The 57671-nt window shown below is 50.7% G+C and carries 52 protein-coding genes, 3 pseudogenes and 2 riboswitches (2 of these 57 cut by a window edge); of the genes and pseudogenes, 34 read left to right on the top strand and 21 right to left on the bottom strand.

Annotated features, from left to right (window positions below; genetic code table 11):
* The 14 genes from mutS to TCARDRAFT_RS02035 all read left to right on the top strand — a co-directional run.
* Positions 1–2327: the 3' portion of a DNA mismatch repair protein MutS gene (gene mutS, locus TCARDRAFT_RS02105; protein WP_007288354.1), read on the top strand. Its footprint begins 259 nt before the window's first position; 2327 of the gene's 2586 nt are visible here — the last part of the coding sequence; its start codon lies off the left edge, out of view; its stop codon occupies positions 2325–2327.
* Positions 2324–4132, top strand: coding sequence for a DNA mismatch repair endonuclease MutL (mutL, locus tag TCARDRAFT_RS02100; RefSeq protein WP_007288353.1), 1809 nt, complete (start codon positions 2324–2326; stop codon positions 4130–4132). The genes mutS and mutL overlap by 4 nt, the downstream gene beginning before the upstream one ends.
* Before the next feature lie 12 nt (positions 4133–4144).
* Complete coding sequence (locus TCARDRAFT_RS02095; protein WP_007288352.1) at positions 4145–4957, top strand: class I SAM-dependent methyltransferase; 813 nt, start codon at positions 4145–4147, stop codon at positions 4955–4957.
* A complete protein-coding gene (gene miaA / locus TCARDRAFT_RS02090; protein WP_007288351.1) occupies positions 4945–5880 on the top strand; it encodes a tRNA (adenosine(37)-N6)-dimethylallyltransferase MiaA in 936 nt (311 codons plus the stop codon). The genes TCARDRAFT_RS02095 and miaA overlap by 13 nt, the downstream gene beginning before the upstream one ends.
* A gap of 44 nt (positions 5881–5924) precedes the next feature.
* Positions 5925–6182, top strand: coding sequence for an RNA chaperone Hfq (gene hfq / locus TCARDRAFT_RS02085; RefSeq protein ID WP_007288350.1), 258 nt, complete (start codon positions 5925–5927; stop codon positions 6180–6182).
* Positions 6183–6283: 101 nt separating this feature from the next.
* Positions 6284–7231 carry a stage V sporulation protein K gene (gene spoVK / locus TCARDRAFT_RS02080; protein ID WP_007288349.1) on the top strand — a complete coding sequence of 316 codons (948 nt, stop codon included), beginning with the start codon at positions 6284–6286 and terminating at the stop codon, positions 7229–7231.
* Between the two features lie 2 nt (positions 7232–7233).
* On the top strand, positions 7234–7842 hold the full coding sequence (locus TCARDRAFT_RS02075) for a GTPase (RefSeq protein ID WP_007288348.1): 609 nt from the start codon (positions 7234–7236) through the stop codon (positions 7840–7842).
* Positions 7823–8416 (top strand): hypothetical protein, encoded by a 594-nt coding sequence (locus TCARDRAFT_RS02070; RefSeq protein ID WP_007288513.1) that lies wholly within the window; start codon positions 7823–7825, stop codon positions 8414–8416. Before TCARDRAFT_RS02075 ends, TCARDRAFT_RS02070 begins: the two co-directional genes overlap by 20 nt.
* A complete protein-coding gene (locus TCARDRAFT_RS02065) occupies positions 8407–8625 on the top strand; it encodes a hypothetical protein (RefSeq protein ID WP_040682948.1) in 219 nt (72 codons plus the stop codon). The genes TCARDRAFT_RS02070 and TCARDRAFT_RS02065 overlap by 10 nt, the downstream gene beginning before the upstream one ends.
* 793 nt (positions 8626–9418) lie before the next feature.
* Positions 9419–11212 (top strand): GTPase HflX, encoded by a 1794-nt coding sequence (gene hflX, locus TCARDRAFT_RS02055; protein ID WP_007288346.1) that lies wholly within the window; start codon positions 9419–9421, stop codon positions 11210–11212.
* Between the two features lie 6 nt (positions 11213–11218).
* Entirely contained in the window at positions 11219–12466 is a 1248-nt protein-coding gene (locus tag TCARDRAFT_RS02050) for a methionine gamma-lyase family protein (RefSeq protein ID WP_007288345.1), read from the top strand.
* Between the two features lie 103 nt (positions 12467–12569).
* Positions 12570–13418 (top strand): tetratricopeptide repeat protein, encoded by an 849-nt coding sequence (locus TCARDRAFT_RS14485; protein WP_050769563.1) that lies wholly within the window; start codon positions 12570–12572, stop codon positions 13416–13418.
* A gap of 30 nt (positions 13419–13448) precedes the next feature.
* The gene (locus TCARDRAFT_RS02040) at positions 13449–14228 is read left to right on the top strand and encodes a PRC-barrel domain-containing protein (protein ID WP_007288343.1); all 780 of its coding nucleotides are present in this window, start codon (positions 13449–13451) and stop codon (positions 14226–14228) included.
* 74 nt (positions 14229–14302) lie between these two features.
* The gene (locus TCARDRAFT_RS02035) at positions 14303–15679 is read left to right on the top strand and encodes a VanW family protein (RefSeq protein ID WP_007288342.1); all 1377 of its coding nucleotides are present in this window, start codon (positions 14303–14305) and stop codon (positions 15677–15679) included.
* A 97-nt stretch (positions 15680–15776) separates the two neighbouring features.
* On the opposite strand, the pseudogene lexA reads toward TCARDRAFT_RS02035, so the two are convergent.
* Positions 15777–16396, bottom strand: a pseudogene (gene lexA / locus TCARDRAFT_RS02030) (transcriptional repressor LexA).
* Between the two features lie 157 nt (positions 16397–16553).
* Between lexA and TCARDRAFT_RS02025 the strand changes: the two are divergent.
* The 5 genes and pseudogenes from TCARDRAFT_RS02025 to TCARDRAFT_RS16140 form a co-directional block, all read left to right on the top strand.
* Positions 16554–16874 (top strand): LysM peptidoglycan-binding domain-containing protein, encoded by a 321-nt coding sequence (locus tag TCARDRAFT_RS02025; RefSeq protein WP_007288512.1) that lies wholly within the window; start codon positions 16554–16556, stop codon positions 16872–16874.
* A 291-nt stretch (positions 16875–17165) separates the two neighbouring features.
* The gene (locus TCARDRAFT_RS02020; RefSeq protein ID WP_007288000.1) at positions 17166–18365 is read left to right on the top strand and encodes an IS1182 family transposase; all 1200 of its coding nucleotides are present in this window, start codon (positions 17166–17168) and stop codon (positions 18363–18365) included.
* Between the two features lie 218 nt (positions 18366–18583).
* On the top strand, positions 18584–19606 hold the full coding sequence (locus TCARDRAFT_RS02015) for a Gfo/Idh/MocA family protein (RefSeq protein WP_007288339.1): 1023 nt from the start codon (positions 18584–18586) through the stop codon (positions 19604–19606).
* Positions 19607–19757: 151 nt separating this feature from the next.
* Complete coding sequence (locus tag TCARDRAFT_RS02010; RefSeq protein WP_007288338.1) at positions 19758–20168, top strand: YkvA family protein; 411 nt, start codon at positions 19758–19760, stop codon at positions 20166–20168.
* 132 nt (positions 20169–20300) lie between these two features.
* Positions 20301–20447, top strand: a pseudogene (locus tag TCARDRAFT_RS16140) ((2Fe-2S)-binding protein); the annotation flags it as partial.
* 111 nt (positions 20448–20558) lie between these two features.
* Here the strand turns inward: TCARDRAFT_RS16140 and TCARDRAFT_RS02005 are convergent.
* Complete coding sequence (locus TCARDRAFT_RS02005; RefSeq protein ID WP_007288337.1) at positions 20559–21470, bottom strand: fumarylacetoacetate hydrolase family protein; 912 nt, start codon at positions 21468–21470, stop codon at positions 20559–20561.
* A gap of 105 nt (positions 21471–21575) precedes the next feature.
* Complete coding sequence (locus tag TCARDRAFT_RS02000) at positions 21576–22253, bottom strand: NAD(P)/FAD-dependent oxidoreductase (RefSeq protein WP_007288336.1); 678 nt, start codon at positions 22251–22253, stop codon at positions 21576–21578.
* A 253-nt stretch (positions 22254–22506) separates the two neighbouring features.
* On the opposite strand from TCARDRAFT_RS02000, the gene TCARDRAFT_RS01995 reads away from it, so the two are divergent.
* Positions 22507–24303: a heme NO-binding domain-containing protein gene (locus tag TCARDRAFT_RS01995; RefSeq protein WP_007288335.1), complete on the top strand. Its 1797-nt coding sequence runs from the start codon at positions 22507–22509 to the stop codon at positions 24301–24303.
* A complete protein-coding gene (locus TCARDRAFT_RS01990; RefSeq protein WP_040682947.1) occupies positions 24287–24604 on the top strand; it encodes a hypothetical protein in 318 nt (105 codons plus the stop codon). The genes TCARDRAFT_RS01995 and TCARDRAFT_RS01990 overlap by 17 nt, the downstream gene beginning before the upstream one ends.
* A gap of 443 nt (positions 24605–25047) precedes the next feature.
* On the opposite strand, the gene TCARDRAFT_RS01985 is transcribed toward TCARDRAFT_RS01990, so the two are convergent.
* The 5 genes from TCARDRAFT_RS01985 to TCARDRAFT_RS01965 all read right to left on the bottom strand — a co-directional run bounded on the left by TCARDRAFT_RS01985 (position 25048) and on the right by TCARDRAFT_RS01965 (position 31589).
* Positions 25048–25704, bottom strand: coding sequence for a bifunctional 4-hydroxy-2-oxoglutarate aldolase/2-dehydro-3-deoxy-phosphogluconate aldolase (locus tag TCARDRAFT_RS01985; RefSeq protein ID WP_007288334.1), 657 nt, complete (start codon positions 25702–25704; stop codon positions 25048–25050).
* A 10-nt stretch (positions 25705–25714) separates the two neighbouring features.
* A complete protein-coding gene (locus tag TCARDRAFT_RS01980; RefSeq protein ID WP_007288333.1) occupies positions 25715–27253 on the bottom strand; it encodes a gluconokinase in 1539 nt (512 codons plus the stop codon).
* Between the two features lie 15 nt (positions 27254–27268).
* Positions 27269–28546 carry a nickel pincer cofactor-dependent isomerase, group 22 gene (locus TCARDRAFT_RS01975; RefSeq protein WP_007288332.1) on the bottom strand — a complete coding sequence of 426 codons (1278 nt, stop codon included), beginning with the start codon at positions 28544–28546 and terminating at the stop codon, positions 27269–27271.
* A gap of 65 nt (positions 28547–28611) precedes the next feature.
* Complete coding sequence (gene ilvD, locus TCARDRAFT_RS01970; RefSeq protein ID WP_007288331.1) at positions 28612–30255, bottom strand: dihydroxy-acid dehydratase; 1644 nt, start codon at positions 30253–30255, stop codon at positions 28612–28614.
* A 173-nt stretch (positions 30256–30428) separates the two neighbouring features.
* Entirely contained in the window at positions 30429–31589 is a 1161-nt protein-coding gene (locus tag TCARDRAFT_RS01965) for a molybdate transporter family protein (protein ID WP_007288330.1), read from the bottom strand.
* 39 nt (positions 31590–31628) lie between these two features.
* Positions 31629–31763: riboswitch (molybdenum cofactor riboswitch) on the bottom strand.
* Between the two features lie 179 nt (positions 31764–31942).
* Here TCARDRAFT_RS01965 and TCARDRAFT_RS01960 point away from each other — a divergent pair.
* Positions 31943–32524: a YqaA family protein gene (locus TCARDRAFT_RS01960; RefSeq protein ID WP_007288329.1), complete on the top strand. Its 582-nt coding sequence runs from the start codon at positions 31943–31945 to the stop codon at positions 32522–32524.
* Between the two features lie 47 nt (positions 32525–32571).
* On the opposite strand, the gene nrdD is transcribed toward TCARDRAFT_RS01960, so the two are convergent.
* Positions 32572–32853 (bottom strand): anaerobic ribonucleoside-triphosphate reductase, encoded by a 282-nt coding sequence (gene nrdD, locus TCARDRAFT_RS01955; RefSeq protein ID WP_007288328.1) that lies wholly within the window; start codon positions 32851–32853, stop codon positions 32572–32574.
* Positions 32854–33031: 178 nt separating this feature from the next.
* Here nrdD and TCARDRAFT_RS01950 point away from each other — a divergent pair, with 178 nt between their 5' ends.
* Positions 33032–34933, top strand: coding sequence for a sigma-54-dependent Fis family transcriptional regulator (locus TCARDRAFT_RS01950; protein ID WP_007288326.1), 1902 nt, complete (start codon positions 33032–33034; stop codon positions 34931–34933).
* Here TCARDRAFT_RS01950 and TCARDRAFT_RS01945 read toward each other — a convergent pair.
* Positions 34881–36080: a two-component system sensor histidine kinase NtrB gene (locus TCARDRAFT_RS01945; protein ID WP_007288327.1), complete on the bottom strand. Its 1200-nt coding sequence runs from the start codon at positions 36078–36080 to the stop codon at positions 34881–34883. The genes TCARDRAFT_RS01950 and TCARDRAFT_RS01945 overlap by 53 nt on opposite strands.
* 151 nt (positions 36081–36231) lie before the next feature.
* Between TCARDRAFT_RS01945 and trmB the strand changes: the two genes are divergently transcribed.
* From trmB to TCARDRAFT_RS01930, 3 genes are all read left to right on the top strand, one after another.
* Positions 36232–36870: a tRNA (guanosine(46)-N7)-methyltransferase TrmB gene (gene trmB / locus TCARDRAFT_RS01940; protein WP_007288325.1), complete on the top strand. Its 639-nt coding sequence runs from the start codon at positions 36232–36234 to the stop codon at positions 36868–36870.
* Between the two features lie 145 nt (positions 36871–37015).
* Positions 37016–38245: a DUF2935 domain-containing protein gene (locus TCARDRAFT_RS01935; protein ID WP_007288324.1), complete on the top strand. Its 1230-nt coding sequence runs from the start codon at positions 37016–37018 to the stop codon at positions 38243–38245.
* Between the two features lie 67 nt (positions 38246–38312).
* The gene (locus TCARDRAFT_RS01930) at positions 38313–38735 is read left to right on the top strand and encodes an EamA family transporter (RefSeq protein ID WP_007288322.1); all 423 of its coding nucleotides are present in this window, start codon (positions 38313–38315) and stop codon (positions 38733–38735) included.
* Here the strand turns inward: TCARDRAFT_RS01930 and TCARDRAFT_RS01925 are convergent.
* The gene (locus TCARDRAFT_RS01925; protein ID WP_007288323.1) at positions 38716–39657 is read right to left on the bottom strand and encodes a hypothetical protein; all 942 of its coding nucleotides are present in this window, start codon (positions 39655–39657) and stop codon (positions 38716–38718) included. The genes TCARDRAFT_RS01930 and TCARDRAFT_RS01925 overlap by 20 nt on opposite strands.
* Positions 39658–39776: 119 nt before the next feature.
* Here TCARDRAFT_RS01925 and TCARDRAFT_RS01920 point away from each other — a divergent pair, with 119 nt between their 5' ends.
* The 5 genes from TCARDRAFT_RS01920 (at position 39777) to TCARDRAFT_RS01900 (ending at position 42628) form a co-directional block, all read left to right on the top strand.
* On the top strand, positions 39777–40937 hold the full coding sequence (locus tag TCARDRAFT_RS01920; protein WP_007288321.1) for an FtsW/RodA/SpoVE family cell cycle protein: 1161 nt from the start codon (positions 39777–39779) through the stop codon (positions 40935–40937).
* Positions 40938–40992: 55 nt separating this feature from the next.
* Complete coding sequence (locus TCARDRAFT_RS01915; RefSeq protein WP_007288320.1) at positions 40993–41277, top strand: PspC domain-containing protein; 285 nt, start codon at positions 40993–40995, stop codon at positions 41275–41277.
* Between the two features lie 118 nt (positions 41278–41395).
* Positions 41396–41737 carry a spore coat associated protein CotJA gene (locus TCARDRAFT_RS01910; protein WP_007288319.1) on the top strand — a complete coding sequence of 114 codons (342 nt, stop codon included), beginning with the start codon at positions 41396–41398 and terminating at the stop codon, positions 41735–41737.
* A gap of 15 nt (positions 41738–41752) precedes the next feature.
* On the top strand, positions 41753–42001 hold the full coding sequence (locus tag TCARDRAFT_RS01905) for a spore coat protein CotJB (RefSeq protein WP_007288318.1): 249 nt from the start codon (positions 41753–41755) through the stop codon (positions 41999–42001).
* 24 nt (positions 42002–42025) lie between these two features.
* A complete protein-coding gene (locus tag TCARDRAFT_RS01900; protein ID WP_007288317.1) occupies positions 42026–42628 on the top strand; it encodes a manganese catalase family protein in 603 nt (200 codons plus the stop codon).
* A 54-nt stretch (positions 42629–42682) separates the two neighbouring features.
* Here TCARDRAFT_RS01900 and TCARDRAFT_RS01895 read toward each other — a convergent pair whose 3' ends face one another.
* Positions 42683–43849: an ABC transporter substrate-binding protein gene (locus TCARDRAFT_RS01895; protein ID WP_007288316.1), complete on the bottom strand. Its 1167-nt coding sequence runs from the start codon at positions 43847–43849 to the stop codon at positions 42683–42685.
* A 328-nt stretch (positions 43850–44177) separates the two neighbouring features.
* On the opposite strand from TCARDRAFT_RS01895, the gene TCARDRAFT_RS01890 reads away from it, so the two are divergent.
* Positions 44178–45422 (top strand): M20 family metallopeptidase, encoded by a 1245-nt coding sequence (locus tag TCARDRAFT_RS01890; RefSeq protein ID WP_007288315.1) that lies wholly within the window; start codon positions 44178–44180, stop codon positions 45420–45422.
* 113 nt (positions 45423–45535) lie between these two features.
* Positions 45536–46291: a macro domain-containing protein gene (locus TCARDRAFT_RS01885; RefSeq protein ID WP_232199068.1), complete on the top strand. Its 756-nt coding sequence runs from the start codon at positions 45536–45538 to the stop codon at positions 46289–46291.
* Positions 46292–46549: 258 nt separating this feature from the next.
* On the opposite strand, the gene TCARDRAFT_RS01880 is transcribed toward TCARDRAFT_RS01885, so the two are convergent.
* From TCARDRAFT_RS01880 to TCARDRAFT_RS01840, 9 genes and pseudogenes are all read right to left on the bottom strand, one after another.
* Entirely contained in the window at positions 46550–48208 is a 1659-nt protein-coding gene (locus tag TCARDRAFT_RS01880) for an alkaline phosphatase (protein ID WP_007288313.1), read from the bottom strand.
* Positions 48209–48511: 303 nt separating this feature from the next.
* Positions 48512–50554: a methyl-accepting chemotaxis protein gene (locus TCARDRAFT_RS01875; protein WP_007288312.1), complete on the bottom strand. Its 2043-nt coding sequence runs from the start codon at positions 50552–50554 to the stop codon at positions 48512–48514.
* 82 nt (positions 50555–50636) lie between these two features.
* On the bottom strand, positions 50637–50807 hold the full coding sequence (locus TCARDRAFT_RS15415) for a hypothetical protein (protein WP_007288311.1): 171 nt from the start codon (positions 50805–50807) through the stop codon (positions 50637–50639).
* Between the two features lie 213 nt (positions 50808–51020).
* Positions 51021–51386: a response regulator gene (locus TCARDRAFT_RS01870; protein ID WP_007288310.1), complete on the bottom strand. Its 366-nt coding sequence runs from the start codon at positions 51384–51386 to the stop codon at positions 51021–51023.
* A 46-nt stretch (positions 51387–51432) separates the two neighbouring features.
* On the bottom strand, positions 51433–51897 hold the full coding sequence (locus tag TCARDRAFT_RS01865; RefSeq protein WP_007288309.1) for a chemotaxis protein CheX: 465 nt from the start codon (positions 51895–51897) through the stop codon (positions 51433–51435).
* A gap of 37 nt (positions 51898–51934) precedes the next feature.
* A complete protein-coding gene (locus TCARDRAFT_RS01860) occupies positions 51935–52384 on the bottom strand; it encodes a chemotaxis protein CheW (protein ID WP_007288308.1) in 450 nt (149 codons plus the stop codon).
* Positions 52385–52399: 15 nt separating this feature from the next.
* On the bottom strand, positions 52400–54418 hold the full coding sequence (locus TCARDRAFT_RS01855) for a chemotaxis protein CheA (protein ID WP_007288307.1): 2019 nt from the start codon (positions 54416–54418) through the stop codon (positions 52400–52402).
* A gap of 83 nt (positions 54419–54501) precedes the next feature.
* Positions 54502–55062: pseudogene (locus tag TCARDRAFT_RS01850) on the bottom strand (methyl-accepting chemotaxis protein); the annotation flags it as partial.
* Positions 55063–55317: 255 nt separating this feature from the next.
* Positions 55318–55406, bottom strand: a riboswitch (cyclic di-GMP riboswitch).
* Between the two features lie 221 nt (positions 55407–55627).
* Positions 55628–56383, bottom strand: coding sequence for a response regulator transcription factor (locus TCARDRAFT_RS01840; protein WP_007288305.1), 756 nt, complete (start codon positions 56381–56383; stop codon positions 55628–55630).
* 598 nt (positions 56384–56981) lie between these two features.
* On the opposite strand from TCARDRAFT_RS01840, the gene TCARDRAFT_RS01835 reads away from it, so the two are divergent.
* A protein-coding gene (locus tag TCARDRAFT_RS01835; RefSeq protein WP_007288304.1) for a putative bifunctional diguanylate cyclase/phosphodiesterase crosses the window boundary here: on the top strand, positions 56982–57671 show its beginning. The gene runs 846 nt beyond the window's last position; the window shows 690 of its 1536 coding nt (coding positions 1–690); its start codon is at positions 56982–56984; its stop codon lies beyond the right edge, outside the window.

Raw genomic sequence — 57671 nt, 5'->3', positions numbered from 1 at the left:
TCTGCGAACAGGTAGAAGATCCTAAGCAAGCTAAGGGGATAGTGCGCCGGGAGGTAATTAAAATTATTACTCCCGGAACAGTATTGTCAGATGTGCTGCTCCCAGATAAGAGTAATAATTATTTGGTTGTTATCCATGAGCAGAATGATATCATAACCATGGCAGGAGCTGATATTTCGACCGGCGAATGCTATTGGGCAGATTTTGCCGGCCCTTATCGGCTCAATACTCTTTGCGACCACCTGTATCGCCTTTCACCGGCGGAGATTGTGCTAACCGGCCTTCTCACTGACAAAGAGACTTTGGACACTTTTCTCGCCAACCGCCTACATGGCTGTACTATAACCAACCTAGCTATTGAAAATTCAGAAACGACTCAAGAACTACTGCAACACCATTTCCCCGATGAAGAACTTCCTCATTCAGGAGCCGCTATTGCAGTAGGGCATTTGCTATATTACCTGCACCAAACGTTAAAAACCGATTTATCGCATGTCAACAGGTTAATGCGGTATAATGCCGCCGAATTTATGACCATTGATACGGCAGCGCTTCGCAATCTTGAAATTACTCGTAATTTGCGAGACGGCGGAAGGAAAGACACTCTTCTCTCTATATTAGATTTTACCCAAACAGCGATGGGAGGAAGACTCCTCAAGAAATGGCTGGAATACCCGCTGCTTTCCGTCCATGAAATTATCCGCCGCCAAGACGCGGTTGACGAATTGCTCACGAACCCGGGGGTTCGACAAGTACTGCAGGAGAAGTTGGGTCATATCTACGACCTCGAACGTATCGTTACCCGGGCTGAGGTGGGAACAGCAAACGGCCGGGATTTGATTGCCCTAAAACAGTCATTAAGTAGTTTACCGACGATTAAATTACATGTCCAATCCATGCAGTCAGCGTTGCTTGGCGAGATTGGCGCAAAAATGGAAACATATGAAGATATTGTTGCTTTAATTGATCGGGCAATTGTAGATAATCCTCCACATTCAGTACGGGACGGAGGAATTATTAAAACAGGTTATAACCAGGAACTAGATGAATTAAGGGAAATTGCCCAGGATAGTCAACAGTGGCTTATGGCTTTCGAAGCTCGGGAAAAAGAGCGTACCGGCATCAAGTCGTTAAAGGTTGGCTATAACAAGGTATTTGGTTATTATATTGAAGTAACCAACGCTAATCGGGCGGCCGTGCCATCGGAATATATCCGCAAACAAACTCTAACTAGCGCCGAACGCTATATAACGCCAGAACTAAAAGAGTTTGAAACAAAAGTTCTTGGCGCTCAGGAAAAAATTGTTCAACTTGAATACTATTTATTTACAATAGTACGAGATTGTGTTAAAAAACATATACCTAGGCTTCAGGAAACCGCGCGGCAGTTAGCTGTTATTGATTGCCTCGTTAGTCTGAGCGAGGCGGCTGCCCGCTATAATTACCGTCGTCCGGCAATTACCAATAATCGCGAGATTATTATTCGCGATGGCCGACACCCGGTAGTCGAGCGCTTATTGGATCGTGAGGTTTTCGTTCCCAACGATACTGAATTAAATCACCATGACTGTGAAGTAATGATTATTACAGGGCCCAACATGGCTGGCAAATCGACCTATATGCGGCAGGTAGCGCTACTTGTCCTTATGGCCCAGGTAGGCAGCTTTATTCCGGCCCGCGAAGCGGCGATTACGCCTGTAGATCGTATTTTTACCCGCGTGGGCGCTAGTGATGATTTGGCAACAGGACAAAGCACATTTATGGTCGAGATGAATGAAGTAGCTCATATTCTGAAGCATGCAACAACGAATAGCTTGGTAATTCTGGACGAAATTGGCCGCGGCACTTCAACGTTCGATGGCATGAGTATTGCCCGTGCCGTTATTGAATATATCAAAGATAGGATTAAGGCCAAAACCCTGTTTGCTACTCACTATCATGAACTAACGGAACTAGCCGAACAAAAAAAAGGGATAAAGAACTTCACGGTGGCGGTAAAAGAACGTGGCAGCGAAGTAGTTTTTCTTCGGCGCATTGTACCGGGGGGAGCCGATAAAAGTTACGGTATTCATGTTGCGCGGCTGGCCGGGCTCCCCAAAAAAGTAATTGAGCGGGCCCAGACAATCTTAGCTGAACTGGAGCAATATGCAGTTGCTCATGTATTGGCTGCTACTGCTTTACCTGCGCCCCAGGCTCACGTGTCCCTCTTTTCCGACCCAATAATTGAAGAGCTTCTGAAAGTAGATATAATGACGACTACACCGCTGGAAGCTTTGAATATTTTGTTCAAACTGCAAAAAATGGCGAAAGAAGGTAGTGGCCGATGATCACTACTATACGGGTATTAGATGAAACCACCGCTAACAAGATTGCCGCCGGCGAGGTGGTAGAGCGGCCGGCTTCAGTGGTAAAAGAACTGGTGGAAAACTCTATTGATGCGCAAAGTCGTTCCATCGAAGTAGAAATCGTCGATGGCGGCATAAACTACATCCGGGTTTCGGATGACGGAATCGGCATGAGCGCTGCTGATGCCCGATTAGCCATATTACGGCATGCAACCAGCAAAATTCGTACAGCCGACGATTTATATAACATCAACTCGCTGGGATTTCGCGGCGAAGCTTTACCTAGTATCGCCGCGGTTTCCCGTTTTACACTGACAACCCGGCTGCACGCTGAACCGATAGGAACTTATATTGAAATTCAAGGCGGCCTGGTAACGGATATACGCGAAGCTGGCGGGAGCGTTGGTACTACAGTCACCGTGAGCGACCTTTTTTTTAATACCCCTGCACGACGCAAATTTCTCAAAACCCCTGCTACTGAAAGTGCATATATTCATGATATCTTAGGTAAAATTGCGCTTGCGCGGCCTGATGTTGCCATAAAGCTAATAAATAATAAACGCCAGGTGCTAGCAACAACCGGAACTGGTCGTCTTTTCGATGCGGCGGCAAGCTTATACGGCTATAAAGCAGCAACAGAACTACTGCCGTTAGATTATACTGATGGAGATATTCATATTACAGGTTATGTAGGCAAACCTCATCTTTTAAAGAGTTCACGACAATGGCAGACTTGGACCGTTAACGGGCGCACCATTAGCAATCGCATGCTGTCCAAAGCATTGGATAACGCCTATCACTCCCTGCTGCCCAAGAACGGTTTTCCGCTGGCAATTATTCAGATTGTCATCCCATCTGACAAGGTAGACGTTAATGTACATCCGCAAAAAAATGAAGTTAAATTTAGTGATGAACAAGCTGTGTTTCGAGCGGTTTATAAAGCTGTCTTATCCGCTTTAGAGACGGCTAAAGGGCCGCAACAAATTGCCGCTACAGTTTCACTGCCAGCCTCATCACCTGGAAAAATTGCGGAAGAATTTAAGCGAACGCCCGAAAACAATGTTGTTCCCGCTGCACTTTTTATGCTTAAGGAGAGTAATGCACCGGTATGGCGGGAAGAAACGCTACCGGTCACAACAGTTCGAGAAACCATGCAATCCGCGACTGAGCTGCCGGCAATACGTTACGGCCTGCACCAAGATACACATGACCGGTCAAGTTTAGTCTTGCGTGTCCTTGGTCAAATTAACGACTGCTTCATAGTAGCTGCTGGTAGTGATGGATTATACATTATTGATCAGCATGCCGCCCATGAACGTATTTTGTATGAGCATTTAGCGCAAAGCGCTGGACGGGTGCCGGCGCAGCAATTGTTGGTACCGCGGGTTGTTGACTTTGATGAGCGGGATATCGACCTAATTCTGCAAAATGAGCCACTTTTCTATGAATTAGGCTTTCGTCTTGAGCAAATTGGTCCGCGTTCGATGCGTTTACTTGAAGTCCCGTCCGATATCCCAGGAACGGAGATAGAAGGTTTGCTTCGTGAAATTCTCAGCGCCCTTCATAATATGCAAACTCCTAAGGCCCACGAAATACGGCATATATTTTTGCAGACTGCCGCTTGCCGCAGTGCTGTAAAAGCGGGGGAAAATCTTAATATGCGCCAAATGCAGGCGCTTATTGACGAATTATGTTCTACTAACCGCCCCTATACTTGCCCCCATGGCCGACCAGCAATTGTGCGTTTTACTAGCGCTGAACTAGCCAAAATGTTTAAACGTCAATAACTAAGGTGAAACATGGAATTACTAGTGACAACATCTGACAACCCGACGACGGCGATGCTAGAGACCGGGTATAAAATCGCGACGGAGTTAGGCGTCTTGTTTGTGAAAAAAAAGCGCACTTCGCTCGCCACCCTTAAAAAGCAGTATAATGTCGACCATGTAATTGTTGTTACCCGAAATGGGCCGGTGGTACACACTCCCGGCGGAGAATACTTTTTTCATTTAAGCATGGCCGAACTGCGTATAAAAAATCTCAGAAATGGTAAACATGACCATATGATAACCGCCATGACGTTAGAAAAGGGCATGTCGGTTCTTGATTGTACTCTTGGATTGGCGACCGATGCCATTGTAGCCAGTTTTGTTCTGGGAGAGGACGGTTTGTTGGTTGGAATAGAGTACTCCCCCATAATAGCAATGGTTACGCGCTGGGGTTTAGAGAATTTTGACGGCAGCGACAGCGAGATTAACGGTGCGTTGCGGCGCATCCAGGTCAAGCAGGGAGATTACGAAGAATATCTGGCCGCTCTGCCGGATAAGAGTTTTGATGTCGTTTATTTTGATCCTATGTTTCGTCGCCCGGTTTATACCAGTTCTAGCTTGAGACCGCTTCGTTATCTGGCTAACCACAATCCGCTGACAAGCAGTGCTGTTGCTTCCGCCTGTCGAGTAGCAAAACGACGAGTCGTAATGAAAGAGGCTGCCGGAAGCGCTGAATTTGAACGGTTAGGTTTTAAAACCTTGATAGGCGGCAAGTACAGTAGTATTCAGTATGGCGTTATCGAGCTTGAACCTAGTGCAGGAGGCCAACTATGGAGCGGCTGATTGTCATTATTGGTCCGACTGCTGTTGGCAAAACGCAAGTCAGTATTGAATTGGCTAAGATGTTGAATTCTGAAATTATATCTGGCGATTCTATGCTAGTTTATCGGGACTTTGACATTGGTACAGCTAAACCAACGCTAGCGGAGAGGCAAGGGATTACACATTATCTTATTGATATTCTAGGTCCCGAGGAAGAATTCAGCGTAGCCGAATTTCAGCGTTTAGCATCTTACTATATAACCCGGGTAAATGCCAAAGGTAAAATACCTATTCTTGCCGGTGGAACAGGGCTTTATGTCAAAGCGCTTCTTGAAGGTTATAAGTTTAATAGAGCCGCCGGTGATGAAAAATTTCGCTTGCGGCTTGAACAAATGGCGGACATTCACGGCAATCAATATTTATACAACATGCTGTCCCAGGTAAGTCCTGCAACGGCAGCGCGCCTGCACCCTAATGACCGGCGCCGCATTATTCGGGCCTTGGAAATTTACCACCTGAGTGGCGAGGAAGTTTCCCAGGAGAAACTTGCCCGAGAAAAAAACCTAATCTATGATGCGCTTGTTATTGGGTTGAATATGAACAGGAGCAGTCTTTATGAACGGATTAACCAGCGGGTCGATCAAATGGTGGAACGCGGGTTGATTAACGAGGTTCGCTATCTATTAGAGTCTGGTATCTCCCCGAAATGCCAGGCCATGCAGGGGATAGGCTATAAAGAAATAGTCCTGTATTTGAAGGGAGAGATTACCTTACCCGAAGCAATAGAGAGAATAAAAAAAGGGACGCGAAACTTTGCCAAGCGTCAATTAACGTGGTACCGCAAGATGCCTTATATCTGTTGGGTGCAGGTAGACCATTTCCCTGATCACAATAAATTGATGGAATATATTTACAGCCTAGTTGCAGGAAAGTTTTATCTCTAGTAGAATAAAATAGTAAAAAACATGCAGACGGAGGAGTTGCTTACATGACAACTAAAGTCATCAACCTTCAGGATAGTTTTCTAAATCAAGTCCGTAAAGAGAACGTACCTGTCATCATCTATCTTGTCAACGGCTTTCAACTTCGCGGTTTGGTAAAGGGATTTGATAATTTTACCGTGATAATGGAAAATGAGGGCAAACAACAGTTGGTGTATAAACACGCCATTTCCACCATTACGCCGTTTAAGCCTCTTGCCCCCGGGCTGCATGAGAAAAAAGAAGAACCAAAAGCGGAAAAATAGCAAAAATGCTCTAAGCTTGCTAGCTTAGAGCATTTTTTATCACCGTTTATCGGCGAGTGCATATAATGTAATCACCGATACCCCGAGGTGAGGTGAAAGGAATGTCGTACCTTTGGCCTCAAGATGTACTTTCAGCTATTGAAAACGGTCAACTTTCACCCAAAGATGCTTTCCGCTATTTGCGTGACATGGACCAGTCTATTCTACCGGCATCACGTCAAGACGGTAGTGCGGCCCACCAACGGGTCGAAGAAATAATGCGTGAACTTGATAGCCTCATTGGGCTCAGTGAAGTAAAAAAACTAGTACGTGAAATTAATGCCTTTATTGAAATCCAAAAGCGAAGGGAAAAGGAACATTTAATTACCGATCCACTTGTTTTACACATGATATTTAAAGGAAATCCTGGTACAGGCAAGACAACCGTTGCCCGTATTTTGGGCAAAATATTCCGGGAGATGGGCGTTCTGAGCCGAGGACATCTTATCGAAGTTGAGCGGGCTGATTTAGTAGGCGAATATATTGGACATACGGCTCAAAAAACGCGTGAACAATTGAAAAAGGCTTATGGCGGAATTCTCTTTATTGATGAAGCTTACTCATTGGCCCGGGGAGGAGAAAAAGATTTCGGCAAAGAGGCAATCGACTGTCTGGTAAAAGCAATGGAGGATAAAAAGGATCAGCTTATCCTAATTTTAGCCGGCTATCAAAAAGAAATGGAAAATTTTTTACAAACTAATCCTGGTCTGCGTTCGCGGTTTCCTATACATATAGAATTTTCCGACTACACAAAGCAAGAATTAATGCAAATCGCCGAGCAAATGTGCGCCAAACGACAATATAAACTCTCGCCGGAAGCAAAGGCTTTACTGGAAAAAATGCTGGTACCTCCTACAAGAAATAGCGATGAAAATTTTGGCAACGCCCGCACGGTTCGCAACATCATTGAAAAAGCAATTAGACGGCAAGCAGTCCGGTTGGTAGTGAAGGCGAACACTACCCGTGAAGAGCTTATGACGATTGAAGCCACGGATTTAGCGGAGGTGTAAATATGCGCGAATGTGCTGTAGTCGGACGTCCGAACTCTGGTAAGACCATGTTTGCCCTGAATTTTGCCGCGTTTCTTGGTAGCAAGGCAGTAGACATTACTTTTCGCACCTACGATGGGCTGCTAACTTGCCGACACTTTATAATTGAGGAGGCACGGCGTGAACTTTGTAGTTTGACGGCTCACAAGACGCGCTCCATCCAGTCGATGATATTGAAAATGCCGGTTGGCAAGGCAACAGTCAATTTTAAGTTGACTGACACATGTGGCATTACCGAACATATTCATGCGGATGAAAATATTCGCCGCGGTATGGCACAAACGATTGGTCTCATGCGGACGGCCGATTTTATCTTCCACATTATTGATGCCGCTGATTTTCCGGGGGAAGTTATAGCGAGCAAGGACAACAATATCGACTGGGAAATATATACATATGGTACGGCACGAGGTAATTATGTACTTCTTGCCAATAAGATAGATTTGATCATAGCGAAAAATAACCTGCCGAAACTGAAAGGCTATTTTCCAGAGGCATTGATAATTCCTATATCAGCCCTCTACTCTCAGGGATTTAAAGAGGTGAAGGCATATGTGGCCCGCAATCTCTAATTTCGCTACTGCTGTTGCATCGGTCATCCTATGCGCCGCGGCGGTTAAGCTTGTCGATGACTATCTTGATCAGGAATTGGACCGAATTGTCGGGAGAATGAACTGGAGTGAATTTTTAGGGAGCAGCACAATGGTCTATGCAATGCTTCTTATTGTTTTCGCTGCATGCATCAATGCTTCGATTAGTTTGCCGTTGTTTTTATCTAGCTATATAGTTGGCATGTTCATCAAGCTTGATCATGATTTTCCGACACGGCTTAAAGGCTGGCAAGAGTCTTTTATCGTGTTTGGATTAGGCATACTCTTTTTTGAATGGTCAAATATGGTTTTTTCTTTACTTTTCATTTTGAGTGTACAACTGTTTGATGATTGTCTTGATTTTTATAGCGACCGTCGGGCGGGCTATCATAACTGGGCTTACCGGCTGGGAATTATGGAATGTTTCCTTTTAGCAGGGGTAGCTTTTTCGGCAGCCTGGTGGCTGGGTGGAGATCGTTTTCCGCCGGTTTTTTGGGGAACAACAATTTTTTATATTGTGCTAGTACGCTGTCAGGAGGCCAAAATATGTCGGTGAGTTTAGCATTATTCGTTATGTTCGGGTTGTTTTTAGCAGGATATCTCTTGGGACAGCGGCGGGGACAGACTTATGGATATAAATTAGGGCAGGTTACGGTGCCGCTTATGCTTAGGGAGAAGTCTTTAGAACTTGGATACTGTGTTCTATGCCGACAGGGCGATGGGCAACAGTTTTTGAGAAGTACTCGTGAAATTGAGCTAAAATAACGCTTAACCAACCAAAAAACAGCGAGAGGGTAACCTTCTCGCTGTTTTTTCGTGCGCCCGGCAAGGACAAAGACAGCAGAAACGTTCGAAAGGGGCCTGCCTGCGGAAGGAAGTGGTGAAGCCACGGGGGACCGTGGGAGGGCCAAGCCCTTCTTCGGCACAAGACGGAGCATCACCTAGCGGGGACCAAGGTAACAGCCTGATGGAGCAGGTGGTGGCCAGCGAGAACATGCTGGCCGCCCTGAAGCGGGTAGAGCATAGCGAAGGCGCGCCCGGCGTAGACGGCGCATCCCGACCGAACGGCTTCGGAACCAAATCCGCGCCGAGTGGCCACGTATCCGGGAAGAACTGCTCATAGGCACCTACAGACCGATACCCGTGCGCCGGGTCGAAATCCCGAAAATGCGGAGGAGGCAAACGGTTGCTGGGGGATCCCCACCGTAATGAACCGCCTGATCCAGCAGGCCTCCCTGCAAGTACTTGCGCCCATCTTCGATCCGCAGTTTTCCGAGGCCAGCTACGGGTTATGCCCGGGCAGAAGGGCCCAGGATGAGGTAAAGAAGGCGCGTCAATACGTACCGTCTCCGTCAAGGGAAAGCCTTGACGGAGACGGACTGAGGGCTATAGTAAACAATTAGGACTTGCATTTTTTCATAGGTGAGAGAACGGGGGGCTAGCCGCCTCCTCTTACTAGATCTACTTATTAATGGCGCTTGCTATTATAAGCCTTGCAAGTGTAAAATGAAATACTAGAATTATATTTTGGGTTAATAGTTTGGACAAGGAGAACAATATGGCTGAGATTCATGGAGACATAGCTGGATTAAGAAAATCGACTATTTCCCGGCTGGAAAAGCTGTACGATTTCGTTGTACCTTCCGGTCAAGTTGCTACAGAAGAGATCATCCAACTTTTGGCTGAACTATCGGGCGAATTGAACCGGGAAATCGCTCTTTACCTTAATCGCCGCGGTCAAGTTATTCGGGTAGCCATAGGGAACGCGACAACAGTAGACCTCCCACAGGCTAATGGACGGCATGCTCTAAACCGGTTAAGCGGCCTTCGCTGCTTGCATACCCATCCCAGTGGTGATAGCCGGTTAAGTGATGTCGATCTGGCGTCGTTACGGGAAATGCGCTTTGATTTGATGGCTGCTTTGGGAGTTGAAGGTGGCGCCGTAAAACAAGTAAGTTTTGGTTATATCAGCGGCTGTCGGAATGACGAACTCCTTGTCCAAACTGTTGGGCCGGTACGGTTAGAGGACTTTATTCTGCTGGATTTTTCCTTTTTGCTGAAACAGATTGAAAATCAGTTGGTCAACAGAAAACAAGCGAGCGAAGCTATTAAACCTGAGCGCGCCCTACTCGTAGGTATCGAAAAGGACACTGGCTGGAATATTTCAGATTCTTTAAAAGAACTTGCTCAACTGGCGGAAACGGCCGGCGCACAGGTAGTAGATATAATCTCGCAGCGGCGTGAACGGCCGGATGCCGCATTTTTTATCGGCCGCGGAAAAGTACACGAAATTAATCTCCTTCGGCAGTCCAAGGATATAAATCTAATCATTTTTGATGACGAACTGTCGCCAGCCCAACAACGCAATCTAGAGCAGGCTTTGGGTGTAAAAGTACTTGATCGCACGGCCTTAATTTTAGATATTTTTGCTCAACGGGCACGGACACGTGAGGGAAAGTTGCAAGTTGAATTGGCCCAGCTTCGCTATAACCTGCCGCGTTTGGGCGGACAAGGTTTAGTATTGTCGCGGCTAGGTGGTGGAATTGGTACACGGGGACCCGGCGAAACGAAACTCGAAGTCGATAAACGCCGTATTCGCGAGAGAATTGCCGATATAGAGGCGGAGATTGAGCAAATTAAAAAACACCGCAGTTTGCATCGTGAACGTCGTCAACGTGCCCATGTTCCTACGCTAGCGCTAGTAGGTTACACGAATGCGGGAAAATCGACACTGCTAAATACGTTGACAAACGCAAGCGTTCTGGCAGAGGATAAACTTTTTGCCACTCTTGATCCTACAACTCGTCGGCTCAAGCTACCTAACGGGCAAGAGGCATTACTTACCGATACCGTGGGGTTCATCCAAAAGCTACCGCATCAACTTATTGCTGCATTTCGAGCAACTTTGGAAGAAGTGGTGTATGCTGATCTTTTGCTGCACATTGTCGATGCCAGCCATCCGCGGTACGAGGAGCAAATGGATTCAGTTTTTGAGGTATTACGGGAACTTCAGGCAGATACTAAGGATATTATTACCGTCTTTAACAAAATTGATAAAATTGAAAACCCTAATATTATTGCTCGTCTCGTGCGCGAATCTGGCAGTGTTGCCATATCAGCCTTAACCGGATTAGGGATTGATAGCCTACTAGAGCAAGTGCAAAATAAGTTAAGAATTATTACCACAGATGTATGCTTGGTTATACCTTATTCTGAGACTGGACTCGTCAGTCAGTTGTATGATCTTGGTTCTGTTATCAGCATTGATTATAAAACAGAAAATATTGTTGTCCACGCACAGTTACCTCTCCAATATCGAAAACGTTTTGAACCCTATATGAAACAGGAGTGAACTAGTTTGCCACACTTTAGTAAAGAACTTTACGATCTTCGCACTGAAGCCATGCGCCGAGCGCAGCCCTTTTTCGCCATGGTTGATGCTATTGCTGAAGAAAATACCGCCCGGATCCTAGCGGTTTTTCGCAAACATCAAGTGACGGATTTTCATTTTCGTTCCACTACTGGTTATGGTTACGACGATGCTGGGCGTGATAAACTTGACCGAATTTGGGCGGATGTATGTGGTGCTGAGAAAGCGCTTTTCCGTATTCAGTTTGTGTCCGGAACTCACGCATTAGCGACAGTGTTATTTGGTCTTTTGCGGCCAGGCGACGAACTTCTAAGTGTTACCGGGTCGCCTTACGACACAATGCGCACTGTAATTGGGCACCCAAAGGTAATGCCAGGCTCATTACGTGAGCTCGGAATAGATTATCGGGAAGTGCCTATGGGAGAGAGCGGACCAGACTTAAATGCTATTGCCGCGGCTATACGTCCTAAAACCAAAATGGTTCTAATCCAGCGTTCAAGGGGATATAGTTTACGTACTCCCCTTAATATTGACGATATCAGCAAGATTTGTGACTGTGTTAAAAGCTTGAAGAAGGATTGTATTTGTTTTGTTGATAACTGTTATGGCGAGTTCGTGGAAAAAGCCGAACCCACTGCCGTAGGCGCTGATATTATGGCTGGCTCGTTAATCAAGAACCCCGGAGGAGGGTTTGCTCCGAGCGGGGGTTATATCGCCGGTAAAGCAGACTTAGTAGAACTTGCCGCTTTTCGGTTGACCGCGCCAGGAATAGGAAGTGAGCTAGGCGCTTCACTTGTTGATAATCGGTTACTCTATCAAGGGCTGTTTATGGCGCCGCACATCGTAGCCCAAGCGGTGAAGGGAGCTATTTTCGCGGCGGCTTTCTTTTCATTATTAAATTATAAGACCAGACCGCTGCCAGAAGAACGGCGCAGTGATATCATACAAGCCATTGAATTGGGCTCTCCTGAAAAAATGATCGCATTTTGCCGGGGATTACAGAAATATTCCCCCGTGAATGCCCATTTTCAGCCTGAGCCCAGCGTTATACCCGGTTATAGTGACGCCGTCATCATGGCTGCCGGTACTTTTGTTCAAGGGGCATCCATTGAACTAAGCGCCGACGGCCCAATACGTCCTCCATACGTCATTTATCTGCAGGGAGGACTTACATTCGAGCATGCCGTTCTTGGTATAATGGGGGCCGCAGCCGAAATAACAGGTATGAAAAAATAGAATAAACCTGATAATTTAACGATAGCCGACAGGAAAATAGCTAAGCATGTCGAATAAAAGTGCCTGTAACATGAAAGATTGTATATTTTTCTGGTGGGATTTTGTGGAATACATATTAATTAGCGTTCTTACAATACTTGTGACAACGTTTCTGGTTTATAAAATTGCCAATCGTATATTTAACATTCCTCTGCGAAAGAAATCACTCATTCTTTGTGCTGCCTGCGCTTTATTCATTAGTTTGGTATTGCCGCGCATTGTTGCAGGTGTTACGGGATTGCTAGGTACACTAATAATTTTGGCGCTGTTCGCCGTTTTGTTTGCTTATTTTATTGCTTATTACGATAATCATGACCAATCCTCACCTGTTGCAGAAATACCTGTGGAAAAAGGCTTGACGGACGAAAAGGTAGCTACTGTAGAAATCACGGAAGGCCCGCTACCAAACAAGAATGCCCTGACGCCGCAAGAGCAAGATACTTTTATCCAAGCAAATTTGAACGGTCAAGAGGTTGCTGTGTCTTCTGCTTCCGTACAGTCCGATTTAGGTGACCGTCCTCTGTCGGATGCACTAGATGATTTACTGGATTATGCTTTTCAGCAGAAAGAAGCAGGTAATCTTAGTTTAGCTCTGAAATATTTCCAACAGGCTTTAAATCTTTATCCCGATAATGAGATTAGCCCCTTTATAGTCGTAGAGATTGGGAGCATCTTAAAAAATAAAGGGCAGTATGACGAAGCGATTAAGGTGTTTGTCGAGGGACGTAATTTACCGGCGCTAAGGTCTAACAGCACTGTTCAGCAGGATTTTATCAATACCATTGCATACCTGCGAATTGTTCGCAATGTTTTGTTACAGCGCCGTTTGGGATTTATCCCGTATGGAGAAATTCCTGCAGCGGTATTAGCTGAAATTGACGCTGAGTTTCGTGAATGGCGAAAGTTGGCTTAATATAATCTGAATTGGACAGGAGGTCTTTCAATGAAAAAAAGCGCAGAAATTCTTGGTTTACCTGTAATAAGTATTTTGGAAGGTAAAGAGTTAGGCACCGTCAAGGATTTGGTTGTCGACGCCAGTGGCGGGGCGGTTGCCGCACTTATTGTCGACGATGGAAAATGGTATCTTGGCGCAAAATTACTACCGTTCGGGGCCATTACGGGTCTTGGTGAATATGCTATAACTGTTGACAGTAGTGAATATATTCTATCGGTAGTTAAGTCGCCTGAGTTAGAGCAATTACTAATTGAAAATGTGAAAGTGATCGGTACGAAGGTTCTGACCAAAACTGGCCGCATTCAAGGTACGGTTAGCGAGATTGTCATCGACGACACCGGAAAAATTGCTGCCTGCGAAATTTCGGAAAATAATGGGGCAATTTCCAATGTACCGGCTCAACGTATCGTCACTTTTGGTAAAAGCGTTTTAATTATTACTGATGAAGATCAACCGACGCACATTGCCGCAGCAATGGCAAAAACAATGGAAAAACACGATATTCCTGTTGTGAATGAACGGTTAGCCGTACAAACTACACCGACTTCAGCGGTAGCGGTACAGTCTGGAAAAGAAACAGACGACGATCCTACAAGGAAATTTGACGAAAAACACCGCAAGTTTCTACTTGGAAAGAAGGCCAGTCGCCGCATTGAAACCGATAACGGCATGATTATCGTCGATCAGGGTGGAGAGATTACCGAAGAAGTTTTACAAAAGGCCAAACTAGCCGGCAAATTCGTTGAACTATCCATGAGCGTACAGTGAGAACCGCAAGTCCCCGCTTTTTGCGGGGGCTTTATATTCTCTATAAGACCTTAAATAGCGAAAGGTGTTAGGCCGTGGAACCTGTAGCAATAAAGAGAAAAAACAATTTGATGTTATTCTTGCTAATTATATTTTTATTTACAGCAATAAGCTTTGGTGCCACCAATGCCGCTTTCATGGTTACGCAGAATATTTACCACGGTGTAACGGTTGAAGGTGTACCTGTCGGGGGACTGACTATCCAGGAAGCGGAGAGACGGTTACGTACGCACTTTGGAGAACGTCTAAAGCATCCTCTGATAGAATTGGTTTATGAAAATAATAAGTGGGAAATTACGGCTAGCCAAATAGATTTTTCGATAGACACAGCTTCGCTTGCCAGGAAAGCTTACCAAGTTGGCCGCAGAGGGGGGATACTTCAACGACTGCGAGAACGCTATCTTGCCATTTATCATAGTTATACGTTACCTCTAGAAATAAGCTATAATCACGAAAAATTACAAGCAGTCGTTACCAAAATTGCCAAAGAAGTGAATCGGGATGCTCAGAATGCATCTCTCGCACAACACAAAGGCGGAGTGACTATTACCCCTGAAATCATTGGCTTAAAGGTAAACGTCGCGCAAACCGTCGCTGATATCGTAAGTAAAATGAATCGTTCCCTGCCGGTTAGGAGCGAGCTCGCGGTAGAAAAAGTAGTCCCGCCTATCCTCGCACAAGACCTTGTTGCTATTGATGGCATTATTGCCGCCTATACCACCCAATTTGACCCACGAGACGAAAATCGAACTCAGAATATCCAGTTAGCGGCGAAAAGCATTAATGGCGTTCTGGTACGGCCTGGTCAGGTATTTTCCTTTAATGCTCATGTGGGACCGCGGCTGGCGGAGAATGGTTACCGTGAAGCGCCTGTTTTTGTCGATGGTAGGTTAAGCACTGACTGGGGAGGAGGAGTGTGCCAAGTAAGCAGTACTTTGTATAACGCCGTACTGTTGGCCGACTTAGGGATTGAAGAGCGAACCGCCCATTTTCGCCCCCCTGGCTATGTTCCTCTCGGGCAAGATGCTACTGTAGCTGACAATCAACTGGATTTTAAATTTAGGAATACCACTGCCAATAACATTTATCTCACGACTGAGGTAACGGGCAATCAACTTACTGTTTACATCTTCGGCAAACGGATGCCTAATAGCCCGGAAATTCGCATTATTACTGCAGACAAGCAAATACTTGAGCCAAAAACCGTAATCAAACAAGATCCTACACTAGAAATGGGTAAGGAAGTTATTGAGTCCGAAGGACAAAAGGGATACCAAGTTACAACTTACCGAATTAAGCTAAGGAACGGTCAGGAAATTGCCCGTGAATTTCTCGCCAGTGATGAATATAACCCTGTTGACCGGTTAATCCGCGTCGGTACTAAAACCTCGCCAAAAGAACCTAGCAAGTGATTAAGACCTGTATATTCTATTTTATTTACCGAGCAGTAAAAAGGGATGAGTAAAACATACTCATCCCTTTTTTTCCTATGCTCACTTTAAAATTTAACTATAAACGACGATACAACCCAACTACTTTTCCTAATATAGTCACATTTTGGGAGTAAATCGGTTCCATATAATTGTTTTCAGGTTGCAAGCGAATATAGTCTCTTTCCTTATAGAACCGTTTTACCGTGGCTTCTTCGCCATCAAGTAAAGCAACGACTATGTCCCCGTTTCTGGCCGTATTTTGTTCACGCACAATCACAAGATCGCCGTCAAGGATACCGGCGTAATCATACTATCGCCTCTAACAGCCAACATAAAAACATTATCATCGTTACCGACAAACTCTGTTGGCAGAGGATAGACTTCTTCAATATTTTCCACCGCTAAAATAGGTTGGCCCGCCGTAACCCGTCCAACCATAGGAACAGGGGTTAGGGCTTTTTGACGCCATGGCGCTTCATCAAGCACTTCTATAGCTCTGGGTTTGGTCGGGTCGCGCCGGATAAAGCCTAGTTCTTCCAATTTAGAGAGGTGGCTGTGTACGGTAGAACTTGAACTCAAGCCAACCGCTTCACCAATTTCGCGAACTGATGGAGGGTACCCTTTTATGCGTAACGTTTCTTTTATGTAGGCTAAAATCTGCTTTTGCCGAGTACTTAATAAAAATTCCTTAGTCACTTTTTATTCAACCCCTGTAAACTCCTATTTGCTTTCATTATAACAATATTTTCCCGCTATTGCAAACATGGGTTCGAAAAATGTATAAGCTTATTGACCAAACATATGTACTATGGTAAAATGTCTCTAGGCGAACATATGTTTAGGGGGCAGTTGTATGTTAAAGTTTTATTTAAAATTATTTTTATTTACCATGTTCGTAGTAATTATCTCCTGGTATGGTCTAAGCGGTGCATTTGCACACACAAATGCATTTTTGCTGTCTAGTTCTTATCAGATTATTACCGTTAATAATGGTGATACTTTATGGTCGATTGCATCAAATTATGTAACTGACCAAGATGATATTCGCGACTTAATCATAGCAATTAAGCATACAAATAATTTAGATAATGGCGTGGTAATTCATCCAGGTCAACAACTTAAAATTCCACTCAAAACAAAAAATCTCGAGATAGGCATTGTCGTCAAAAAATAGGCACTTAATGCCTATTTTTTTTTGTGATTTTTTACGTCCGATAATATCTATTATGTTAAGTAATATGAAAAAGTAGAACAAAACGATAAACCGGCTTAAATCTAGTCAATGAGGCAATGTATACTTTTTCCTCTTTTGATACATATTACATTTAGATGAGAGATTTTCATATTTTGCAGCCCAGATAAATCAAGGGTTCTGAAGACAATAAAAAGGACTTCACCCCCAGAATTGCCGAATTTATCAAGTGACAAAACAATCCAAATCCAGCAAATGGAGGTTGAAGTCACTATGTATATTCGGCAAAAACCCTTATTTTCCTTCGATACTCTTATGCAATATCAACCCAAAACTCGTCTGGCGATGGTTTTTGAAAGTATTGATCTTCACCCCTTGTTAAAGACTTTACCAATAAAATCTATCCGCGGCCCTAAAGGATATAGTTCAGCCGCATTAATAAAAGCCTTTCTTGCAATGAGGTTATGTTCCATTCCTACCGTCACATTACTGGTCGAGCGCTTAAAAACTGACTTGGTTTTTCGCTACGAATGCGGCTTTTCACTAGAGCAGCCTGTACCATCATTAGCTACATTTAGTCGTTTCTTTCAAAAGATAGCTGAGACAGATAGCCTACAAGTGCTATTCTCTGCTTTGGTAGATACCGCCATTCAAGACAAGGTCATATCTGGTGAAGTTGTTGCAATCGATGCCAGCGCCATCGACTCTTATGAAAAACCTGTTCCTAAAAAGGAGCTAAATAGCAATGGCGACAGTGCTACCTGGGGTGCTAAGCTAGATACCCATGGTAATCAACATGTATGGTTTGGCTATAAACTACACCTGGCAGTTGACACCAAAAGCGAATTACCTATAGCGGTCAAAGTCACTCCTGCCAATCGGAACGATGTCACACAGGCTATCCCTTTAATGGATGAAATCAAGCACCAGCCAAAGTACTACTGCATGGATATGGGCTATGATGCCAAAGATGTTTATCAAGCCGCATATGAGCGCCAAGCACAAGCCATTATCCCTCTCAATCGCCGGAAAGAAAAATTACCGCCCGAAGGAATGGACGAAAATCGTACTCCAACATGCTCCATGGGTTATCCGATGGTTTACTGGGGGTGTGAAAGAGAAAAAGGAATATTAAAGTTTCGGTGTCCCCATGTATGTGGCAAAGTTAATTGTCCTAACGGGAGTGCATGGTGTTCACCGTCTAACTATGGCCTGGTTATAAAGAAAAAAGTTGAAGATGATCCGCGCAGCTTCTGTACTCCTCATCGTGGCACACGGGAATGGGAAAAACTTTATGCGGAGCGAACATCGGTAGAACGAGCATTTTCCCGATTGAAGGAGCAGCTTGGAGCAAACACAGTTCGTGTACAGGGAATTAAAAAGGTTACAGCACATCTAATGCTTTGCTGCATTGCTTTACTGGCAGGAACAATAGCGGTTAATCGCCAGATACATCAGCAAAAAGCAGCCTAATTATTGTTTTTCATCTTACTTTTTACAGAATTAGCCCGCCATAGGGATAGGTCTACCCTTTTTTAGGCTAATATTAGAGCATTTTTGTTAAAAATTGGCTAATTACACTAATAGCTCTTGAATTTGACATCAAAATTGCTTAAAGACATCTCTTTGTGGATAACTTGCGATTGAATTATGCAAAACTCTCAATTGTTTAAAGGAGCGGAGAAAACAAAATGGCGTTGGGAGTGGCAATTATCGGGGCTGGTATGATCGCCAATATTCATGTCACAGCCCTTCAAGAAATACCCGGGGCGAGGATTACCGGAGTTTGGAGCCGAAATGCGGAGGCAACTGCTAAATTTGCCGCCAAACACGGGATAAAGGCTTTTAAATCGTATGAAGATGTTCTGGCTGACGCGAAGACCGATATTATTAGCCTGTGCCTCCCGCCAGGCCTTCATGTCGACTTCGGTTTGCAGGCAGCAGCGGCGGGAAAACATCTGATAGTGGAAAAGCCGATGGATATCGACGCGGCAAAAGCGCGACGGCTTATTGAAGTGTACCGTGCGAAAAATCTTGTTCTGTCGGTAATTTTTCAAAACCGGTTTACCCCCGCCGCGCAGCGGGTTAAAGCCGCCCTTGACGCCGGGCTGCTCGGCAGGCTAATCCTGGGAGATGCATACGTTAAGTGGTACCGTTCGCCCGAATATTATGCCAATGGCGCTTGGCGGGGCACTTGGAATATTGAGGGTGGCGGAGCGCTTATCAACCAGGCAATTCACACGATCGACCTTCTCCAATGGTTTATGGGCGGTGTAAAATCCGTTTCCGGAATGATTAAGACATCCATCCATAAAATAGAAACGGAAGATTTAGGCGTTGCCGCAGTGGAGTATCATAACGGTGCGCTTGGCGTCATTGAAGGCTCAACGGCCATTACACCCGGCTACAAAGAAAGGATCGAAATCCATGGAACTAAAGGCTCTTTTATATTAGAAGGTGGTATAGTCAAAGAGTGGAAGGTGGAAGGCTGCAGAGAAGAAGATTATATTGATACTCAGCCAATTTCGTACGGCGCGACGAATTCGCCGGCTATTTCGAGCGTAAACCACAAGGCGCAAATGCTGGACATTCTCCGAGCCGTTGAGCAGGGGAAGGATCCTTTGGTTACCGGCGAAGAAGGGCTCAAATCATTGGAAATCGTGCTAGGTATTTACGAATCGTCGCGGAAAGGGCAAAAAATCCAGCTGGCCTAGGCCTTATTGCCAAAGCATTTTCTCCCTGTTTTAGGAGTTATAATTGGTCGCACCTGCTTTTGTAATAAGGCAAACCTGACTCCGCCGCCTATTGAACCCGGCCGTATTTTGTGCGACAATGGCAGTAAAAGGGTTTAGGAGGCTGTGGTCGATGTCCGAACAAGAGAAAAGACCGGAACAAGCGCTTACCCTAAACCAACGGCTTAAAGAGTGGGCGCGCAAGCTTAAAGGTGACGTCATCGCCCTTTATTTTGCGCTCAAGCACCCCGCGACCCCGCTTTACGCCAAGGTGGTTACCGCCATCGTTGTCGGTTACGCTTTGAGTCCCATAGACTTAGTCCCAGATTTCGTGCCGGTGCTTGGGTATTTGGATGACGTAATTCTTCTGCCGCTGGGCATAGCCCTGGCAATAAAGTTGATACCGATAGACGTACTAACTGCCTGCCGCGAAGAAGCCCGCAATAATCCGCCAGCGCTGAAGCCTAAGATTTGGGCTGCGGCGGTTGTCATCGTTTTTCTTTGGTTGGCTATTGTTTATGCCGTGTACGCGTGGCTAAAATAGTAGTGTGCCGGAATGCGCCTGTTCCTACGGCTAAGCCGTAGGCCGGACGGGGTGGAGGTGTTATTCAGTAGTGCGGCAAAGAATATAGAAAAATAATGAAAAGAGGTGATTTTTATAAAAAAGTCAACTATCGTATGTTACTGCAAAAACGTCACCGAAGAAGAAATCATCGAGCATGTAGCGGTGAGGAAATGCTGCTCCAGTCTTGAGGATATCCAAAGACATACCGGGGCCAATACCGGGGCAGAATGTCACATCAAAAATCCGGCCGGCGTCTGATGTGGTTCGGTCGTGCAATCGGTGATTGCAAAAGCGCTGACCATGCGGAAATAGCTGCCTGGCGGCAAAAACCCCTTAACTCATGGCTGACATGAGTTAAGGGGTTAATTTTTATTCTATCGTATTTTTCAGGATGCCGATGCCCTCGATTTCCAGTTCCATCACATCGCCGGATTTCAGGAATTTTGGCGGGTTAAAGCCCGCGCCCACGCCGGAAGGCGTGCCGGTGGCGATGATGTCGCCCGGCTCTAAGGTGATGCCTGCGGAGATGACTTCAATCAAGGTGGGGATATCGAAGACCATGTCCCGGGTATTCGCGTTCTGTCTGATTTCCCCGTTAATTTTGCAGGAGATATTAAGGTTATGGGGATCAGGGATGGCGCTTTTGTGCACAAGGCATGGACCAAGCGGTGCAAATGTATCGAGCCCTTTGCCCAAAAACCATTGTATGTGGCGTTTTTGCAGATCGCGGGCCGTCACGTCGTTCATGATGGTATAGCCGAAAACATAATCATATGCATCAGCTTTGGAAACTTTGCTTGCTGTTTTGCCGATAACCACGGCCAGTTCCACTTCATAGTCCAACTGACTGGTAACATCCTGGTGGTTTTTAACGGCTGTGCCCGGGCCGACAACGGCGGTTGGCGGCTTGGTAAAGACAACGGGATGCTTGGGTACCGCGGTGCTGGCATCACCGGTCTTGTCAAATTCCAGCGCATGCTCGACATAGTTTTTGCCGATGCAAAAGATATTCTTTTTCGGCCGGGGAATAGGCGCCAGGACAGTTACAGCTTCAGCCGCGACAAGGGGGAAATTTTTATCGGCCGCGGCTTTTTCTGCAAGCGCCTTGATCTTGGCGACAACGTCATCGCCGGCTTCGATAATGGCCTGCATGTCATCCGGAATATCCGCACTGCCCAGGAAATGCTTTTCAGCGGCGGCAAGCGGGACAATAAACCTTTGTTCTTGCGTAAAGAGTCCCACATGCTGCTTGCCGTCTTGCACATAAGTTACAAACTGCATCAACATCCCTCCAGATTTTGCCATTTTTCATGGTAAAAAAAGTAAATATTGCCATTTTTATTATAACTTATGTTACACCGCGTGTACAGGGGGGAGAGAAGGGATTTAATGTGCTTGGGGGCGGTAGGGCGCCGGAATGGTGGCGGTAAGAAAATCGTCCCAGCCCAGGCGGTCGATCATTTGGCCAAGGCGCTCCTTGGTCCGGCCATGCTGGCGGTAATAAGCGAGGATGGCGCGCACGATGGCCGGTACTTCCTCGGCAGGGATATTTTCGCCGACGATTTTGCCTACCTGGGCGTGCCGGCCTGCATTGCCCCCCACTACCAGCGTAAAGCCTTTCGGCAGGCCGAAAAGGCCAATATCTTTGACGAAAACTTCGGCACAGCAGTTCGGACAGCCGCTCACGCCGATGCGCACCTTGCCGGGAACTTCCTGGCCGAAAAATTCGCTGTCCAGCGCCAGGCCAAGGGCAGTGCTGTCTTGCTGGGCCATTGGGCAATCCGGCTTTCCGGGACACATGGCGACGGCTCGCACCGACTTGGCGATAAAGGATTCCGGCTTGCAGCCCAGTTCGGTCAGGGCTTTTTCGCCGTCAGCCAGGCTAAGACCCATAATTGTAATACCATTGCCGACGATTTTGAGCCGGCCGCCGTATTTTTCCGCCACGGCGGCGATTTGGCGGAGCTGCTCAGGTGTGGTTAGGCCGCCGGGAATATGAGGAGTGACCGGGAATTTGACTCTTTTATTCAAAAACGGAATATTGGCCAGCGGGGGAAGCGTCATCGGGGGACCTCCTTGTCAGAATTATGTAAAACAATTTAATTATAACGCATAATTCGGTGGATGGACAGGGGGACGACCAGCACCGTTAAGTAATGGAGCATGCCAAAGCCTGTGGCGCTAGTGCGGCGAAAATAATTACAAAAAAATAATTTTTCCATGCGGTGAAAAAGGAAAACCGACAATTTCCCCGAATATAGTACACGTAATCATTCCATTTTTATCCGGATACTTGTCAAGCGGAGTGAAGCGAAGTATGAAAGGGACTGTTGTCGGTACCTGGGTGAACACCGCCCGCAATGTGTGGGGCGAGGACCTCGCGGCCGAGGCGATGGAACATGTCGGCTGGCCGCGGGACAAGATTTTTCTGCCGACAGAAGAAGTAGCAGACGAACAGCCGAAAAAATTTGCGGCCTACATCGCCGCTAAGACCGGTCAGACGGAAGAAGCGGTGTGGCTGACCATCGGCAAGGACAATATCCGCACCTTTGCTCAGGCCTATCCGGCCTTTTTCCGTCAGGAAAACCTGTATTCTTTCCTGCGCTCCATGTACGATGTCCATGTCGTCATGGTCAAACGAATCCCCGGCGCCAATCCGCCGGAACTTCTTATCAGCCCCGTATCGGAATATGAGGCGGTGCTAAGCTACCGCTCTAAGCGGGGGATGTTCGGTTACCTTAAGGGTCTATTGGCCGGCGCGGCGGAATATTTTAACGAAGCCATCACGACTGAAATCCTGGAAGCGTCACCCGAACACATGAAAATCAAGATCCGGTTTCCCCAGCCTATCACCCATACCGTGCGGTACCGGCTGAATGAGTGGCTGTCGCTGGGGGTAATCCGCCACATGGCCGGCAAGATCGGTCTGGCGGCCATGGCGATAACCCTGGCGGTCGTCGCCGGGCTAAACTTGGTCGGCCTTAGCGTGCCCTGGTGGACAGCCCTGGTGAGCGGCGTGGGTGCCGGTATTGGCGCGGCCCTGTTGCTCAGGCCGCTCGGCGCGGTAATGGACGAAATTAAGGGGCTGCAAGAGCACCGCTATTTTACGGAAACCAGCATAAAATCCGCCGATGAGTTTGAGACCATCGTAGCAATGCTGGCCAAGTACAAGCAGCAGGTCAAGACGGACTTTACCGGGTTTAAGGGTATTACCGACGAGATGAATAAATACGCAGATAACTTTAATAGCCTGGCTGACCGCATGCGCGCCACCTCGGAGGAAATTTCCGGCGTCGTCAACGACGTGGCCGCTGCCGCGACTAACCAGGCGCAGGAGACGGAAGGGGCCGTCATTATCCTGAACGGCAATCTGGAAACGCTGCGCAGTGTTGTCGATGAACAAAGCCGCAACAAAGAGCGGCTGGAGGCGGCAGTGTGCGAGATTAATAAAGGTTTTGCCGAGGTGGAAGCTTCAAGCAACAAACTGGCTCACAGTCTGGAGCGCTTCGCCGATGTGAAGGATTCGGCTGCGAAACTGCAGGCCCAGGCCAGTAAAATCAACGAAATCACCGGGCTGGTGGCGGCTATCGCCGGTCAGACCAACCTGCTGGCCCTTAATGCCGCCATCGAAGCCGCCCGGGCCGGCGAGCATGGGCGGGGCTTCGCCGTCGTGGCGGAGGAAGTTCGCAAACTCGCCGAGCAGTCCCACCATCATTCGGACAGCATTTCCCGCGACCTCAAGGTGCTGATGGAAATCATCAGCAGTGTCGTGGCGATGATTGAGGAAGAATATGCCGTACTGGATGCGGAAAGCCGCCAACTGCGCGAGGTCGTGGCTGGCAATAGCCGCCATGTCGAGAATATCCATCGGGTGGCGGAGAATATCGTTGAAATGGCCGGCAAGCTGGAAGAGGAGATGGCCGGTCTCAACCAGGTTTACGGCAAGATCGAATCGCTGGCCGCCATCTCTGAGGAAAACTCGGCCGCCAGTGAGGAAGTGAGCGCCGCCGTGCAGGTGTATAACGACAAACTGCAGGACATGATGGACAAAATCCGCGAATTTAAGACAGTTATTCAGCACTTCAGCGAAGATATGAATGTTTATCGGACATAAAACCAAAAGCAAGCCGCGTACACCGGTACGCGGCTTTGGTATGCCAATATGCGCCAATATTAGAAGCTCCGGTGAAAGTTTTGGCGCCGCAAGGCTGCTCATGATGATGCTGGCGGGGCGTTGCCTTTTTAGCGGCGTGGCGCGCACTGACGCGGGAAGCATTGGCGCGGGAAGCAACCAAAGGGGAAGCACTGCCGGGGGAAGCAAAAGCGCGGGAAACATTGGCGTGGAAAACATTGGCGTGGGAAACAAAAGCGCGGGAAACATTGGCGCGGGAAACAAAAGCGCGGAAAGCAGCTAAAGGGGAAACAACGCGGAAAACAAACTCTGGGACGGCAGCCGAAGGGGAAACATTGGCGCTCCTCCTGTCGCGCCGATTCTATGTCCTCGTCCTCCCAGTCCTCTATTTCCGGGTCTTCCCATTCATCGGACCACCATTTTTCGTTGGCCACATGATGCCCTCCTTTCAAACGAATCCTATTACATAATATGCAGACCCCCATATATGTGCCAGATAAAAAAGAAAGGCAGCGCTCTCGCTGCCTTTCTTGCCACGGGGGAGATTGCCACGGGGACGGTTCTCTTGACAATGTCAAATTTTTCCAAATAACACAACAATTCAGTTGCCATAGGGATAATTTATGAAAAGATAGTTTGAATTTGCATACATTGTGCTGTGTCAATTATTGTCATACTGCTATGGGGATAACAAGACAAGCGCATTATTGTCAGAGGGACGGGTTGTCAGAAGAACCGTCCCTCTGACAATTCTTTAAAGAGCTGAATAAACTGCCGGGCCTTTTCGGTAATAAGGTGGTAGTTTTGCTGGGCGATGGCCTGTTTGTCCACTAGCTCGCTGCCGATGCCGAAGGCAAAGGCGCCGGCCTTTAAAAAGGCGGGAATGTTTTCGGCGTTGATGCCGCCGACCGGCATGAATTTCATGTGGTTAAGCGGGCCTAAGACCTCTTTCAGATAGCGTGGTCCCAGCGCGCCGGCCGGGAACAGTTTGACAATTTCCGCCCCCAGTTTATAGGCTTGCACCATTTCCGTAGGGGTGGTTACGCCCGGCACGGCGATTTTGCCGTATTGATTGGCGACCTTGATAACTTCGGCATCCAAATTGGGCGCCAGGATAAATTCAGCGCCGGCATCAATTACGGCCTGGGCGGCCGAGGGGGTAATGACCGTGCCGGCACCGACAGCCATTTTGCCTTTCATCACGGCGGCAAGGGCCTCGATCATACCTAAATAGCCGGCTGTGTTGCAGGTGACCTCGATGGCCCGGATGCCGCCGGCGTACAGGGCTTCGGCAATTTTGACAATTTCCTCCGGCCGGGTGCCGCGGACAATGGCGACAATGCCGGTTTCCTCAATAAGGCGGACAACTTCGGTCTTGGTCATAGCAGCCTCCTTATTCTTCTGCCCATTCCCGTTGAATACGGGCGATTTCTTCAAATTCCTTTTGGAGGTTCCAGTAGATGCGCTCGTAGATGGCGTACAGGCGCTGGTAGCGCTCGTGGTGCCGTTCATTTGGCAGATACTGCTCTTTAATATTTATAAATTTGGTCACTTCTTTGATATTGCCGAGAATGCCGAGGGCGGTCATGCCGAGGATGGCAGCGCCGAAGGCCGAACCTTCTGGTTCGCCGGGGACGCTGATCGGCCGGCCGAAGACGTCGGCCATGATCTGCACCCACAGCCGGGAGCGGGTGAAGCTCCCGCTGACCCGGATTTCTTCGGCCCGGCCGGCCACTTCTTCCAGGGCGGTGAAAATACTGTACATGCGGTAACAGATGCCTTCCAGCGTTGCCCGGATGAGGTGGCGCTTGCCGTGATTAAGGTTAAGACCGAACAAGACACCGCGGGCGTTGGCGTTCCAGTAAGGGGCGCGTTCGCCAGTAAAGAAGGGAAGCATAATAAGACCATCTGAACCGGCGGGCTTCTGTTCGGCATAACGGCTGAGAATTTCATAGGGGTCTAGGCTCAGTTTTTCAGCCACGAATTGCTCGGTGGCGGCAAACTTGTCTCTTGCCCAGCGGAAGGCGATGCCGCCGTTATTGATGGCGCCGCCCAGCACCCAGTATTCGTCGGTAAGGTTATAGCACCAGGTGCGACCTTTCGGATCGACCGCCGGTTTATCGGTGACGACGCGCACGGCGCCGCTGGTGCCAATCATCGCGGTGAGCTGGCCGGGCAAGACGGCGCCTGACCCTACACTGGACAGTACTCCGTCGCCAGCGCCCAATACCACCGGCGTAGCGGGACTGATACCGAGCCGGTCAGCGATGGCCGGGAGCAGCGGCCCTTCCACGCTAGTGGTTGCTGCTACCGGCGACAGCTGGTCCTCGGTCAGCCCCAATAGCTCCATCAGTTCGCCGTCCCAGCACCGGTCATGGATGTTGTATAGACCGGTGCCAGAGGCGATAGAGCGGTCGACGACATATTTACCCAGGAAGCGGTAGAGGATGTATTCTTTGATGGAGATAAAGCGGGCGGCGCGCCGGAACAGATCGGGCCGCTCATGGCGCAGCCATAGCACCTTCGACAGCGGGTACATCGGGTGGAGCGGGCAGCCGGTGCGCTCATAAATGGCCTGGGCATCATGGTGGCGTTTAAGCTCCTCGGTATAGCTTTGGCTGCGCGAGTCGGCCCAGGTAAGCATGCGACCGAGGGGCGCACCATCTTTGTCGACGGGGATGAAACTGTGAAAGACCGAGCTGAAGCACAGCCCGGCAATGGTTTTTGGCGGCAGGGCCGCCTGCTGGACGGCTCGCGCGGTAACGGTCAGGACGGCCTGGAAAATTTCGTCCGGATCCTGTTCGGCCCAGGCCGCCTGGGGGGTATAGAGCGGATATTCAAGCGATTGGTTGGCTAACGCCACGCCATCTTCGCGGTACACAGCGGCGCGACAGCCGGTGGTGCCGATATCTACGCCAATGATGACTTGCATTGACTAAGGCTCCTTCTACAGTTTGTCGATTAACTCGCCCTGGTCATCAAACCGCATGGGGGCAGGGTCGGTCAGGATGGTTATGCCCGGCTTGGTACGGGCTTCGTCCAGCATAGCTTCGGAAATGTAAATTTCGCCAAGGTGCAGCGTGTTCTTGATGCGGACAATGCGGACTTTGGTCAGGTCGCGGGCGTTGCAGGTCTTGATCGCGGCTTTGATGGCGTCGCGGTCGTTTTCCAGCACGGTGGGCATGTGGGTAGGGCCGACGACGGTAGAGGTCAGGCCGTTGGCGTAGGTCATGGGGAAGTTGACCTTGTTTACCAGTTTGCGGGTGGTAAAATCAGCGGCGCCCATGCCGTTGCCGTTACCGTGGGTCCGTTCGGTGAGGTCGAGAATGACCATCTTGGATACATCCGGTCCCCCGCTGGCATAGGGTGTGGGGTAGCGGCCGGTGATGTTGGGGTCGGCGCCGTCGCCGGAGATATCTTTGCCAATTTCATCGACAATCAGCACATCAATCTGGTCAAACATGATGCGGGGCATATTGGCTTTGGCTTCGACCAAAAGTTCCCGGTCGGTTTCAATGATGTTTTCGGCCGGGACGGCAACGATTTTGGCAATCCGGTCATAGGCATTCTCCACCGTGGCCACCCCGAACAGGATGGGCAGACGTTCGAGGGCGATACTGGCCATGGCGACGATGTGTTCGGCCATATATTTGAAGCTGTAAGCATGGCACGACTCCGCCCCTTTTTGTTTACCGAGACCAATAGTGATCATTTTCACTAGACCGCTTTCGTTCGGACCACGGAAGGCGGTATGGGGCTTGACGCGGTTGATGACGACAATACCGTCCGCGCCATAGGCGTGTTTGTCTACATAAACCGGCAGGCCGTTTTCCAGGCGGCCGATTTCCACGACCTCCATTGATGATAAAATCGGGCAGCCGGCGCTTGCCTCCGTCACTCCCAGGTTGGCCAGCACTTCTTTTTGGCCCTCGGCGGTAGCGCCGCCATGGCTGCCCATGGCGGGGACGATAAAGGGGTGGGCGCCCCGTTGTTGCAGTTCTTCGACGGTTATGCGCACCAGGGTAGGGATTTCGGCAACGCCACGGCTGCCTACGGCCACGGCGATACGCATGCCCGGTTTGACGCGGTCCATGATGCCAGGCTTAGCGAGTTCCTGGCGCAAGGTCCCGGCGACATCGGTGACTTCCGGGGCGGGAAAGGTTTGGCGCACTTTGGCCATGCGCGGCAGGGGGATATCTTTTAAAAGCTGCTGAATAATATCCATTACGCGGCCTCCTTAAAATAAAATCAATAATTTATTTGACAGTAGTTGCCATTGTCCTCTTGCGACTAAAAGTCGCGTTTGCGGATTGCGCCCTGGGCGGCTGACAAAGTGGCGGCGCTGTACAGCCTTAGGAAGGTGCTGTCCGTTTGGGTCCGGCGGGGCCGGGCGGCGGCGCGGCGCTGGGCGGCCGTCTTATCATCGACCTCCCAGGTCAGCGTGCGGGCGGCAATGTCGATAGCGATGATGTCGCCGGTCGCTACTAGACCGATCGGGCCGCCGAGCGCCGCCTCAGGTGAAAGGTAGCCGATGGCCAGCCCGCCGGAAGCCCCGGAAAAGCGGCCGTCGGTAATAATGGCCACTCTGCCGACTTTGCTCAGGATTTCGGTGGCGCGGTGCATTTCGCGCATGCCAGGGCCGCCGACCGGTCCTTCGTTGCGGATGATGATGACTTCGCCGCTTTTGATCGTGCCGGCGTCAGCCGCGGCCATACACTCTTCCTCACTCTCGAAGACGCGAGCCGGTCCACGGAATTGCCACAGTTCACGGGGTACGGCCGAGCTCTTGACTACCGCCCCGTCGGGGGCAAGGTTGCCCTGAAGGACAGTGATGCCGCCTTCGCTCTGGTAAGGGACGCTAAGCGGCCGAATGACCTGGCCGTCCGCGCCTTTGGCGCCACTAAGATTGTCGGCGAGGGTACGGCCGGTAACGGTAAGAACCGACAAATCAAGCAAGGGGGCAAGTTCTTTCATCAGGGTGGGAATGCCGCCAACGGGATGGAGGTCGGCAACGGTATATTCGTCGCTATTGGGGTAAATACGGGTGATGAGCGGCGTGCGTTTGCTGATGCGGTCAAAGTCGGCCATGGTGAGGCTTAGGCCGGCCTCGTGGGCGATGGCCGGCAGGTGCAGCACGGTGTTGAGCGAGCCGCCGATGGCCAGCACGACGGTCAGGGCATTTTCCAGCGCCGCCCGGGTCATGATGGTGCGGGGCGTGATGCCCTTGTTCACCAGGTCGACAATCGCCTGGCCGGTCGCGTAGGCGAGCCGGTCGCGTTCGGCCGACAGGGCCGGCGCCGTACCCGAACCGGGGAGGGTCAGACCCAGCGCTTCGGCGACAATGCACATGGTGTTGGCCGTGCCGAGGAAGGGGCAGATGCCGGGATGCGGGTAATACTCCAGGGTCACGTCGACCAGGGCCTTCTCGTCGATTTCGCCGCGGATGAAGCTTTGCCGGGCCGCTTTCGATTGTTTGGGTTTGATCCGGTTGACCATCGGCCCGCCGGTGAGCATAATGGCCGGGATGTTGAGGCGAGCGGCGGCCATAAGCATGGCCGGGACTACTTTATCGCACGAGCCGAGCAGCACCATGCCGTCAAAGATGCCGTGGCCGCGCACCATGATTTCAATGGAATCGGCGATGAGTTCGCGGCTGGGCAGCACATATTTCATGCCACTGTGGCTTTGGGTAATGCCATCGCAGACGGCGATGGTGCTAAATTCCAGCGGCAAGGCGCCGGCATCGGCAATGCCCTGTTTGACGTGGGCGGCCAGGTCGCGCAAGTGGGCGTGGCCGGGGACAATTTCATTCCACGAATTAACGACGGCGATAATGGGCTTATCGAGGTCAGCGTAAGCCGTGCCGCAGGAACAGAGATGGCCTTTGGCAATCGCTCGCTGATAGGGGGAAAAGCTGCTGAGCCTGTTGGCCAAGGTACTTACTCCTTTTAAGTAAATTTTCTTTTTGTCAATTCGAATTTAAAAGAATTTTCCATACCAATTATATACCTGTTCGGCCGGCGCTGCAACATCTGTCCGACAGTAAACTGGCGATAAACAGCGAAGGGACCGGTCCTGGGTTAGCGGACTCGGTCCCTTGCTTATAGCTATTCCAGAATGCGCCGGACAACGATAATCTGCCGAAAGGCGATGCCAGTGAGAAAGGCAACCGTCATGTCCCGGGTCGCCATCGTCACCGCCGCAATAATGATAACAACCGCCAGGTCCTGACGGGACTGGACGTCCTGAATGAGCAGGCCGTGTTCAATGCCGACATAAATGAGCAGTACACCCAATATAGGGTAAGGGAAAAATGCGAAGACCGAGACGCCAAAGTAATACACCGCTGCCGCTAGCAAGATGTAAAACAGGCCGGCCAAAACAGTAGCCATGCCCGTCCGGGCGCCGAAGCGGTAATGGGCGGTGACGCCGCCGCAGCCGTGGCAGCAGGGGATACCGCCGGCCAAGCCGGCCAGCAGGTTGAAAAGGCCCATGCCGAAGGCCAGCCGGTTGGCTTTAACCCGGTCGGCCTGCCCGGCAAAATAGGTTTTGAGCGTGTTTTCCGTGGCAATGATGGCGTTGCCAAGGCTGAGCGGAATTTGGGGCAGCACGAGCAGCCAAAAGGCCTGGAGAAAGGCAGAAGTGGCAGGGAGTTCCGGCAGACTAAAGGTAGCCGGATTGGCGGGCGTCAGTCGGGCGCCGAACAGAATAGCTAATGCGGCGCCGGCGGTCACTACGAGAAGGGCGGCCGGATATTTGGGGTGCGGCATGGCTATAAGCAAGAGGCCGGTAAAGACGATGCCTAACAGCAGGCTGGCTGGCAAAGTCATTCCGAACAACGCCACCGTTTCTGCCGGTCCGCCGATAATGACCTGAGGGGTTTTGAACAGCTTAATGCCGCTGTCGACCAGCAGCAGGCCGGTGCCCAGCTGGATGCCGCGGATCACCGGCAGGGGAAAGAGCTTTTTTATAGCCTGCATCACGGTCGGCATGGATAGCGCCAGGAACAAAAAACCAATGAGCAGCGCCCCGGCGTGGATTATCTCCGGGGCAAGCCTTGCGGCCAGCGCTACGGTGCAGAACACTTTCAGGGGCTGCACGGGAACGGGCACGCGGTAATACAGCCCTGTCACGAGATAAAAGAGCCCGCAGGCCAAGAGCGCAATGAAGGGGTTAATGCCACTTGTGGCGGCCAGGGCAACGACAAGCGGCAGGAGGACGCCGATGTCAGCCAGGCTGCCGGCCAGTTCAAACCGGTTTAGCCGCATGACTTTAGGCTCCTCCTGCCCTGGGTAGTAAACCAAACGCTAATCATTTGTCTACCTCCTTTTCAAACTGGGAAGGCATAGCCGTTTCCAACTATACCCCGTGGGCGTCGGGCCCAGGCCAGTCTGCCATGGGACGCTACCTTTAGGCGGACAGGCTCGAAGGCGTATTCCATATGTATTATTATAGCGCGGGGAAAGACGCAAAAACAATGAGTTATGGAAAAATTTAACGGTGATAAATTTGCCGCTTGTTGGCAGATGCATTGACACCGGCCGGTTTTTTCCGGTACCATATTAATGATTCGCCTCGGGCGGCTAGGTTATGTCAATGCCATGCGAAGGGAGGGAAGGGTATGGACCAGCTGCTGCAGTTATTCTTAGAGTACGGCCTTATTGGGCTGGTTATCGCGTCTTTCACCGAATCGTTTATTTCGCCAGTCCTCCCTGACCTTTTGCTTATTCCGCTCGCGCTTGCCGCGCCGGACAAAGCCATTGTTTACGCCATGGCGGCCACGGCGGCGTCGGTAGCCGGCGGCGTTATCGGCTATTTTCTCGGCGGCCGGTATGGGGCAGTGCTGATTAAACGGATCGTACCAGAGCGGCACATTGCTGCCATCCGGCGCTGGACTGAGGCGTATGGCCCCTGGGCGATTATTTTGGCGGCGCTGGCGCCCATTCCGTATAAATTTGTAAGCATCAGCGCCGGCGTTTTCCGGATAAGTTTTGGCGTCTTTCTCCTTGCTTCCGCTTTTGGCCGGGCCAAACGCTTCCTGCTGGAAGGGGTGCTCATTTACTACTATGGGCCGCAGGCCATTGACCTGATAAAAAAGTATTCCGACGACACCGTCCTTGTCATTTGCGCGGTCGTAATTGTTGCGGGCGTGCTCATCAGGCGGCTGCGGTCAGCAGGTGCGCCGACTCCGCCGACGGAATAAAATAGGACAAAACCCTGTAGCAAAACTAAGATGCTACAGGGTTTTTGCTAGCTATGGGTGACGCGTGCCTCACATTCGGCCCGCTTGGCATCGTTGAAGTTTTCCAGACTACTCAGGTAGCCGGTAATGCGGCGGACGCGGCGGATCGGCGATTTTTCTACGGCCCGCACCACGATACTGTCGCCGTCTAAGGAAAGTTCCACCCTGCCAAGGATTTTGTTTTTACCCTGCCAGAGTTTAATTTCTTCTTCGACCAAAGCAGTGATTTCGGCGGTGGTCAGCGACGGGTCGGCGGTGACAGTCACGCCATGGATTACCAGGTTTTCCATGGTAAGTCCCTCCAGTTTTTTATTTTTATTATATATCAAGAATTAATATTGGTAAAGAATGAATTTCTCTTTTCCGTGGCGCTGCGGCGAGCAGGGGAAAAGAAGAAACGGGTATAATATCTTTACAGACAAATTTTGCTCTTTTACGCATATTTAAATATGTTAGGAGGTAGGGGCAATGATTCGCGAGCGGCGCAGCAAAGAAAAACTGCAAACCTATTACCATAAATTTGTTAGACAAGGAGAACTAGACCCTAACGTCCACCCCTGGGTGGCCGAGTCGTGGCAGCGCAGTCGGGCGGCGGGGGTGCCTACTGACCGCATGCCGCCGCTCAAAAAACTGGACAAGCAGGAACTAGCCAGGCGGCGGGAGCGGCACCGCGTGGCTATCGCGTATTTGGACGGCCTCTTCCGGGAAATCCGGGAGCATTTTAATGTCTACAACCTGAGCTTGCTACTCTTGGATCAGGAATGCTACGCCCTAAAAAGTTACGCCCTGCCCTTCTTCCAAATGACGCCGGGCGAACTGGAGGGGGCGCGGCTGACCGAGGCGGACATCGGGACATCAAGCATCAGTATCGCTTACCGGCATCAAACGCCCTTTCTCTTATTTGGACCGGAGATGTGGATTGCCGAGTGTCAGACCGGTGACGCTTGCTCGGCACCGGTCATGCCGGAGGGCGAGCTCGAATATGTTCTTACGCTTGTTTCGGTGCAGCAAGAGGAGATCCCCTACGGGGCGGTAATGTCTTTGCTGCTGACTATGAAATACGCCATGGAAAATTACCTGCGGCTGGAGCGGCGCCTGGCCGTCAAACGGACCATCTTGGATGCGGTGCCGCTGGCCGTATACCATATCCTGCCTGGCGGCGAAGTGGCTTACACCAACCGCCTGGGCCAAAGCCGCCTGTCGGTAATAACGCCACAGGGGCAGACCGGCGAGCCACCTAACTTAAGCGATGTGGTCCTCAACTACCGCCACACGCCGCTCTACAAGGGCTTTCTCGGTATCCCGTCCTATAACAAGGAAGTCACCTGGATCACGCCGCAAAAGACTTACGAGGATATCACGACCGTGGTGCCGCTCGAGCGTGATGGCCAGGTAGTCAGTGTGGTCGCCGTGTCCATGCCGATCGAGGATTTGCGCACCATGGTGGCCCATGCGGCCGGGTATACGGCCCGCTACAGCTTGGCGAGCATTGTCGGCGAGGCGCCGGCGGTCGTCTCCCTTAAAGAAAAGGCCACCCGGGTGGCCCGCGGCCATGGCCACGTCTTGTTGCAGGGCGAACCCGGCACCGGCAAGCAGCGGCTGGCCCATGGCATTCACCAGGCCAGCCCCCGTGCGGGCGGACCACTTATTGCCGTGCGGTGCGGCGATATGCCGCCAGATCTATTGGAGGTCGAATTGTTTGGGGCCAGGGCAGGTAACGATGAGAGCCGGCCGGGCAAACTGGAACTCGCCAATGGCGGTACCCTTTTTCTCGACGAGGTGGAGAAGCTGCCGACCCACTTGCAGGCGCGGCTGGCACAGGCGCTCACTGCCGGTCAGGCGGCCCGGGTTGGCGAGGACGTGTTGCGCTCGTTTGACGTGCGGGTTATCGCGGCCTGCGACAGCGATCTCAAGCGGCTGACGGAAAAAGGCGTTTTTTTGACCCAGCTGCATGAGCTGCTGGCGAAAACGGTGCTGCGTATTCCGCCGCTTAGGGCCCGCATCGGGGACATCCCGCTGCTGGCTGCCCATATTATCGATGAATTGGCCCAGCAGCATAATTTGCCGACCAAACAAATTTCGGCAGAAGCGGCCGAGCTTCTCATGTCGTATGACTGGCCGGGCAATATCAAGCAGCTTCAGGGCGTGGTGGAGCATGCCTTCTTCCATACGGCCGGCGAAATAATAACCCCCGGCGATATCGTTCTGCCGGGGGAAACGGGGCCCAGTAAGGCCTGGAAAGAAGACCGCGAGGTGTTTATCGAGGCGTGGAAGGCCGCCGGCGGCAATATAAGCCGTCTTGCCAACATGCTGGATGTCAGCCGGGTGACGTTGTATCGCTATTTGAAAAAATACGGCCTGGAACGATAGTGACGCCTTCCCGGCGCTCAGGGGGCCGGCAGCGGGGCAAAAGGAGTGTGAAAGTGCTACCCTGACCGGGCGTGCTCTCGACCTGGATGTCGCCGCCATGTTCGTGCATGATCTGCTGACAGATGGCTAGGCCCAGCCCGGTGCCGGTTTCCTTGGTGGTGAAAAAGGGAGTAAAGATTTGGTCCATAACCTCCTTGGTCATGCCGCAGCCGGTGTCGGCGAGCACGATCTTTACCGTAGCGGTGTCGGCAGCAACCGAAAGGGTGAGAACGCCACCCGGCCCCATGGCCTGGAACGCGTTGCGGCAGATGTTAATCAGTACTTCTTTCAGCTTATCGATGTGGCCCTGGACCCATAACTCTTCTGGCGGCAGTTCGGGGCGGAGCGTTATGCCGGAGAGGATCGCTTCGCCATACATAAAGGCGATAACGTCATGCACGATTTTTACGATGTTGAGGAGGGACAGCTGACGGGTAGTGGGGCGGGCCAGGGAGAGGATATCGGTCAGGATATTGTTGATATGATCGATTTCCTGCATGATCAGGCGGCAGTAATCGGCAGTAGTCGCATCGTTGCGTCGGAGCGCCCGGGTCTGGATAAGCTGGGTAAACCCGCGAATGGATGTGAGAGGGTTGCGGATCTCGTGGGCTGTGCCGGCGGCAAGCTGACCCAGGGCGGCCAGCGTCTCTAAGTGGTGCATCCGGTGCCGTACTTCGCGGATGGGCGTGATATCCAAGGCGACACTGATCGCACCGGCAATGGTTCCCGCCTTATCGTAGAGCGGGGATGTGCTGACCATAAGGCGGCTGCGCCGGCCGTTGTGGGGAAAGCTGATTTCCTCGTCCACTAAGCGCCGGTTATCCTTGATGGCCTGCACCAAAAAGGACGGGTATTCAGGCATAGTATCGGCAAACACTTCCCGTACATCCCGGCCAAGAAAGTTTTCCCGCGGGTGATCGGCGAGCTCTTCCGCGGCCCGGTTGAAGATGGTGATGCGAAGCCGGTTGTCAACAGCCAGGACGCACGCAGGGATCGCGTCATACAAGGCGGCGGGGATGTTCAGCGGGTCTGTCGGCTGAACAAAGGGCGGGGGGTTGGTGAGGAGATTTAAGCAAAACGCTAATAAGTCCGAAGCTAATGGGCGCACGAAACCACCTGCCAACTATCAAATTGATTAACATATTTATTATTTTATTCAACAATAGTGTAAATCCTCTTTTTTGTCAAAAAAGGACATGACCCGCGCTGTTTAGCGCGCCGGCTGTCGACGACTAAAGAAATGCGAGGGGGATTTTGCGATGAGGTTGCGGAAAAAGCCCTGGATTAGTCAAGCACTTACCGAATATACTGATATCGTCTACCGCCCTCCCCTGCCTGACTTGCGCGGGCGCTGGCGGGAGGTTTTCGGCCGCGCGGCCCCGCTCCATGTGGAGCTGGGTACCGGCAAGGGGCGCTTTATTGCCGGAATGGCCGAACGGGAGCCGGCCATCAATTTTGTGGGCGTGGAAGCTCAGCAGGATGTTGTGTACTATGCCGTCAAGAAAGTGCGGGAGCGGCAGCTAGGCAACGTTCGGCTGGTCGTATATGATATCAACAACTTGCTGGAACTGTTTGCTCCCGGCGAAATTGACCGTCTGTACATCAATTTTTGCGATCCCTGGCCCAAAAAGCGGCATGCCAAGCGGCGGCTCACCCATATGAATTTCCTGGAAAAGTACCGGGTGGTGCTGGCGCCCGGCGGCCAGCTCTTCTTCAAAACCGATAACGAGAAACTGTTTGAGTTTTCCCTTAACCAGTTTGGCGCCCTGGGGCTGAAAATGGGAAATATTACCTTTGATCTGCACAATAGCGGCTATGAAGGCAATATTATGACCGAGTATGAGGAAAAATTCAGTTCCCAGGGGATGCGCATCTACCGCTGCGAGGTAACTTTTTAACTGCATCCTACCCTCGAAATTGGAAAGCGGAAAGTGGTGGAATACGCCAATTTATTGGCATGAATATCTCTTATGGTAATTTAACAGTTCTTCCCGGCGTGGCATAGAATGTAGTGTGAAAAGCAAAAGCAAGCGAGGTGTTACTATGTCACGCCCCCCTGTTGCCACCGGTGCGCCAGGGCTGCTGCCCAATGCGGAGGAACTGTGCTTCTGGCTAGGTCTCTTGCAGGAGCACGCCCTGTTTATTAAGCTGGGTTTGCCCTGCGACAAAACCGACCTTATTCGCGAAGCGGACTACTTTTATGACGAACTCGGGAAACTCAAGGCCCGTGTTGGTAAGGTCGGCGATAAGAAATTTGCCGCGCTGCTCGACGACGCGGCTTACCTTATTGCCCAGTTTCACCACTACAAACACCACCTTGTCCACCTGGCGGTATCCTGCCGGATAGTACCTAATTTGCCGCCACTTATGCTTGAACATATGGCCCGCGAGGCCGAATATGTCCTGCGGCTGCTCGCGAAAATGAAAGACGGCAAGCCTGCGCTCGAACAAATGGCCAAGACGCGGGAAATGCTGCTGTGGATCCGCATCATGGCCGACCACACTTACTTTATCCGGGGGCGGCTTGACCCGTCGGAGCGAATCATGATGGGGACAGTGGAAGAGTTTTCCCAAGAATTTGACGAGCTCTATCTCCAGGCCCGCGATTTTGCCGGCCTGTACCACCACCATCATCACCATCACCATGCCCATGGCAATAAAGGTGCGCATGCTTATCGCCATGATCACGGCATCATGCCTGCTTACGGGCGCTTTATCAAGGATGTGCGCGCCGCCACGGTGCGGCTAAGGGATTTCAAGAAGGCGGTCCACCGCCTGATCGAGGAGTGCAAGCTGGTAAGCATTATTCCCGCATTGCTGGCTGACCATGTCCGCCGGGAAGCCGACCATTTCCTCATGATTTTGGCTATGATGGATAAAGGCATGATGGAAAAAGGCGGGATGGAATGTCCGCCTGATGAGGAAGAAGCGGTTTTTTGCCAGGAAGACGGCATGACCGGGGAGGACAGCTTTGGACCTTCTGCGGCGGAGTACGACGAGAAGATGCTGTGCGACATGTGGGACGAGGAAGAAGAAATGGTGGCGGAAGACGAAGAGGAATGTTTCGAAGAAGAAATGCCGCCGGCCAAACCGCCCAAGTTTGCCTTGCCGTCCCAGAAATTCATGGAAATGGCGCCGCCGCGGGAAGAGCCGAAGCCTAAGCCTGAGCCAGAGTTTGCGCCTGAGCCTGAATCCGAGCCGCCCACGCAGGTTAAATCGGCGAAATACAAATGGAATAACTGGCCGCGGCCGCTCGGTAAAGTTAAGGAATAGATCAGTAGGAAGCCCCTTCCCGGACCGGAAAGGGGCTTTATCAAGGTTATAGGGGGGACAAGACCTGATGCTCAAGAGTTTTAGTTTTGCCGTTTTGGCGCTGTTTTGCTGGGGAATGGCTCCGTTATTTGGCAAGCTGGGCCTTGGCGGCCTGGAGCCGCTCACGGCGCTTACCATCCGCAGCGCCGTGGTAACAGGCCTGCTGGCTTTAGCCGTGACTGCCGGGGGCAAGTGGTCGGCCGTTCTGGCTGCCGCTCCCCGGGATGTATTGTTCGTGGCGCTCGAAGGAGTATGCGCCGCCCTTTTGGGACAGCTGGCCTATTACTACGCCCTCAAATACGGCGAGGTCGGCCGGGTTTCGCCGGTTGTTTCCGCCTTCCCGCTGGTGGCGCTCATCTTGGCGGCGGTGTTTTTCGGCGAAAAGATTACCGCCGGCAAAGCGGCGGGAGCGGTGCTAATTGTGGCCGGCATCATTCTGCTCCGCTACTAGCACCGCCAATGATCGCGAGGTAAGGGGCCAGCCGGCCGTTAGCGGCAAGCGGGCAAGCGGCGCCCTGCGCAAGATCGATGAGGTACAGGCTGCCGGCGGTGCTGACGGCGGCAGCATAGCGGCCGCCTGGCAGCAGGCAGAGCGATGACAGCGGCTGGCCAATGGCGATTGTCTGCATAACGGTTAGCCGGCTTAGGTCAAAGATGAAAAGAACCCCAGTTTCTTCACCGGCCACATACGCCCTGTCACCGGTAGGCGACAGGGCGGCGGCGCCTGGCCACATTGGCCCGGGCGGCAGCCAGGCCAGGAGCGGCGCTGCATAGGTGGTGCCGTCGCGGTAGAGCGCCAGTCCTTTTCGACCGTCGGCGCCGGTAAACGGCGCCAGTGTTGTTCCACTTTGCCGGCAGAGGGCGGTGGGGACGCCGGGCAGCAGGCGGTCATAAAGGAGGTTGCCGTAATGGTCAAAACAGGCCAGGATGCCGCCGGCTTCACTTTCCCAAACGGTATAAAGGCCGGTGCGGTCAACCGCCAGGCCCGCGCAGCAAGCGGCAATACCCGGCTGACCGCAACAGCGGACAGTTAAATCCTGGATGTCCAAGCGGTAGAGCGCGCCTGACGGCGCAATCATCGTCGCCACAGGGGCGCCGGGAATTGGTGCGAAAAAGGCGGGGTGCGGGATTTCAACCGGCAGGCGGTAAACGGACAGCGAACGCAGGTTCAAGACAAAGAGGGCGCCGACGCCGCCGCTGGCAGCCATAGCCGCAAAAGCCCTGCGGCCGTCTTCTGCCACTGCAATGGCCGTGGGCGTAAAACCGTCCGGGTAAGCCATTTCGGCTGCTATGGCGCCGGACGGACCATGCACGATGAGGAGGGCCCGTTTCTCGGTATCGGCCGCCAGCAGGCGGAAGGACGGAATATCCATACCATCACCTTCATGCGCAAATAATCAGTATATAATATTAAAAGCTGGGACGTTTGGTCAGTGGGCGGCCATGGATATTTCTGGTATAATAGGGATTGACGAAAGAGTGGAGGTTGTCCATGCGGAAAATTGCGCTGCCCTGGTCAGGCCCGGTGGAAGCGATAGTGTACATCGCCCTAGCCCTTGGCCTTATTGGCACGATTAATATTTTCAGCGCCAGTTTTGTTAAAGCGGCGCAACAGTTAAACGATCCTTACTTTTTTTTGAAAAAGCATCTTCAGGCGGCTGCTGTTGGGGTGGTAGCCTGTGCGGTCCTCGCCAGGGCCGACTACCGGCGGCTACGGCCTTTTACGCCGCTGGTTGCTTTGGGCGTTATCGTTCTGCTTTTCGCCGTGCTGCAGACAGGCCTGGCGGCTAACGGCGCGAAACGGTGGTTAAAAATTGGCATCATTTTTCAGCCCTCTGAGTTTGCCAAACTGGCAGCGCTGCTTGTAACTGCCGCCTTTTTAGGCCCACTTATTGACCGCCGTCGGCCAGTGACTATTTTCTCCTGGCCAGCCGTGCTGACTGCGGTGATGGGCGCCTTGGTTTTTAAACAGCCGGACATGGGGACGGCGGTCGTCATCGTTGCCCTGTCGCTGCTGCTGTATGGTATCGCCGGACTGCCGAAACATGAATTTATTCTGCTGGGCGCTGCGGCAATCGGCGGCGCCGTGGCTGCCGCCGTTGCCGCCCCCTACCGGGCGCAACGCATTGCCGCTTGGTTTGATCCCTGGGCACACCAGCAGGATGCCGGCTATCAAATCGTCCAGTCCCTTCTGGCGATTGGTTCCGGCGGCCTGACCGGCGTAGGGCTAGGCATGGGGGCGAGCAAGTTTTACTATCTGCCGGAGGCCCATACCGACTTTGCCTTCGCCATTCTCTGCCAGGAACTTGGCTTTGTGGCGGCGGCCGTAGTTCTACTGCTGTTTATCCTCTTTGCCTTGTATGGCATGCAGATTGCCTTGCGGGCGCCTGACGGTTATGGCATGCTCTTGGCCGCGGGCGCGACGGCGCTTATTGTTTGCCAGGCCGTCGGCAATATTGCGATGGTTAGCGGCGTGTTGCCGGTTACAGGTGTTCCGCTTCCTTTTATCAGTTATGGCGGCACGGCTCTGATGGTAAATTTGGCGGCCATCGGCCTACTCATTAGTGTCGGCCGGCGGGCGGCGTCGTCCAAGGGGATGGCTGAGCCTAAGCCGGAGCCAAAGCGCTTGCGCGTTACCAGGCCCCATGTTTAAAATCCCTCTATCCAGGTAATACTCCTACTGCGAGTAACGGGTAGGGGGCTTTTTTATGCTGTGGCTTATCCGGGCAGGCGCGTATGCTTTGAGCGGCCTGGCCGTATGGCAGTTTATCCAAAGCGGCATGAGCCCGGCGGACATTTTGCCGGTTCACCGGCAGCTGGCGCTAGATCCTGCCCACGGCATGATCTTCGGTGTTTGCGCCGGGTTTAGCAAGTTTACGGGCGTGGACGTGACGCTCATCCGGCTGGTTTGGGCACTTGCCGGGCTCTACCGGGGGATTGGCCTAGGGCTTTATCTTCTTGCCTTCATTATTATGCCGATGCCCTCGCCGTAACTTAAGCGGGGCTAACCGGTCTGTTTGGCCGGTTGGCCCCGCTTTTTTTCGTTGGTAGTGTCACTATGTCGCCACTCGCCATAAGATATATTAGGTAATTTAGAGAGGAGGTTATCTTGTGGCCAAAGATAAGAAACCCCGTTGGGTTGAGGGTGGTGAAGGTACCGGCGAATTGCCGGGCCGCAAAAAGTATAAAAAAACCTATATGTATATGCCCAAAATGGAGGAAGAAATGCCGGAAGAGGCGATGGAAATGTGCGAAATGGACGGAATGCACGCCATGCACCCCATGCATCACATGCACCCAATGCATCACATGCATCACATGTCGATGGGTATGATGCTGGCCCATGCTTATGTCCCCTGGCAGTGCTATGAAAAAGCGTTCAGCCCCAAAGAAGCGCTTATGAAAGGGACGCTGTTCCCGCAGCTGTGGGGCGTATACCCGATTCCTGAGTAGTGGAGGTGCAAAACTGTGGATTGTGAAAAACAATTGGCAATACTCAAAAAGGTGCAGGAAATGCAGTTTGTAGCCGTTGAGCTCGGCTTGTATCTTGACACCCATCCCTGCGATGAGGAAGCCGTTTATGATTACAACTGTGCTGTCGACCTGCTGAAGAAATACATGAAGGAATATGAAGAACAATACGGGCCGCTGACGCCGATGGCGAAGTCCAAAGTGCCCTGGCAGTGGGCTGAAGGGCCTTGGCCCTGGGAACTTTAATCTTGCGCGGAAGGAATGGTGAATATGTGGATATACGAAAAGAAACTGGAACATCCCGTTAGGGTGTGCCGCCCGGACGTCAAGTTCGCCAAAATGGTCATAGCCCAGTACGGCGGTCCTGACGGCGAGCTGTCGGCGTCGCTAAGATACCTCAATCAGCGCTACAGCATGCCCACCAGCCAGGCGAAAGCCTTATTGACAGATATCGGCACAGAAGAACTGGCCCATATGGAAATGATCGCCGCCCTGGTCTATAAACTGACCGACGGCGCTTCGCCTGAAGAATTCAAGGAGGCCGGCTGGGAAGGGCAATGGGTGCAGCATGACCACGCCCTCTTCTGGACGGACGTCAATGGCGTACCTTGGACGGCGAAGTATATCGCCGCTCTCGGCGACCCGATAACCGACCTGGTGGAAGACATGGCCGCCGAGCAAAAGGCCCGTACCACCTATGAGCATTTAATCGCCGCTACCGATGACGAGCTGGCCAAAGATACCTTGCGGTTTTTATGGGAGCGCGAGGTCGTCCACTTCCAGCGGTTTGGCGAAATGCTCAATACCGTGCAGGAGTGGATGGCTAAGAGTAAACACGTCTGGATGGGGCATGAGTTTAAGAAGGAAGAATAATGCTGAAGATAAAGCCCCCGGCCTGAATGGCCGGGGGCTTTGCATATGCGAACGTTACGGATTGACTTTTTCCCGGAAGGTTTGTTTGCCGTCTTTCATTTCGATGATGACCGCGCTCTTTACGGCGTCATGGGTGGCATTGAGGGTAATGTTGCCCGATACGGCCGGGAAGTCCTTGGTTTTGGCCAGTTCGTCCTTAATCTTTACCGGGTCGGTGCTGCCGGCCCGTTCGATGGCCTTGATGACCATCATGGTAGCGTCATAGGATAAGGCGGCAAAGGCGTCAGGAACTTGCCCGTATTCTTTTTTGTAATTTTCAACAAAGGTTTTGACCGCCGGGCTGGTATCGTCCGGCGAATAGTGGTTGCTGAAGAAGGTGTTGTTCAGCGCCGCAGCACCGGCTATTTCCGGCAGTTTAGCCGAGTCCCAGCCGTCGCCGCCCAAAATTGGTACGTTGATGCCCAGTTCACGGGCCTGCTTGATGATCATACCGACTTCCTGATAATACCCGGGAACAAAGATCACATCCGGGTTTTTCGCTTTTATTTTGGTCAGTGTAGCTTTGAAGTCGGTGTCTTTTTGCAGATAAGCCTCTTCGGCGACAATAGTGCCGCCGTTTTTAATAAACGTTTCCTTGAAGTACTGGCCGAGGCCTTTGGCGTAGTCGCTGGAGTTATCGATGTACAAGGCAGCGGTTTTGGCTTTAAGGGACTTGGTGGCAAAGTTAGCCATTACTGCTCCTTGGAAGGGGTCGATAAACGCGGCGCGGAACAAGAATTCCCGCACTTTGCCGGTCGCTGGGTCAACGGTGACCTTGGGGTTGGAGGCGGTCGGGCTGATCGCTAGCACTTTGTTGTCCTGGTTGACCTGGGCAGCGGCGATTACGCTGGAAGAAGCGATTGGTGCCAGCACGGCCACGACTTTGTCCTGGGTGACCAGTTTTTGCATGGCGTTGGCAGCTTCAGCGGCTTCGCTCTTGTTGTCGGCGACAATTAACGTGAGCTGCTTGCCGAGGACACCCCCCTTGGCGTTGACTTCTTTGATGGCTAATTTGGCGCCGTTGGCGGCCGACTGCCCGAAAGTGGCGTTGGAGCCGGTCATCTCAAAGTTGGCGCCAAGTTTGATAACGTTGGCCGTCTGCTGGGAACTGCCGCACCCGGCGGCAACCAGTGCTAGTGATAGGAGAAAAACCAAGAGAATAGACCAGTGGCGCTTGGACATAGGGAAGCCCTCCTTTGTCTTTGCATCGCGTACATCCGAGAATGTTCATCCGGGATGAACGCGTGTTTGTTGGATACGTATCAATTATATTCATCTTTGGTAAAGCCTGTCAATATTGGTCATAATAAGAATTTTCAAATCGGCGCAAGTATGTTTTGGGTTTGCTCTTTTCGGGCGAGCTGTTTTGGGAGGCAAGGAGGGGATATTTTTGCGAGGCAGAAGGCAGGGCCCAGGCGATGCAGTTTATCAAAGCTGACCAGCACGATATTTACATTATTTACCATATAATGTATAATATTACCAAAAATAGTGCGCAGGGGGTATGTTTATGGTTAAGAAAATAATGGTGCTGGTATTGGTATTGCTGCTGCTTATGGCCAGCGCGGCAATGGCGGCGGGCAAGGAGGGGATTTATAAAACCGTTGATGACATGCGCCAGCAATTAATCCAAATTAACGACTATATTCATGACAATCCCGAGCTTGGCAACCAGGAGTTTAAAGCCGTGGAAATATTGACTCGCACGCTGGAAGATAACGGGTTTAAGGTAGAAAAAGGCGTTGCCGGTCTTAAGACGGCGTTTGTGGCTACTTATATCAATAAGGGCGGCGGACCGGCGATCGGCTTTTTGGCTGAGTATGACGCTTTGGAAAAACTAGGTCATGGCTGCGGGCATAATATTATTGGCACGGCGGCCGTCGGCGCAGGTATCGCTTTGGCCAAAAATCTCGGCGATATCCCTGCGACCATAATCGTATACGGCACGCCGGCGGAAGAAACCACCAGCGGCAAATTGCCTATGGTAGCTGCGGGCCTGTTTGACAAACTTGATGTAGCCTTAATGACCCATCCGGGTGACCGTACTACGGTTGGCGCCAAATCCTTGGCCCTCAATCTTGTGGACTTTATCTTCGAAGGCAAGGCTTCTCATGCCGCGGCGGCACCGGAAAAGGGGATCAGCGCTCTTGACGGGGTAATGATGCTGTTTAACGGTATTGAGTACTTGCGGGAGCATGTTCGACCCGATGTTCGCATTCACGGCATCGTGACCGATGGCGGGGCGGCGGCGAATATTGTGCCGGAGCGGGCGGCAGCCCGGTTTTACATCCGCGGCGCTGACCGAGATTATCTAAATACGGTCGTGGAGCGGGTATACAATGTAGCGCGCGGCGCGGCTCTGGCTACTGGCACCAAAGTTAATATCAAAGAAATCAAAGCCTATGACAACAAGCTGCTTGTCGATAGCCTTAACCAGCTATTGCTTGAAAATGCCAAAGAGGCAGGCGCTACCCAAATTCTGCCGCCACCGGAAAGTACGGGTTCTACCGATTTTGGTTCGGTCAGCTACCGTGTTCCTGCCGCTGAACTGGGGATAGCTTTCGTTCCGGTAGGCACGCCGGGGCATTCGCAGGCGTATGTGCAGGCAGGAACCAGTCCGTCCGGGCATGAAGCGGTCATCGTTGCGGCGAAGGCGTTAGCCGGTGCAGGATATGATCTCATTGTTAATCCCGACCTGCTTAAGCAGGTTAAAGACGAATTCCAGGCGATAAAGTCAGGAAAAGCAGCTAAATAGGGATAAGTCTACCCAAGGCAGAGGAGCGCTTTGATAGAAGTGCTCCTCACTTGTATGCGCTAAACGGGTTGGCGTTGCGCCGGGATTATAATGAACTACGGGAGGGAGCAAAAGTGAACCGGGAAACGGCTTTAATAAATGTTATCAAACAAGTATATTCTTTGCTCGGGCCGGCAACACCCGAAAAAGTTGCGTCGGAATTATCATTAATAAGGTTAGAACAAGCTTTAGCGGTGCTGCGCGATGTTGCCGCAAAATATGATATCGACCTGCCAGGCAGAAGCGAGGCTGAGGTGACTAACGCCATAGCAGTGGCTAAGAAGGACGCGCGGCGCATCATCATTAAGCAGGGCGACATTACCGAAGAAACGACAGACGCGATCGTTAATCCTGCCAACAGCCGCTTGGTCCACGGTGGCGGCGCCGCCCGCGCAATAGCGGTGAAAGGCGGCGAGGAAATAGTAAGACAAAGCAACGAAATTATCCGCAAAATCGGCCATCTGCCGACCACTAAAGCGGTGATTACAGGGGCCGGCAAGTTGCCATGCAAGTTTGTCATCCATGTCGTTGGCCCGCAAATGGGGGAAGGTGATGAAGACAGCAAGCTTAAGCGGGCTGTTTGGAATGTTTTGACGTTAGCGGAAAACTATAATCTGCAAACGATCGCGATGCCTGCAATAAGTTCCGGCATTTTTGGTTTCCCCAAGCCGCGCTGCGCCGAGGTGCTGCTGAGTACGGCCGCCCGCTTCCTTGACAGTTGCGCGGTTTCACTGCAGCAGATTGTGATGTGCAACCATGATGAAGAAACGTACCGGATATTTCTGCACACGGCGGAAAGGTTGAAGGTGTTGGAGGCGAGTGAAGGTTAATTGCGTTTTACCACGTTGGCCGGCAATCTCACGCTTACCGGTTTGATCGCCAACTTGATCGTGGCCGAGATTGCCAAACGGGACAATCTAAATATTGGCTTTCGTTTGCGTAAAAACTGACTTGTGTGCTGGCAGGATAGAGGAGGTTTAAGCCGGCTGTGAAAAATTTGTTTGGCAGGCAGGACTTGGTACGGCAGCGTTATTGAAATATAACGGTAAAAAAAAAGGAGGACCGGTGGCGGGCCTCCTTTTTTAGGCTTACATCCCGGCGGCTTTGGCGAGTTCTACCGCTTGCTGCGGCAGAAATACTTTGCCGGTCTTGGGAGCAAGTACGACGATGCCGTTAAGTTGGTACACTTTGCCGTTTATTTTGATGAGGTTCTTGCTAAGGGGAAGCTCGGCTTTTACTGCGCCCTTTGTGACAACCAGCACGGGATTGTTGGCGTCGCTTTTGTCGAGGAAGGTCTTAGCGCCGATGGCGGTAAAGGCTTTTTCCGCGTCGACAAAGAGTTTGGCGTCGACGTCAGCGAGGTTAAAGCCCAGAGCATTGGCGCAGATATTGGCAATATCGGTATTTTCGATCATAGCCAGCGGTTTGTTCAGGCCATAGTAGTAGAAGAAGAGGTCTTCACCCGTGTGGCCGTTAGTCGTCCAGCCAATTATCGAGCGTTTGGAAATAATGGGGCCAATCACATAGTTGAGCTGGCCTTTTTTGGCTTTTTGGATGGCGGCTACTTCCTCGGCCGTCAAGTCGGTTACGCCATAGTAATCGGCGACGATGGAACGGATTTTTTCTTCGGATGTGTCAGCGCCGAGCATTGCTTCAAGGCCTTCGCCAGTGAGCTTAGCGCCTTTGAGGGGATCGACCAGGGCGCTCAAAGGTAGTTTGGAATAAGTCTTATCGGTAGACTTATTGCCCAGCGACATGCCGCCATTGCCGTGGTCGGCAAAGGCTAAAACGATGGTATTGCCATCTTTTTTGGCGAAGTCGAGGGCGACTTTCACCGCTTCGTCAAACGCTAAGAGATCGGAGATTACGCCGATAGGGTCGTTGGCATGGGACGCCCAGTCAACTTTTGAGCCTTCGACGAAGAGGAAGAAGCCTTTTTTGTTCTGCGACAGCAGTTCAATGGCTTTTTGGGTCATTTCTGCCAAAGAGGGCTCGTTTGGGCGGAGGACTTTGCGGTCAAAGTCATAGGCCATATCGTCTGCGGCGAACATGCCCCATACTTTGCCGGATGTTACTTTCAGCAGCTCGTCGCGCGTTTCAACCAGCTGGTAGTTGCGCTGTTTGAGGACTTCCATGAGGTTTTCACCGTCGTCGCGAGTGCCGCCTTGTTCTTTGGGCAGGAGGTATTTCATCCCGCCGCCGAGGACGACGTCGATGTTGAGGTAGACTTGCTGCTCGCCAATTTCGTTGTAGTTGTTGCGGTCGGGCCAGTGCGATGAGTAGCCGGCTGGGCTGGCGTGCTGGATGTTGGAGGTGGCTACGAGGCCAGTCGATTTGCCCATGAGTTTGGCGCCTTCCAGTACGGTGGCGACCGGTTTGGCATACAGGTCAGCCGCCGGTTTGGCAACGCCAGGCATGGTCACGTTGCCGGGCAGGACGCCGATAAATTTGTCGCTAGTCTTGTGACCGGTAGCGAAAGCCGTAGCCGCTGGCGCCGAGTCGGTGATAAGCGATTCGGCGGCCCAGGTGCGCACGCCGCTGACGTACATTTCGTCAAGCGCCAGAGGAGCGCCTTTGTACCAGCGGGCAAGGGTGGTGTGGGCGGCGCCGGTGCCGTCAGCCATGAGTACGATGACGTTTTTCGCCTTGGCGGCGGCAGAGGCCGGCTGGCCAGGTGATAGCCCGATCACTAGGCAGAGCACTAACGCCCAAATAACAGACCGAGATTTTGCGAAATACTTTGCCATCTCAAATCGCCTCCTGCAATAAGTTTGTGACGAAGTGCGATTTTATTGTAGCATTAGGCTATTGCAGGGATGTTAAGCAAAAGTAAATCGCATGTTAAAAATTGGGTATTTAACACAAAGTATCAGCAAGTATTTTAGTTATAGATGGCCAAGCCGCATAGGGCTAAAGATGGCGAATAACTTTCCCGCTGCGAGATTGCTAAACGGCCTGAAACCTTACAAAGAGGTGCTTTCAGGTTGGGCTTGTTTTTAATGATTTGCTCCAGGTCTGTACCAGGGCCTTAATATTTATATATCTAGGCGTTAAACTTTGAACCGTTCGACTTGCTCGTCCAGCCGTTTGGCCACCTCGAGCACCTGCTGAGCGCCGGCGGCAATCTCCTGGGTCGAAGCAGTAAGCTCTTCGGCCGATGCGGCAATCTCTTCGGAAGCGGCCGAGGTCTCTTCTGATACGGCGCTAACGCTTTGGACGCGGTCCAATACCGCGTCTTTAGCTTTGACCGTTTTGTCCATTTCCTGGTAGGCGGCGGCAATCATGGGGGCAATTGCTGCAACCGAAGCTAAGATGTCGTCGAACGACCGCACAGTATTTTTGACATTTTCAATTTGGTTGGTCACTTGGTCCTGGGTTACCTTGGCCGTTGCCACCACCTCGCCAGTTTCGGCGCCGATGGTGTCCAGCAATTGTTTGATTTGGTCGGCTGAAGCGCGCGACTGTTCGGCGAGTTTGCGCACTTCCTCGGCCACCACGGCAAAGCCGCGGCCGGCTTCGCCCGCCCGCGCCGCTTCAATGGCGGCATTGAGGGCCAAAAGGTTGGTCTGGTCGGCGATGCCGGTAATTACGCCCATAATTTCCCCAATCTGGCCGACTGATTTGTCCAGGCTAGCAAGTTTCTCCGCAACCAGCTGGAAAGCCTGTTTGACATTGTCGATAGATGCGGTGAGCAGATCCAGTTCCTGTTTGCCTTTACCGGCCAGGGCGGATGTTTCCTCGCTGTTGGCTTTTACTCTGCCCAGTTCGGTATAAACTTTTTCCAGTTGTGAGGTAATATCGCCAATAAGGGCGATGATGTCCTGCAGGCTGGAGGCCTGGTCGGACGCGCCGCTGGCCACTTCCTGAATGGCGCGGGCGACTTCGCTTGAGGATGACGCTACTTCCTGGGAGGCGGCGCTCAGGCTTTCCGAACTTGTCGACAGCGTCTTAGCGTCGCTACGGATGCCGCCAATGAGGGGGCGCAGGTCACGCTGCAACTTGTCAAGCGCCCTGGTTAATTGGCCGATCTCGTCGGTGCGGCGGATGAATTTGTCAGACACCACCTGGGTGAAGTCGCCGTCGGCGATTGTACCGAGGTGGTTGACGGCCAGCTTTATCGGAATGGCAATGCTTCGGGCGATGAAGACCGTCAGGGCCAGAGCGATGACGAGTACCAGCGCGGAAACTACCAGCAGCGCCCGGTTTAAACCGGCTGCCTTATCCAGCACTTCATCGACCGGGGCGTTAATGGCGACTGACCAGCCGGTGCTCTTGACCGGGGCAAAGGCAACATATTTCTTTTCTCCCTGATAAGTGTAGACGCCTAAGCCTTCCTCGCCATTGGCCATCCGGGAGATGATAGTTGCCAGCTCGGCCAGCTCAGGATTTTTCTTGGCCTCTTCGATGAAATTTACCTGTTTAAGCACAAGTTCTTGGTCTTTATGGCCAATCATCTTACCTGTGCTATCGACCGCGAAGGCATAGCCGGTCTGCGCGTAGGAAAGGCTGCCTATTTCCTTGGCAAAGCGGGCGCTGTCGATGATGCCGAACACCACGCCGGTTATCTCGCCGGTAGCATAATGGCGGACCGGGGCGGCTACGGCAAACATGACCGAGTTATCGACTTTGCTGACCAACGTGCTGGATATGTATGTTTTGCCAGTCAGCGCCTCTTTAAAGTAGTCGCGGTCGCCAAGGTCGGCGGTTCTGCCGTCAGGATAGAAAGCTTTGCCGGACTTGTCGATCAGACCCATCCGTTTGAAGCCTAGTTTTTCGGCCTGCTGCAGTTCCGCGGCCAAAACGGCGAGTTTTTCTTGTAAAGTAGTTTCGCGGCCGCCGGCCTGGCCGCGTACAACATCACGGGCCGCCACGTTTTCTACTATGTACTTGAGAGTAGCAATGTGATTGTCCTGCATTGCCGTATATTGCTTGACCACTTTTAGCATGCCTTCTTCGGCTTCGGCTTTTATCGCCTCGTCGGCGCGATTGGTGCTGACCAGCCAGAGGGCCACACACCCTGCCAGCACGACCAGCCCGAAAAATACGGTCATCCTTGTTAGCAGGCTTTGTATGTTTATTCGCAGGTATTTCATAAACATCTCCTTCCCCTTTTTTGCGCTCAGTTTATACTGGCAGCATACAGGCTTTCTCAGTCGGGACATGACTAGCTGCTGTTCAGCAATTTGTCCTGCCTACTGCCAGTTTCTCCAGCTCTTGAACCATGTCTGTCAGTTCCTTCAATAGCTCGTCCAGTTCTTCACTGGTAAGGATGGATACTCCCTGGGCTTCTTCCAGAGAAACCAACTTATCCAATTGTTTCATTTTATTTTCACTATGCCTCATCATGTGTCCTCCGATTTCACTATATTTTTTTCTTAACTGTTTTACCAAAGACTTAAGGAATTATTTTTATTTTCGTCCTTCATCCAAAGCAGGATTCAAAAAAGCTTGACCACTTCGGGTCGAACTGCGTACCGGCATTTCTTTATGCGGCTTCTCTGCTCAAGGCGGTATACGTGGTTGTTAGTCGTAGCATCGAAAGAAGCGGAATTTATTGATCTATTTAGCCTGTTGAATGTTTAATTTTTCAACTACTAAATCTTCTTTAAAAGGCTTGACGATAAAATCACTCGCTCCTGCTTTAATAGCTTCTATCACCATAGCTTGTTGTCCCATGGCAGAACACATAATGATTTTGGCCTGGGGATCCAGTTTTTTGATTTCTTTTACGGCAGTTATTCCATCCATTTCAGGCATAGTAATATCCATTGTTACTAGATCTGGCTTTAGTTCTGTATATTTAATAACGGCTTCCTTGCCATTTTCGGCCTCGCCTGCTACTTCAAAGCCATTATTTGTCAAAATGTTTTTTAAAACCATTCGCATGAATGCTGCGTCATCAACGATTAGAACTTTTGCACCCATATAGATAGCAAAACCTCCTGGTGTTTAATCAAATCAGCCGAAAAGCTCAATCGCTAAGCGATATGTCTAAGGTTATTTCTTCATTATTTACGGATTTCAAATCTAAGGACACTAGCGGAGAATACTTGGTGCCTAATTTTATGTTTTCGCCTTCGACAAGGACGGGAGGTGTAATGTCGATTTTTTTCCCTTTTTCGGCAAAAGCGGTGCAAATATTTCCCATAATGACATTGCCAATTTCGCCGATAGCGCTTTTGCATAATTCGTCTATTTCTTCAAAAACAAAACCGCCTGCCATTGACGATGCCAGTTTTTTAGCCGTTCCAGCTTCAAAAGAAATAAATACGTTGCCGCTTAAATCGCCATTGACACCAACGACAACCGTCAGTGGTTTTGTTGTAATAGGCGTATGTTTTAAACTTTTTTGGGCCAAAACAAAATCTTTTCCCATCCATTGTTTTATAACGTTTATGGTAGAGGTCAGAATAACATTCAAATACTCAGCTTTCATCTTTTCACCACAGCTCATTATATTTTTACTAAACTTCTTATTGACCAATGCTAATAATATTGGTAACGTTCAGCAGGATAAGCAGACGGTCATTGAGCTTACCTACGCCGCTCAGGTAGTTGGGCGATGTTGCGCAAATGCCAGCCTGAGGCGGTTCGATATTTTCCCGGTTTATTGTTAACACTTCGGTAACAGCATCGACAATCATACCAATAGCTGTATCGTCAATTTTGACAATAACAATCCGCGTGTCGTCAGTAATAGGCTGGGGTGCTAGGCCAAGGCGTCTTTTTAAGTCCATTACCGGCAAAACGCTCCCGCGCAAATTGATAACGCCGGTGATGTAGTCAGGCACTTGGGGAATACGGGTAATTTCGGTCATCTGTTTTATTTCCTGTACCTGCAAAATATTTATGCCATATTCTTCTTGTCCTAATTTAAACACTACAACCTGAACCTGGTTGTCAGAACCAAAATTTTCAGCCATAACAAATCGGTCTCCTTATTTTGTTAATGTATCTACATTCAGGATAAGCGCAACCTGACCGTTGCCTAAGATTGTTGCGCCGGCGGCTACTTTAACGCCAGACAGTAATTTACCTAAAGACTTGATAACAATTTCCTGTTGACCAATAAGGTTATCAACAACAATTCCTGCTAAATGGTTGTTTGTGCGGACGATTACTACAAACAGGTCGTCCTGTTTTTGTTGATAGGTCACCGGTACGTCTAGAACTTTAGCCAGACGTACAATAGGAATAACCTGGCCTCTATACAAAATGGCCTCACGGTTTTGGACAGTTTTAATTTCTTCCGGCTTAATACTGATGGTGCTGTCAATTGAGCCCAGGGGGATGGCATAAATTTCATCGTGAACTTGTACTAATAGTGCCTGAATAATCGCCAGGGTAAGCGGCAGCCGGATTTTAAACTTGCTTCCCTCATTGATTTTGGTTTCTACATCTACTATTCCCCCCAACGACTCAATCTTTGTTTTCACGGCATCCATGCCGACCCCCCGGCCGGATATGTCAGTGACGTTTTCAGCAGTCGAAAACCCTGGCTGGAAAATTAAGCGGATTGCCTCGCTATTATCCATTTTGTCTGCTTCGTTTTGGGTGATAAGTCCCTTTTGGACCGCTTTTTGCTTAACAATTTCAGGGTTAATACCTCTTCCATCGTCTTCCACAATAATGATTACATTATTGCCCTCATGGCGAGCGATCAGGCGGATTTCGCCAACAAGATTTTTTCCTTTTTCTTGCCGTTCTGCTGAACTTTCTATGCCATGATCAATCGCATTGCGTAAGAGATGAACCAACGGATCGCCTATTTCGTCTATGACTGTACGGTCAAGTTCGGTTTCTTCACCTTGGATAATCAGGTTGATTTCTTTGTTTAATTCTCGCGACAAGTCGCGCACCATTCGCGGGAAACGATTAAACACCTGCCCGACAGGAACCATGCGTACCTTCATGACTACTGCCTGGAGGTCGGTAGTGACGCGATCCATTTGTTCAATTGTTTCGATTAAATCGGCCAACCGATGCGTCTGGCCGATTTGCTCCAGCCTGGTTTTATTAATGACCAGTTCACCCACAAGATTAAGGAGGGTATCAAATTTTTCAATATCTACTCTGACTGTCTGCGTGCCTTTGATTTTAGTGTTGGCAGTGTTGGGTGTTTGCGGCGGGACTTGTTTATCTTTTTTATCGTTTTCTGGTTTGAGGCTGTGGTCACTGTTTTTTTTGCTTTGGTTACAATCGGCCGCTTCGGGCAGCGGGCAAGGGCGCACCGTCACACTGGCAATTTCCGCGATGTTCAAAATCACTTGTTTGATTTTTTCCGGTTCGTCATCGCTGATAAGTGCTACGTGAAAGCTTAGGTCAAAGTTTTCTTGTTCTAGTTCCTCGACCGTGGGAACACTTTTAAGTATGTCACCTAGTTCATCTAAAGCTTTTATTACTAGATAAGCACGGGCTGATTTTAGCAAGCAGTCTTCCCGCAGCTGGATTTGGACTTCATACACCTGCCGTCCTTGTGCTTTGGCCATTTTAATCGCCATGATTTCCGCATCATTAAAATTCAGTCCGAAGGCCGTATCATCTTTCGAATTTTTGCCAATGCTTTCAAAGGAGCTTTCGCCTTTGGCCAGCTGGCGCAATTGACCCACTAAGCCAGCAATATCTATTTTGCTATCGCTACCGGTAGCGGCATGTTCGATTAGCTGTTCCAGCGTATCAATGCATTTAAACAAGTTATCAATGATTTCGTTGGTAACTTTTAAATCAGCCTTGCGCAATAAATCAAGAATATTTTCCATTTCATGGGTCAGTTCGGCAATAACCGCAAAGCCCATCGTAGCGGACATGCCTTTGATAGTATGGGCACTCCGGAATATTTCATCAAGGATGGATAAGTTACTGGGATTGTTTTCCAGGTTTAATAAACAGTGATTTAAAGTTTGCAGGTGTTCGCGTGACTCAGCCAAAAACATTTCTAAGTATTGGCTGGTATTCATTTAATTTGCCTCCTGAAAACAATTCATTTTTTCAAAAAGGCCCTGGTCTTATGCTAGGGCCTTAATATTTATATATCTAGGCGTTAAACTTTGAACCGCTCGACTTGCTCGTCCAGCCGTTTGGCCACCTCGAGCACCTGCTGAGCGCCGGCGGCAATCTCCTGGGTCGAAGCAGTAAGCTCTTCGGCCGATGCGGCAATCTCTTCGGAAGCGGCCGAGGTCTCTTCTGATACGGCGCTAACGCTAAAGACGCGGTCCAATACCGCGTCTTTAGCTTTGACCGTTTTGTCCATTTCCTGGTAGGCGGCGGCAATCATGGGGGCAATTGCTGCAACCGAAGCTAAGATGTCGTCGAACGACCGCACAGTATTTTTGACATTTTCAATTTGGTTGGTCACTTGGTCCTGGGTTACCTTGGCCGTTGCCACCACCTCGCCAGTTTCGGCGCCGATGGTGTCCAGCAATTGTTTGATTTGGTCGGCTGAAGCGCGCGACTGTTCGGCGAGTTTGCGCACTTCCTCGGCCACCACGGCAAAGCCGCGGCCGGCTTCGCCCGCCCGCGCCGCTTCAATGGCGGCATTGAGGGCCAAAAGGTTGGTCTGGTCGGCGATGCCGGTAATTACGCCCATAATTTCCCCAATCTGGCCGACTGATTTGTCCAGGCTAGCAAGTTTCTCCGCAGGGCCACACACCCTGCCAGCACGACCAGCCCGAAAAATACGGTCATCCTTGTTAGCAGGCTTTGTATGTTTATTCGCAGGTATTTCATAAACATCTCCTTCCCCTCAAAAAATTGACGCCATATTCCACCTCTTTCCATATACCTCATACCTTTATCCCCTCCTTTTTCAAAATAAAAAGTCCTTCTATGTCTAAGGGCATAGAAGGATCCGGTGCAATCATGCAACCGGCTGCCATAGAATAATTTCTATTCCTTAGGCCCTTGGCTTTGCGTCCCTGCCTTTCGACAGGTTTGCCCTTGGATAATTGCTATTGCGATTAACTGTTAAATTGTAAATTTAGCTATAATAATAAAATAATTGTTAATTAATTTATATTATAACACAATTTGTCAATTTTTGTTTTGATTTTTTGCTATAGCCTGTCTGCACAGAGGGCTAATAGGGCTAGGCGCTGGAACAGGCAACTCATCGCCGTGGTGGGCGACCGACCGACAGGCGACTGCCAGAAAGAGCGGACGCTTTACAGTTAGCTACTGACGGGTTGGTCGGAACAACCGTAGGGCTGGTGCTGATTGCGGCAAGCGGGGTTATTTTTGCGATATTCGCGCGGGGTAAGGCCGGTATTGCGATGGAATAAAGCGCTCAGATACTGTTGGCTGGCAAACCCGGTCTGCTCGGCTATCTGGGCGATGCTGAGGTCAGGACGGCTGATCAATAGGTCTTTGGCGATTTTTAGGCGAAGGTTTATAAGGTATTGGGAAAAGGAATAGCCGACCTCGGCTTTGAAGCGGCGGCTGAGGTATGAAGGATTGACATGTACCGTGGCCGCTATATTGGTTAGGGAAAGACGTTCAGCGTAACGGTTCTCCAAAATTGTCAATACTTTAGTTATGAGCGGGGAATAAACAGGCTTGGTGTTTTTTGGGGGCAAATATCTGCTGAGAATGGTATTTAGTTCATCTGCGGAGATGGGTTTGATGAGAAGATCGGCAGCGCCGATTTTGATCGCCGCGTGGGCGATGGCAAAGTCCTGGTGGGCGGTAACGATGACGATATCCTTTACTCGACCCGACTGGCGAAGCTTTCCGGCTACGATCAGGTCGGACTGGGCCGGAAGATTGATGTTCAGAAACGCTAGCTCAAAATAATTGGTTGTCGTCAGGTTTATGGCTGCCGAACCGTTACCGGCAGTAAATAGGCGCCAGTGGGGGCAGACAGACTGGATAAGAAGTTTCTGCTGTTCAAGCTCCAGCGGGTCATCGTTCACCAACAGTACATTCATGTTATCACCGCCTTGTAACATGATTGCTGTCAGCGAGCACAAATAACCAGCAGACTGATGCAGGCTGCTCAGCTAAACTCCGGGAGCAGAAATGTCTGGTTGCCAACCAACTGGGTAATTTCTTTTATGGTCGCCTGCCGGTGGTCGCCAGAATACAGCTGAGGGCAAAATCTGGGGGCGGATAGTACACGTGCATCTATGCCCGGCTGGTGAATAAATGCCCAGACCATAATGACGTTGTTAGCACTCAGAATTAGTGAGTGCTAACAAATTTTTATTTAAAATATTTTATTTACTCTTTACTTAGAAAATCAATAACAAATTTTTGGCAGAGTAAAGAGGATCAAGTACTGGTTTGCTTTTCAAGTTAGCAAAATTTTGTCGAAATAGTAAAGATTCTACGTGGAAATAGTAACCAAAACTTAAAAACAAGTAAAAAAAATGAAAGAAATATCAGCGGTAACTTTAATATAATTTTTTCGTCTAAAATATCTCAAATTTTTTTAGCTTTATCCTGTCAACCATTAGCAACCAACGCCTCTTGTCAGGTTAGGTTGCAAGCTGGCTTGGTGGCGAGAGTGGCGGGAGGGAACTTTTTTTGTCAGCTAGTCCCTATATTATGCTAAAAATCGATACCCGCACCGGCAATGTCTGTTATGCCGAAGGACCGGGGCTTAAGGTTCTGGGTTGTCAAGCCGGAGAATTAGTAGGGCGGCCTTGGAATGAATTGCTCGCGTCCTTTTCGACCAAGGTGGGGACTGGTATAAAAGTTTATGGCGTGCCGCAGCTGACGGGCAAGGAGCCGGCGGAACTTACGCAGCGGTTGATGTATATCCAGCTGCCGAGGGCGGCGCCAAGCCGGGGGAAAACGACCGGCGTACGTATTCCGGGTAAGCGGGAATTGAAAAAAGAGTGGGAGATGCTGACCCGGCAGGCCCCACTGGCAATGCTGTTATGGGATATAGGCTGCCTGCACCAGGTTGCTCGTATCTTTGGGCCGGAGGCCAAAAAAAAGGCCATGAAGCATGTAAGCAAACAGGTGGGCAGCCTAGTCGACGAGGCGCATCGCCTGTTTAAATTACGTGATACCGAGTTTTTGTTTATAATAACCGGACAAGCTGCTAACCAGGCGGAGGTTGGGCAATTATTCGCGCGACTTATTGAAAATACCGGTCAGCCCCTGAAAGTTGGCGACTACAATCTGAGCATGACGATTAATGCCGGGCTGGTCCGGTACCCTGACGACGGCACCGATCTTGAAGAACTAATCAAAAAAGGCGGACAGGCT

This window comes from Thermosinus carboxydivorans Nor1 (assembly GCF_000169155.1).
GTDB lineage: Bacteria > Bacillota > Negativicutes > Sporomusales > Thermosinaceae > Thermosinus > Thermosinus carboxydivorans.
Note: the sequence above shows the minus strand (reverse complement) of the source record. Positions and strands in the feature narration are given on the sequence as shown.

Excerpts from the sequence above, each read along its gene's own strand:
- mutL (WP_007288353.1), top strand. The coding sequence starts at position 2,324 with ATGATCACTACTATACGGGTATTAGATGAAACCACCGCTAACAAGATT.
- hfq (WP_007288350.1), top strand. The coding sequence starts at position 5,925 with ATGACAACTAAAGTCATCAACCTTCAGGATAGTTTTCTAAATCAAGTC.
- TCARDRAFT_RS02000 (WP_007288336.1), bottom strand. The coding sequence starts at position 22,253 with ATGACGCTTCCCCCGCTGGCCAATATTCCGTTTTTGAATAAAAGAGTC.
- TCARDRAFT_RS01975 (WP_007288332.1), bottom strand. The coding sequence starts at position 28,546 with ATGGATATTATTCAGCAGCTTTTAAAAGATATCCCCCTGCCGCGCATG.
- TCARDRAFT_RS01930 (WP_007288322.1), top strand. The coding sequence starts at position 38,313 with ATGCTCAAGAGTTTTAGTTTTGCCGTTTTGGCGCTGTTTTGCTGGGGA.
- TCARDRAFT_RS02040 (WP_007288343.1), top strand. The coding sequence starts at position 13,449 with ATGAAAAAAAGCGCAGAAATTCTTGGTTTACCTGTAATAAGTATTTTG.
- TCARDRAFT_RS01985 (WP_007288334.1), bottom strand. The coding sequence starts at position 25,704 with ATGACCAAGACCGAAGTTGTCCGCCTTATTGAGGAAACCGGCATTGTC.
- TCARDRAFT_RS01840 (WP_007288305.1), bottom strand. The coding sequence starts at position 56,383 with ATGAATGTACTGTTGGTGAACGATGACCCGCTGGAGCTTGAACAGCAG.
- TCARDRAFT_RS02095 (WP_007288352.1), top strand. The coding sequence starts at position 4,145 with ATGGAATTACTAGTGACAACATCTGACAACCCGACGACGGCGATGCTA.
- nrdD (WP_007288328.1), bottom strand. The coding sequence starts at position 32,853 with ATGGAAAACCTGGTAATCCATGGCGTGACTGTCACCGCCGACCCGTCG.
- TCARDRAFT_RS01890 (WP_007288315.1), top strand. The coding sequence starts at position 44,178 with ATGGTTAAGAAAATAATGGTGCTGGTATTGGTATTGCTGCTGCTTATG.
- TCARDRAFT_RS02010 (WP_007288338.1), top strand. The coding sequence starts at position 19,758 with ATGTCCGAACAAGAGAAAAGACCGGAACAAGCGCTTACCCTAAACCAA.
- TCARDRAFT_RS01925 (WP_007288323.1), bottom strand. The coding sequence starts at position 39,657 with ATGGATATTCCGTCCTTCCGCCTGCTGGCGGCCGATACCGAGAAACGG.
- TCARDRAFT_RS02070 (WP_007288513.1), top strand. The coding sequence starts at position 7,823 with ATGTGGCCCGCAATCTCTAATTTCGCTACTGCTGTTGCATCGGTCATC.
- TCARDRAFT_RS01980 (WP_007288333.1), bottom strand. The coding sequence starts at position 27,253 with ATGCAAGTCATCATTGGCGTAGATATCGGCACCACCGGCTGTCGCGCC.
- TCARDRAFT_RS01860 (WP_007288308.1), bottom strand. The coding sequence starts at position 52,384 with ATGGCTGAAAATTTTGGTTCTGACAACCAGGTTCAGGTTGTAGTGTTT.
- TCARDRAFT_RS02065 (WP_040682948.1), top strand. The coding sequence starts at position 8,407 with ATGTCGGTGAGTTTAGCATTATTCGTTATGTTCGGGTTGTTTTTAGCA.
- TCARDRAFT_RS01915 (WP_007288320.1), top strand. The coding sequence starts at position 40,993 with ATGCTGTGGCTTATCCGGGCAGGCGCGTATGCTTTGAGCGGCCTGGCC.
- trmB (WP_007288325.1), top strand. The coding sequence starts at position 36,232 with ATGAGGTTGCGGAAAAAGCCCTGGATTAGTCAAGCACTTACCGAATAT.
- TCARDRAFT_RS01965 (WP_007288330.1), bottom strand. The coding sequence starts at position 31,589 with ATGCGGCTAAACCGGTTTGAACTGGCCGGCAGCCTGGCTGACATCGGC.
- TCARDRAFT_RS02075 (WP_007288348.1), top strand. The coding sequence starts at position 7,234 with ATGCGCGAATGTGCTGTAGTCGGACGTCCGAACTCTGGTAAGACCATG.
- hflX (WP_007288346.1), top strand. The coding sequence starts at position 9,419 with ATGGCTGAGATTCATGGAGACATAGCTGGATTAAGAAAATCGACTATT.
- TCARDRAFT_RS01900 (WP_007288317.1), top strand. The coding sequence starts at position 42,026 with ATGTGGATATACGAAAAGAAACTGGAACATCCCGTTAGGGTGTGCCGC.
- TCARDRAFT_RS01960 (WP_007288329.1), top strand. The coding sequence starts at position 31,943 with ATGGACCAGCTGCTGCAGTTATTCTTAGAGTACGGCCTTATTGGGCTG.
- TCARDRAFT_RS01895 (WP_007288316.1), bottom strand. The coding sequence starts at position 43,849 with ATGTCCAAGCGCCACTGGTCTATTCTCTTGGTTTTTCTCCTATCACTA.
- TCARDRAFT_RS02020 (WP_007288000.1), top strand. The coding sequence starts at position 17,166 with ATGTATATTCGGCAAAAACCCTTATTTTCCTTCGATACTCTTATGCAA.
- TCARDRAFT_RS01865 (WP_007288309.1), bottom strand. The coding sequence starts at position 51,897 with ATGAAAGCTGAGTATTTGAATGTTATTCTGACCTCTACCATAAACGTT.
- TCARDRAFT_RS01875 (WP_007288312.1), bottom strand. The coding sequence starts at position 50,554 with ATGAAATACCTGCGAATAAACATACAAAGCCTGCTAACAAGGATGACC.
- TCARDRAFT_RS02015 (WP_007288339.1), top strand. The coding sequence starts at position 18,584 with ATGGCGTTGGGAGTGGCAATTATCGGGGCTGGTATGATCGCCAATATT.
- TCARDRAFT_RS02025 (WP_007288512.1), top strand. The coding sequence starts at position 16,554 with ATGTTAAAGTTTTATTTAAAATTATTTTTATTTACCATGTTCGTAGTA.
- TCARDRAFT_RS01990 (WP_040682947.1), top strand. The coding sequence starts at position 24,287 with ATGTTTATCGGACATAAAACCAAAAGCAAGCCGCGTACACCGGTACGC.
- TCARDRAFT_RS01995 (WP_007288335.1), top strand. The coding sequence starts at position 22,507 with ATGAAAGGGACTGTTGTCGGTACCTGGGTGAACACCGCCCGCAATGTG.
- TCARDRAFT_RS01855 (WP_007288307.1), bottom strand. The coding sequence starts at position 54,418 with ATGAATACCAGCCAATACTTAGAAATGTTTTTGGCTGAGTCACGCGAA.
- TCARDRAFT_RS15415 (WP_007288311.1), bottom strand. The coding sequence starts at position 50,807 with ATGATGAGGCATAGTGAAAATAAAATGAAACAATTGGATAAGTTGGTT.
- TCARDRAFT_RS01920 (WP_007288321.1), top strand. The coding sequence starts at position 39,777 with ATGCGGAAAATTGCGCTGCCCTGGTCAGGCCCGGTGGAAGCGATAGTG.
- TCARDRAFT_RS02005 (WP_007288337.1), bottom strand. The coding sequence starts at position 21,470 with ATGCAGTTTGTAACTTATGTGCAAGACGGCAAGCAGCATGTGGGACTC.
- miaA (WP_007288351.1), top strand. The coding sequence starts at position 4,945 with ATGGAGCGGCTGATTGTCATTATTGGTCCGACTGCTGTTGGCAAAACG.
- spoVK (WP_007288349.1), top strand. The coding sequence starts at position 6,284 with ATGTCGTACCTTTGGCCTCAAGATGTACTTTCAGCTATTGAAAACGGT.
- TCARDRAFT_RS01950 (WP_007288326.1), top strand. The coding sequence starts at position 33,032 with ATGATTCGCGAGCGGCGCAGCAAAGAAAAACTGCAAACCTATTACCAT.
- TCARDRAFT_RS01880 (WP_007288313.1), bottom strand. The coding sequence starts at position 48,208 with ATGGCAAAGTATTTCGCAAAATCTCGGTCTGTTATTTGGGCGTTAGTG.
- TCARDRAFT_RS01870 (WP_007288310.1), bottom strand. The coding sequence starts at position 51,386 with ATGGGTGCAAAAGTTCTAATCGTTGATGACGCAGCATTCATGCGAATG.
- TCARDRAFT_RS01935 (WP_007288324.1), top strand. The coding sequence starts at position 37,016 with ATGTCACGCCCCCCTGTTGCCACCGGTGCGCCAGGGCTGCTGCCCAAT.